General features: G+C 30.9%; 60 protein-coding genes and 1 other annotated feature (1 of these 61 running past the window's edge). Of the genes, 55 read left to right on the forward strand and 5 right to left on the reverse strand.

The features are described 5' to 3' along the window. Positions 1-495: 495 nt before the first annotated feature. The 41 genes from AC5M21_RS08375 to AC5M21_RS08575 all read left to right on the forward strand — a co-directional run bounded on the left by AC5M21_RS08375 (position 496) and on the right by AC5M21_RS08575 (position 40,222). Entirely contained in the window at positions 496-699 is a 204-nt protein-coding gene (locus AC5M21_RS08375; protein ID WP_008789967.1) for a hypothetical protein, read from the forward strand. Then, positions 692-1,084, forward strand: a complete 393-nt coding sequence (locus AC5M21_RS08380; RefSeq protein ID WP_008789966.1) for a type II toxin-antitoxin system PemK/MazF family toxin — start codon at positions 692-694, stop codon at positions 1,082-1,084. The genes AC5M21_RS08375 and AC5M21_RS08380 overlap by 8 nt, the downstream gene beginning before the upstream one ends. Further along, a complete protein-coding gene (locus AC5M21_RS08385; protein WP_008789965.1) occupies positions 1,068-1,259 on the forward strand; it encodes a hypothetical protein in 192 nt (63 codons plus the stop codon). Before AC5M21_RS08380 ends, AC5M21_RS08385 begins: the two co-directional genes overlap by 17 nt. Positions 1,260-1,319: 60 nt before the next feature. Then, the gene (locus tag AC5M21_RS08390) at positions 1,320-1,595 is read left to right on the forward strand and encodes a DUF6870 family protein (protein WP_008789964.1); all 276 of its coding nucleotides are present in this window, start codon (positions 1,320-1,322) and stop codon (positions 1,593-1,595) included. 88 nt (positions 1,596-1,683) lie between these two features. Next, the gene (locus AC5M21_RS08395) at positions 1,684-3,396 is read left to right on the forward strand and encodes a recombinase family protein (RefSeq protein WP_008789963.1); all 1,713 of its coding nucleotides are present in this window, start codon (positions 1,684-1,686) and stop codon (positions 3,394-3,396) included. Then, positions 3,350-4,936, forward strand: coding sequence for a recombinase family protein (locus AC5M21_RS08400; RefSeq protein ID WP_008789962.1), 1,587 nt, complete (start codon positions 3,350-3,352; stop codon positions 4,934-4,936). Before AC5M21_RS08395 ends, AC5M21_RS08400 begins: the two co-directional genes overlap by 47 nt. 61 nt (positions 4,937-4,997) lie before the next feature. Continuing rightward, a complete protein-coding gene (ylqF, locus tag AC5M21_RS08405; protein ID WP_008789961.1) occupies positions 4,998-5,900 on the forward strand; it encodes a ribosome biogenesis GTPase YlqF in 903 nt (300 codons plus the stop codon). Further along, positions 5,885-6,517 (forward strand): ribonuclease HII, encoded by a 633-nt coding sequence (gene rnhB, locus AC5M21_RS08410; protein ID WP_008789960.1) that lies wholly within the window; start codon positions 5,885-5,887, stop codon positions 6,515-6,517. Before ylqF ends, rnhB begins: the two co-directional genes overlap by 16 nt. A 108-nt stretch (positions 6,518-6,625) precedes the next feature. After that, positions 6,626-7,390: a DNA-processing protein DprA gene (dprA, locus tag AC5M21_RS08415; protein ID WP_008789959.1), complete on the forward strand. Its 765-nt coding sequence runs from the start codon at positions 6,626-6,628 to the stop codon at positions 7,388-7,390. Between the two features lie 48 nt (positions 7,391-7,438). Further along, positions 7,439-9,514 (forward strand): type I DNA topoisomerase, encoded by a 2,076-nt coding sequence (gene topA, locus AC5M21_RS08420; protein ID WP_008789958.1) that lies wholly within the window; start codon positions 7,439-7,441, stop codon positions 9,512-9,514. A 44-nt stretch (positions 9,515-9,558) separates the two neighbouring features. Further along, positions 9,559-10,857, forward strand: a complete 1,299-nt coding sequence (gene trmFO / locus AC5M21_RS08425; RefSeq protein ID WP_008789957.1) for a methylenetetrahydrofolate--tRNA-(uracil(54)-C(5))-methyltransferase (FADH(2)-oxidizing) TrmFO — start codon at positions 9,559-9,561, stop codon at positions 10,855-10,857. Next, complete coding sequence (gene xerA, locus AC5M21_RS08430; protein WP_008789956.1) at positions 10,844-11,749, forward strand: site-specific tyrosine recombinase/integron integrase; 906 nt, start codon at positions 10,844-10,846, stop codon at positions 11,747-11,749. Before trmFO ends, xerA begins: the two co-directional genes overlap by 14 nt. A gap of 165 nt (positions 11,750-11,914) precedes the next feature. Continuing rightward, positions 11,915-11,983 (forward strand) — a sequence feature (ribosomal protein L21 leader region). A gap of 19 nt (positions 11,984-12,002) precedes the next feature. Continuing rightward, the gene (gene rplU / locus AC5M21_RS08435; RefSeq protein WP_008789955.1) at positions 12,003-12,359 is read left to right on the forward strand and encodes a 50S ribosomal protein L21; all 357 of its coding nucleotides are present in this window, start codon (positions 12,003-12,005) and stop codon (positions 12,357-12,359) included. Further along, a complete protein-coding gene (locus tag AC5M21_RS08440; RefSeq protein ID WP_008789954.1) occupies positions 12,359-12,682 on the forward strand; it encodes a ribosomal-processing cysteine protease Prp in 324 nt (107 codons plus the stop codon). Before rplU ends, AC5M21_RS08440 begins: the two co-directional genes overlap by 1 nt. Before the next feature lie 3 nt (positions 12,683-12,685). Next, positions 12,686-12,970 (forward strand): 50S ribosomal protein L27, encoded by a 285-nt coding sequence (gene rpmA, locus AC5M21_RS08445; protein ID WP_008789953.1) that lies wholly within the window; start codon positions 12,686-12,688, stop codon positions 12,968-12,970. 58 nt (positions 12,971-13,028) lie between these two features. Next, positions 13,029-14,315, forward strand: a complete 1,287-nt coding sequence (gene obgE, locus AC5M21_RS08450; protein ID WP_008789952.1) for a GTPase ObgE — start codon at positions 13,029-13,031, stop codon at positions 14,313-14,315. 18 nt (positions 14,316-14,333) lie between these two features. Further along, entirely contained in the window at positions 14,334-15,020 is a 687-nt protein-coding gene (locus tag AC5M21_RS08455) for a DUF554 domain-containing protein (protein ID WP_008789951.1), read from the forward strand. Positions 15,021-15,105: 85 nt separating this feature from the next. Then, positions 15,106-15,672 carry a Holliday junction branch migration protein RuvA gene (ruvA, locus tag AC5M21_RS08460; RefSeq protein WP_008789950.1) on the forward strand — a complete coding sequence of 189 codons (567 nt, stop codon included), beginning with the start codon at positions 15,106-15,108 and terminating at the stop codon, positions 15,670-15,672. Between the two features lie 11 nt (positions 15,673-15,683). Next, positions 15,684-16,688 (forward strand): Holliday junction branch migration DNA helicase RuvB, encoded by a 1,005-nt coding sequence (gene ruvB / locus AC5M21_RS08465; protein ID WP_008789949.1) that lies wholly within the window; start codon positions 15,684-15,686, stop codon positions 16,686-16,688. Positions 16,689-16,935: 247 nt separating this feature from the next. Beyond that, positions 16,936-17,088, forward strand: a complete 153-nt coding sequence (locus tag AC5M21_RS08470; RefSeq protein WP_157832383.1) for a hypothetical protein — start codon at positions 16,936-16,938, stop codon at positions 17,086-17,088. A gap of 91 nt (positions 17,089-17,179) precedes the next feature. Then, positions 17,180-17,653 carry a ComEA family DNA-binding protein gene (locus AC5M21_RS08475; protein ID WP_017143781.1) on the forward strand — a complete coding sequence of 158 codons (474 nt, stop codon included), beginning with the start codon at positions 17,180-17,182 and terminating at the stop codon, positions 17,651-17,653. Continuing rightward, positions 17,644-19,632 carry a DNA internalization-related competence protein ComEC/Rec2 gene (locus AC5M21_RS08480; protein ID WP_008789947.1) on the forward strand — a complete coding sequence of 663 codons (1,989 nt, stop codon included), beginning with the start codon at positions 17,644-17,646 and terminating at the stop codon, positions 19,630-19,632. The genes AC5M21_RS08475 and AC5M21_RS08480 overlap by 10 nt, the downstream gene beginning before the upstream one ends. Positions 19,633-19,664: 32 nt before the next feature. Then, the gene (holA, locus tag AC5M21_RS08485; protein ID WP_008789946.1) at positions 19,665-20,627 is read left to right on the forward strand and encodes a DNA polymerase III subunit delta; all 963 of its coding nucleotides are present in this window, start codon (positions 19,665-19,667) and stop codon (positions 20,625-20,627) included. Beyond that, complete coding sequence (locus tag AC5M21_RS08490) at positions 20,628-21,833, forward strand: L-serine ammonia-lyase, iron-sulfur-dependent, subunit alpha (protein ID WP_008789945.1); 1,206 nt, start codon at positions 20,628-20,630, stop codon at positions 21,831-21,833. Next, positions 21,833-22,915 carry a radical SAM family heme chaperone HemW gene (gene hemW / locus AC5M21_RS08495; RefSeq protein WP_008789944.1) on the forward strand — a complete coding sequence of 361 codons (1,083 nt, stop codon included), beginning with the start codon at positions 21,833-21,835 and terminating at the stop codon, positions 22,913-22,915. The genes AC5M21_RS08490 and hemW overlap by 1 nt, the downstream gene beginning before the upstream one ends. Positions 22,916-22,987: 72 nt before the next feature. Continuing rightward, positions 22,988-23,704, forward strand: coding sequence for a LytR/AlgR family response regulator transcription factor (locus tag AC5M21_RS08500; protein ID WP_008789943.1), 717 nt, complete (start codon positions 22,988-22,990; stop codon positions 23,702-23,704). A 113-nt stretch (positions 23,705-23,817) separates the two neighbouring features. After that, a complete protein-coding gene (locus AC5M21_RS08505; RefSeq protein ID WP_181975711.1) occupies positions 23,818-24,999 on the forward strand; it encodes a sensor histidine kinase in 1,182 nt (393 codons plus the stop codon). Between the two features lie 186 nt (positions 25,000-25,185). Continuing rightward, positions 25,186-27,396 (forward strand): peptidase domain-containing ABC transporter, encoded by a 2,211-nt coding sequence (locus AC5M21_RS08510; RefSeq protein ID WP_008789941.1) that lies wholly within the window; start codon positions 25,186-25,188, stop codon positions 27,394-27,396. Continuing rightward, positions 27,389-27,856 (forward strand): hypothetical protein, encoded by a 468-nt coding sequence (locus tag AC5M21_RS08515; RefSeq protein WP_008789940.1) that lies wholly within the window; start codon positions 27,389-27,391, stop codon positions 27,854-27,856. Before AC5M21_RS08510 ends, AC5M21_RS08515 begins: the two co-directional genes overlap by 8 nt. Then, on the forward strand, positions 27,853-29,115 hold the full coding sequence (locus AC5M21_RS08520) for an HlyD family secretion protein (protein ID WP_008789939.1): 1,263 nt from the start codon (positions 27,853-27,855) through the stop codon (positions 29,113-29,115). The genes AC5M21_RS08515 and AC5M21_RS08520 overlap by 4 nt, the downstream gene beginning before the upstream one ends. 72 nt (positions 29,116-29,187) lie before the next feature. Continuing rightward, positions 29,188-29,523, forward strand: coding sequence for a hypothetical protein (locus AC5M21_RS08525; protein ID WP_008789938.1), 336 nt, complete (start codon positions 29,188-29,190; stop codon positions 29,521-29,523). Positions 29,524-29,626: 103 nt separating this feature from the next. Continuing rightward, positions 29,627-30,613 carry a hypothetical protein gene (locus AC5M21_RS08530; RefSeq protein WP_008789937.1) on the forward strand — a complete coding sequence of 329 codons (987 nt, stop codon included), beginning with the start codon at positions 29,627-29,629 and terminating at the stop codon, positions 30,611-30,613. Positions 30,614-30,641: 28 nt separating this feature from the next. Further along, positions 30,642-30,887 (forward strand): hypothetical protein, encoded by a 246-nt coding sequence (locus AC5M21_RS08535; RefSeq protein WP_017143778.1) that lies wholly within the window; start codon positions 30,642-30,644, stop codon positions 30,885-30,887. A 1,517-nt stretch (positions 30,888-32,404) separates the two neighbouring features. Next, a complete protein-coding gene (locus AC5M21_RS08540; protein WP_008789935.1) occupies positions 32,405-32,569 on the forward strand; it encodes a hypothetical protein in 165 nt (54 codons plus the stop codon). 184 nt (positions 32,570-32,753) lie between these two features. After that, the gene (locus AC5M21_RS08545) at positions 32,754-33,080 is read left to right on the forward strand and encodes a hypothetical protein (RefSeq protein WP_008789934.1); all 327 of its coding nucleotides are present in this window, start codon (positions 32,754-32,756) and stop codon (positions 33,078-33,080) included. A 569-nt stretch (positions 33,081-33,649) separates the two neighbouring features. After that, positions 33,650-34,684, forward strand: coding sequence for a heat-inducible transcriptional repressor HrcA (gene hrcA, locus AC5M21_RS08550; RefSeq protein WP_008789933.1), 1,035 nt, complete (start codon positions 33,650-33,652; stop codon positions 34,682-34,684). A gap of 10 nt (positions 34,685-34,694) precedes the next feature. Further along, entirely contained in the window at positions 34,695-35,234 is a 540-nt protein-coding gene (gene grpE / locus AC5M21_RS08555; protein ID WP_236916450.1) for a nucleotide exchange factor GrpE, read from the forward strand. 20 nt (positions 35,235-35,254) lie between these two features. Then, positions 35,255-37,069 carry a molecular chaperone DnaK gene (gene dnaK, locus AC5M21_RS08560; RefSeq protein ID WP_008789931.1) on the forward strand — a complete coding sequence of 605 codons (1,815 nt, stop codon included), beginning with the start codon at positions 35,255-35,257 and terminating at the stop codon, positions 37,067-37,069. A 54-nt stretch (positions 37,070-37,123) separates the two neighbouring features. Beyond that, the gene (gene dnaJ, locus AC5M21_RS08565) at positions 37,124-38,245 is read left to right on the forward strand and encodes a molecular chaperone DnaJ (RefSeq protein ID WP_008789930.1); all 1,122 of its coding nucleotides are present in this window, start codon (positions 37,124-37,126) and stop codon (positions 38,243-38,245) included. 124 nt (positions 38,246-38,369) lie between these two features. Beyond that, positions 38,370-39,443: a C45 family autoproteolytic acyltransferase/hydrolase gene (locus AC5M21_RS08570; RefSeq protein ID WP_008789929.1), complete on the forward strand. Its 1,074-nt coding sequence runs from the start codon at positions 38,370-38,372 to the stop codon at positions 39,441-39,443. A gap of 62 nt (positions 39,444-39,505) precedes the next feature. After that, complete coding sequence (locus AC5M21_RS08575) at positions 39,506-40,222, forward strand: hypothetical protein (protein ID WP_008789928.1); 717 nt, start codon at positions 39,506-39,508, stop codon at positions 40,220-40,222. Positions 40,223-40,377: 155 nt separating this feature from the next. On the opposite strand, the gene AC5M21_RS08580 is transcribed toward AC5M21_RS08575, so the two are convergent. Both AC5M21_RS08580 and rpmB read right to left on the reverse strand, forming a co-directional pair. Next, positions 40,378-41,733 carry a glycoside hydrolase family 1 protein gene (locus tag AC5M21_RS08580; protein WP_054325111.1) on the reverse strand — a complete coding sequence of 452 codons (1,356 nt, stop codon included), beginning with the start codon at positions 41,731-41,733 and terminating at the stop codon, positions 40,378-40,380. A gap of 178 nt (positions 41,734-41,911) precedes the next feature. Continuing rightward, positions 41,912-42,097: a 50S ribosomal protein L28 gene (gene rpmB, locus AC5M21_RS08585; protein WP_008789925.1), complete on the reverse strand. Its 186-nt coding sequence runs from the start codon at positions 42,095-42,097 to the stop codon at positions 41,912-41,914. 318 nt (positions 42,098-42,415) lie between these two features. On the opposite strand from rpmB, the gene AC5M21_RS08590 reads away from it, so the two are divergent. The 3 genes from AC5M21_RS08590 (at position 42,416) to AC5M21_RS08600 (ending at position 45,758) form a co-directional block, all read left to right on the forward strand. Further along, complete coding sequence (locus tag AC5M21_RS08590; RefSeq protein WP_008789924.1) at positions 42,416-42,772, forward strand: Asp23/Gls24 family envelope stress response protein; 357 nt, start codon at positions 42,416-42,418, stop codon at positions 42,770-42,772. Positions 42,773-42,786: 14 nt separating this feature from the next. Next, positions 42,787-44,448: a DAK2 domain-containing protein gene (locus AC5M21_RS08595; protein ID WP_008789923.1), complete on the forward strand. Its 1,662-nt coding sequence runs from the start codon at positions 42,787-42,789 to the stop codon at positions 44,446-44,448. A gap of 83 nt (positions 44,449-44,531) precedes the next feature. Continuing rightward, entirely contained in the window at positions 44,532-45,758 is a 1,227-nt protein-coding gene (locus tag AC5M21_RS08600; RefSeq protein ID WP_017143775.1) for an AI-2E family transporter, read from the forward strand. Positions 45,759-45,789: 31 nt separating this feature from the next. On the opposite strand, the gene AC5M21_RS08605 is transcribed toward AC5M21_RS08600, so the two are convergent. The 3 genes from AC5M21_RS08605 to AC5M21_RS08615 form a co-directional block, all read right to left on the reverse strand. Continuing rightward, the gene (locus AC5M21_RS08605) at positions 45,790-46,485 is read right to left on the reverse strand and encodes a DUF3298 and DUF4163 domain-containing protein (RefSeq protein ID WP_008789921.1); all 696 of its coding nucleotides are present in this window, start codon (positions 46,483-46,485) and stop codon (positions 45,790-45,792) included. A gap of 132 nt (positions 46,486-46,617) precedes the next feature. Further along, positions 46,618-47,388, reverse strand: coding sequence for a TraX family protein (locus AC5M21_RS08610; protein WP_117598793.1), 771 nt, complete (start codon positions 47,386-47,388; stop codon positions 46,618-46,620). After that, a complete protein-coding gene (locus tag AC5M21_RS08615; protein ID WP_008789918.1) occupies positions 47,385-48,161 on the reverse strand; it encodes a Cof-type HAD-IIB family hydrolase in 777 nt (258 codons plus the stop codon). The genes AC5M21_RS08610 and AC5M21_RS08615 overlap by 4 nt, the downstream gene beginning before the upstream one ends. Positions 48,162-48,291: 130 nt before the next feature. On the opposite strand from AC5M21_RS08615, the gene AC5M21_RS08620 reads away from it, so the two are divergent. The 11 genes from AC5M21_RS08620 to potA all read left to right on the forward strand — a co-directional run. Next, on the forward strand, positions 48,292-49,203 hold the full coding sequence (locus AC5M21_RS08620) for an AEC family transporter (RefSeq protein WP_008789917.1): 912 nt from the start codon (positions 48,292-48,294) through the stop codon (positions 49,201-49,203). Positions 49,204-49,262: 59 nt separating this feature from the next. Beyond that, entirely contained in the window at positions 49,263-51,272 is a 2,010-nt protein-coding gene (gene recG / locus AC5M21_RS08625; RefSeq protein WP_008789916.1) for an ATP-dependent DNA helicase RecG, read from the forward strand. Positions 51,273-51,307: 35 nt separating this feature from the next. Next, positions 51,308-52,291, forward strand: a complete 984-nt coding sequence (plsX, locus tag AC5M21_RS08630) for a phosphate acyltransferase PlsX (protein ID WP_008789915.1) — start codon at positions 51,308-51,310, stop codon at positions 52,289-52,291. Beyond that, complete coding sequence (gene rnc / locus AC5M21_RS08635; protein WP_008789914.1) at positions 52,288-52,986, forward strand: ribonuclease III; 699 nt, start codon at positions 52,288-52,290, stop codon at positions 52,984-52,986. Before plsX ends, rnc begins: the two co-directional genes overlap by 4 nt. Positions 52,987-53,049: 63 nt before the next feature. Then, positions 53,050-53,316 (forward strand): LysM peptidoglycan-binding domain-containing protein, encoded by a 267-nt coding sequence (locus AC5M21_RS08640; RefSeq protein WP_008789913.1) that lies wholly within the window; start codon positions 53,050-53,052, stop codon positions 53,314-53,316. A 56-nt stretch (positions 53,317-53,372) separates the two neighbouring features. After that, positions 53,373-53,735 carry an FMN-binding protein gene (locus tag AC5M21_RS08645; protein WP_008789912.1) on the forward strand — a complete coding sequence of 121 codons (363 nt, stop codon included), beginning with the start codon at positions 53,373-53,375 and terminating at the stop codon, positions 53,733-53,735. A gap of 65 nt (positions 53,736-53,800) precedes the next feature. Next, entirely contained in the window at positions 53,801-55,270 is a 1,470-nt protein-coding gene (locus AC5M21_RS08650) for a nicotinate phosphoribosyltransferase (protein WP_017143774.1), read from the forward strand. Next, entirely contained in the window at positions 55,267-55,638 is a 372-nt protein-coding gene (locus AC5M21_RS08655) for a hypothetical protein (RefSeq protein ID WP_008789910.1), read from the forward strand. Before AC5M21_RS08650 ends, AC5M21_RS08655 begins: the two co-directional genes overlap by 4 nt. A 10-nt stretch (positions 55,639-55,648) precedes the next feature. Continuing rightward, positions 55,649-56,479, forward strand: coding sequence for a prephenate dehydrogenase (locus AC5M21_RS08660; protein WP_008789909.1), 831 nt, complete (start codon positions 55,649-55,651; stop codon positions 56,477-56,479). 157 nt (positions 56,480-56,636) lie between these two features. Continuing rightward, complete coding sequence (locus tag AC5M21_RS08665) at positions 56,637-57,170, forward strand: helix-turn-helix domain-containing protein (protein ID WP_008789908.1); 534 nt, start codon at positions 56,637-56,639, stop codon at positions 57,168-57,170. A gap of 10 nt (positions 57,171-57,180) precedes the next feature. After that, positions 57,181-57,671 carry the start of a spermidine/putrescine ABC transporter ATP-binding protein gene (potA, locus tag AC5M21_RS08670; RefSeq protein ID WP_008789907.1) on the forward strand. It continues 553 nt past the right edge of the window, so only the first 491 of its 1,044 coding nucleotides appear in the window; the start codon lies at positions 57,181-57,183; its stop codon lies beyond the right edge, outside the window.

A 57,671-nucleotide genomic window follows, 5' to 3' on the forward strand; every position in this document is an offset into this window, starting at 1 on the left:
CAAGGTTATAGTTATGTCTATTTTAATATAAAATAAAACTGAAAGATTTATTTAATTCCTCCAGTTAAATTATAGAGCCGTTAATCCTTTTCCACCTGTTCCTTTTAATTTAGTGGAGCAGGATGTGTTCTTTGAAAATTTGATACACATTCATCAGATACTTTCCTGTTAGATTCAGCACTTTAACAAGTACGCTTGTCGGTTTATACTTGGTTATAAAATTAGGTAGCACCTAATTTGCGATTACATCTAACAGTATTAAAGATACTCCTGCATAGCCACAGACTCAAGCAATGGGTGCAGCCCGGAGAGATCCTCGGGGAGGTGAAATTCCTGTGATATTGATTTAGCAAGTCAATAGTTTGATGAAATCCCGTACTGAGGGTATTAAGACAAATATCAGTTAAAACTAAAAAAATAAAAGAAATAAATATTATGAAAGTCAAGGTATTTATATGTACTTTGGCTTTTTTACATATTAAGGAGGAAATTTTAATGAAAAGAAAAAATTATAAAGTAAAAGTTAAATTGATATTTGAAACAACTATGGATCATTCACAAACAAGTATGCAAAAGGCACAAGAAGATGTTAATCGTGTTTTAACAGATTATTTAAAAGATAAGAAGTTAAATATATTAAATCTATTTAATGATAGACCACCACACATTATATATAAAGTTGAAAAGAAAGATGATTAAATCTGATATAAAAAAAGGAGATATTTATTATGCGACACTAAATCCTGCTATTGGAAGTGAGCAAAAAGGAGAAAGACCAGTGGTGGTTCTTCAAAATGATTGTGGCAATAAATATAGTCCGACTGTTATAGTTGCTCCATTAACAAAGATAATAAAAAAAGAAAAATTACCAACACATATTTTAATTCATAACAATGATTTTTTAAGGTATAATTCTTTAATTTTATTAGAGCAGGTTAGAGTAATTGATAAAATAAGAATATTTGCCTATTTAGGTAAACTAACAGAGCCTCAAATACAAAAGATAGATAAGGCTTTAATAAATGTTTTTGAAATAGATATTAGAAGAATAGAAAGAGAGGGAAAAGATGTTAAAAAATTTTAATAAAAGAAAAAAATATATTGTAAGTATTAGTAGTAATAAAAAAATGGAATATGTAGAAGTAAGTGCAAAAAACAAAAAAGAGGCAAAAAATATGGTTATAGATGTTTTAATGAAATGTGACTTATTTCCTTTTGTATCAAAAGATAACTTTCAACTATTGTGTAAGAAGATATGAGTTTATAAACTCATATGTAGGAATAGAAAAATTCCATATTAAAGGAGAGGAAGATTAAAAATGAACAATAAAGAAATTGAAAAATTGGCAGAAAAGTTAGAAAGATGTAGAAAAATATCCTTAGATGAAGTTAATCAAGATGAAGTAGATGAAATAACTGATATAAAAATTGATAAAAGAAAACAAAGTGGAGAAAGAATACTTGATTTTTTAAATAAGGTAAAAAACCCTTATATTTTTAAAGTTAATGGAAAATTAGTAAGAATAAGATTTTCTGATACAAACAAAACCGCCAATGATTGCTTGACGAATGTACTTAAAAATCTATATAGATAGTCAAGTTTACAAAATTAAAATTTCTACCTTCGTAAAAAAATAAAATTTGAATTATGATTTGTTTGTAATTTGGAAGGAGGAGGTGGAAATGTCAGGTCGTGGCAATAAAAAACTAAGTCGAAAAAACGATGAAAATAGAAGATGGCATATTGGTGTATATGGGAGAAGATCATTTGATGATGGAGAAAATAGTGAATCTTATACAATTAAAAATCAAAAAGCGTTGATTGAATCGTTTCTGGAAAATAAGGCTAACATTGAGATTGAAGATTACTATATTGATGATGGCTATACCGGTACTAATTTTGAAAGACCGGATTTTAAAAGAATGTTGCAAGATGTGGTTAATGGAAAAATAAATGGTATTATAGTAAAAGATTTATCAAGATTAGGGAGAAATCATAGAGAAGTTGGAAAATATATTGAAGAAGTATTTCCTGTTTATGACATACGCATTATTTCCGTAAATGATAATGTAGATTCTTATTTAGATCCAGATTCAATAAGTAGTTTGATAGTACCTGTAAAAAATCTTATGAATGAGAACTATTCAAGAGATATATCTAAAAAAGTTGCAAGTGCTTATAAAGTAATGGCGAAAAACGGTGAATTTGTTGCAGGAACAACACCTTATGGATATATGTTAGACTCGGAGAATAAACATCATTTAGTAATAGATCCTGATGAAGTTGATATTGTGAAAAAGATATTTGATATGGCATTATCTGGAAGTGGACGACCAACGATTTGTAAATATCTTAATGATAGTGGGATTTTATGTAGAAAAGAAATTCAAAGAAGAAAGAAAAGAAAATTAACACTAGACCCATTTGAAATAAAGTCGAATTATCTATGGAGTACATCTACGATTGGTAGAATGCTCCATAATGAATCATATATTGGTAATTTAGTTCAATTAAAAACAACAAGAGCAACTTTTGGAAGTAAAAAAATCATTTCAAAAGATGAAGATGAATATATTCGTTCTCAAAACACTCACGAAGCAATTATATCTAAGGAAGATTTTAATAAGGTACAGAAGTTAATAAAACAAAATGATAAAAATAAAAAACATAAAGCACCAACAAATTATTCGATATTTAATGGAATACTTAAATGTTCTGATTGTGGTAGAGCAATGACTAAGCAAGAGGATTTAAGAGGGAAAACCCAAATTTCTAATTACTTTTGTATGACTTATTTACAGGTAAGTAAGTCTTGTTCGCCTCATAAAATAAAAACAAGTGATTTAGAAAATGCTGTTTTAGAATCTATTCAATTACAAGTTAAATTAGTAATAGAGTTGGAAAAAAGTTTATCTAAACTCTATTTTAAAAATAATCAGGGCTCTATTGAAAATGAATATAAGAATAAAGTGAAAATTGCAGAACTTAAAATATCGAATTTAAAAGAAGATAAAAGGAAATATTATGAAGAATGGAAATTTAATAAAATAGAAAAAAGAGAATTTATTAAATTATCCGAAGAAATTGAAAATAAAATTACTAAATTAAATGAAGATATAGAATTATATACATTTACTTATAAAGAAAATATCAAAAAAATTAGAAAGAATGATTATTGGATAGGTCATTATAAAAGAAATAGGAAGATTAAAAGACTAACGAAAGAAGTTTTAAATGAACTTATAGATGTTATTTTCGTTAGAAAAGATGGAACTTTGGATATTAAATTCAAGTATCAAGATGAATATCAAAGTTTAGTAAATTATTTAGAGGAGGAAGCAAAGGAAAATGAAAAAGTGGATATTAGGAATATATCGCAGGCGTTTGTTCGATGAAAAAATAGAAGAAGAATCAAATAGTGTTGTAAACCAAAAGAAACTTATAGATGACTACCTAGTTGACAAGGATGATATAATGATATATAAAGATTACGTTGACGATGGTTATACTGGTACAGATTTTGATAGACCCAGATATAAAAAAATGCTTAATGATATAAGAAAGAAAAAAATAAATGGTGTCATAGTAAAATATTTATCAAGATTAGGGAGAAATTATATTGAGGTAGGAAATTTTATTGACGAAATAGTACCACAGTATGGATTAAGATTTATTTCAATAAATGATAAAGTAGATTCCTATTTAGAACCTAATGTAATGGATTCATTAGAAATACCATTTAAAAATCTTATGAATGAAAGTTATTCTAAGGATTCTTCAAAAAAGATGCGTTCATCACTTAAAGCAAGTAAAAAGTCTGGAAACTTTATAGGCAAAATTGCTCCTTTCGGTTATTTGAAAGACCCAGAAGATGTTCATAAACTTATTGTTGATAAAGACGCTGCAATTATCATAAAAAAAATATTTAATCTAGTATTAAAGGGAAAAAGCAAACAGGAAATAATAGAAGATTTAACTAATAATAATATTTTAACACCAAGTATTTATTTAAAAGAAAAATATAGTATAGAGGTTGGTAAAATATCAAAGAAATGGAATACAAAAATGTTAGATGCTATATTGCAAAATCAAACATATATAGGTTCACTTGTTCAGTGCAAGAGAACTAGAATAAGTCATAAAACACATAATATTGTAAGAGTTCCAGAAGATGAATGGGTCATTTCAAAAGAAAGACATAATGCAATTATTGATGAAGAAATTTTTAATCAAGTACAGGATATTCTATATAATCGAAATGTTAGAGTTAATAAAGAGGGTAAATTTTATAAATATACTGGTTTTTTGAGATGTTCTGAATGTGGTGCAAATTTATATAGACTTACAAAAATAAAAAACAAAAAAGAAAAAGTTTTTTATTATTGCAGCACTTATATCAAAACCAAGCAATGCAATAAACATTATATACAAGAAAAGGAATTGGACGAAATTATTTTAAGTACTTTAAATCAACATATAGAATTGGTTTGTAATATAAAAGAAAAAATTGATGATACTATTTCATTATCAAGGGCAGAGTATAATGCTGAAATAAAAAAAATTAGAATAGTCGAGATAGATAAAGAATTAGAAAAATATAAATCATTATTAAATGAGCTATTAAAAGATTATAAATGTGATTTTGTTTCAGAGGAAGATTATGATGATTTTAAACAAAAATATCTATATGAAATAAATAAACTAAATATAGAAAAAGAAAATCTGAAAATCAATAAAATAAACTCTTATGATTTTGAATGGTTAAATAAATTTAAAAAAACAGGAATGATAGAATCAGTTGATAGAAACACCGTAGATAGTTTTATTAAGAATATATTTGTTGATAATGAAAAAGGTGTAGATATAATTTTTAGATATAGTGATCAATATAAATTGGCAGAAAGGTATCTGAAAAAACAAAATAATGTGATATAATATATAAGAAAAACGCTTGATTTTATTATAAAAAATTTTAGTGCGAAAGGAGTAGATTTATATGAACAATTTAGAAAACCAAGGGGGGGTTAATAAAAGTGGTATCAACTGGTTTCCTGGCCATATGGCAAAGGCACGAAGAGAAATAAGTGAACGTATGAAGGTTATTGACATTGTGATTGAATTGGTTGATTCAAGGGCTCCTTACTCATCAAAAAATCCAATGTTAAATGATATTATTAATCAAAAACCAAGATTGATTGTTTTAACTAAGAAGGATATGTCTGATGATGAAAAAACGAAACAATGGGTTCATTACTACGAATCTATTGGTTATCAGGCTATGAGCGTAAATTTAAAGAACTTTAATGAATACCAAAAGATTATTGAGAAATGTCGCAAGGTTTTGAAACCTAAAATGGATAAAGAAAAAGCTAGAGGCATCAAACCAAGAGCAATCCGTGCTATGGTTTTAGGAATACCTAATGTTGGTAAATCTACTTTTATTAATAAATTGGCTAATCGTAAGGCGACTGTAACAGGGAATAAACCTGGAGTGACAAAGGCACAACAGATTATACGAGTTGCTAAAGATTTTGAATTGTTTGATACACCAGGTGTATTATGGCCTAAGTTTGAGGATGAACATATTGCTAGAAATATTGCTCTTTTAGGCTCTATTAAACAAGATATTCTTCCTTTAGATGATTTGTTTGTATATGTCATGACATATTTGACAAAATATTATCCTGATCTATTAAAAGAGAGGTATGGTCTAGAAATTGATTTAGATGATTCGGATTGGTTACTAAAAGCATTTGATCATATTGCTCAAAAACGCAAGATCAAGTTATTGCGTGGAGAAACAGATTATGATCGTGTTATTCAACTGGTTTTTAGTGAAATTTATGATGGCAGTATTGGGAAGGTCACATGGGAGGACTATACATGTGTGAAAGATTAAGGTATGAAAAAGCTGCTTATGCATTAGGAAAATCTTACATTATTGGTTTAGATGAAGCTGGTCGAGGACCAATGGCTGGTCCGTTGGTTGTTGCAGGTGTTATTTTTGAAAAAGGATATTATCATGAAGCTATTAATGATTCTAAGCAATTGTCTGAAAAAAAGAGAGAATCTTTATATGACTTAATTATCCGTGATGCATTGGCTTATCAGATAGAAATTATTGATGTTGAAGATGTTGATCGCTTGAACGTTTATCAGGCTAGTAAAAAAGGTATGATAGATGCCATTCATCATATCGCTATTCAACCTGATTTTGCTTTGTCTGATGCAATGCCATTAGGTGATGAAATTGCCCATAATGCAATTATTAAGGGTGATAGTCTTTCTATGAGTATTGGTGCTGCCAGTATATTGGCAAAAGTGACAAGGGATAGAATTATGAAAAAATATGATTTGCAATATCCTGAATATGGTTTTGCTCAACATAAGGGATATCCTACAAAACAACATAAGGAATTACTAAAAATGTATGGCGTGACGCCAATACATCGTCGTTCTTTTCAACCTGTTATTGATATATTGAATGAACAATTAGCACTTGAACTTGAGGTTTAAGTGTTTTCTCTTGCTTGAAAGTCATCTTTTTTAAAAAAATAAAACTTTTTTAAAATAAAAAAAGAAAAATGGCATAAAAAAGATGAATATAGAAGTAGGAGGGTTATTATGGAAGAATTAGTATTGTATTTTTCGTTAAAGTATGAAGGTGATTTTCAAAGCATATATAATGCTTTGATGCGTAAAGAACAGGTGGATGAAAAATTGCGATGTGAATTGAAGAAAAAGTTGAAATCTCAATATACAACACTCTTTAGTCATGACTATCCTGAACAATTAAAGTTAATTAATTGTCCACCATTTGTCTTGTATTATTATGGAGATTTATCCTTAGTGAAAGAAAAATGTATTGGTGTTGTTGGAATGCGTGAAGTGGATGATTATGGTAAACGTGCTACTCAGGATTTTGTTAAACAGTTGATTGAACAGGATTATATTATTGTTAGTGGTATGGCACGGGGTGTGGATACAATTGCACATCAAAGTACTATCAATAAGAATGGTAAAACGATTGCTGTTTTGGGGACAGGAATAGAGTATTGCTATCCAAGAGAAAATCGGATACTCTATGATGAATTAAAGTTGCATCATTTGATAATGAGTGAATATCCTTTTATGACAGCACCAAAACGTAAGCTGTTCCCATTTCGTAATCGAATTATATCAGGACTATCAAACAGTCTTTTGGTAACACAAGCACGTCAAAAAAGTGGAACTATGATTACTGCTGGCTATGCTTTGGAACAAGGTAAAGAAGTTTATTGTATACCAGGCCGTTATGATGATTATAATGGTTGTAATGAATTGATTAAACAAGGGGCAAAAATGGTTACAAATGTTCTTGATATCATTGAAGATGAAGATTTGGGTTGACAAAATGGAAAAAAAAACTAATAATAGAAAAAACGTAGGAGGTAAGCTATGGGTAAGAATTTAGTGATTGTGGAATCACCATCAAAATCAAAAACAATTGAAAAATATCTAGGTTCTGATTATGTGGTGACTTCATCAAAGGGGCATATTAGAGACTTAGCAACAACTGGTAAAGGTGGCTTAGGTATAGATATAGAAGATAACTTTAAACCAAATTATGTTATTAATAAAGATAAGAAAGATGTCGTAAAAGATTTAAAGAAATGTGTGAAAGAAGCGGATTATGTTTATCTGGCAACCGATCCTGACCGTGAGGGAGAGGCTATTTCTTGGCATTTAGCAGATGAATTAGGATTAGATACAAACTTAACAAATCGTGTTGTTTTCAACGAGGTGACTCATGATGCAGTTGTTGCTGCTTTAAATAATCCTCGTCAGATTGATCAAAATCTTGTAAAATCTCAGGAGACAAGACGTGTTTTAGATAGAATTATTGGATTTAAGTTATCTAAGTTATTACAAAAGAAGATCAAATCAAAATCAGCTGGACGTGTTCAATCAGTGGCTTTACGTTTGATTTGCGAAAGAGAAAAAGAGATTGAAGATTTTATTCCAGAGGAATATTGGAGAGTCAAAGCAAGCTTTGAGAAAGATGATATTGCTTTTGAAGCCGAACTTGCTAAGTATCAAAATAAAAAGATTGAATTAAAAAATGCTGAAGATACTCAGCGTGTATTTGAATCTTTAGATAAGCAATTCATTGTTTCAGATGTTAAGAAAACACAGAAGAAGCGTAGTTCAAAGCCACCGTTTATTACATCTACACTTCAACAGGAAGCATCTTCTAAGTTGAATTTTAAAGCCAAACGTACAATGATGATTGCTCAAAAATTATATGAGGGAATTGATATTGGAGAAGAGACAGTAGGTTTGATTACGTACATGAGAACTGACTCTATTCGTTTGTCGGATGCTTTTATTGGAGAAGCGAAACCATATATTGAAGAGAAATACGGAAAAGATTACGTTGGTAGTGTAAAGGTTTCTAAAAAAACTGAGAATGTTCAAGATGCTCATGAGGGAATTCGTCCAACCAGTGTTATGCGTACACCTGAGAGTCTTAAGGAGTATTTAAAGCCAGAAGAATATAAATTATATGCACTTATTTATGCGCGTGCAGTTGCTTCGTTAATGGCTCCAGCAAAATTGAATTCAACAACTTTGTCATTAGATAATAATGGATATGAGTTTAAGGCTAGTGGATCAGTTATTCAGTTTGATGGGTATTTAAGAGTGTATGGAGCATATGAGAAACAAAGTGATGAAATATTACCAGTAGTGACAGTTGAAGAAAAATTACTGAGTAAAGATATTCAAAAGTCACAACACTTTACAAAACCGCCAGCTCGTTACACTGAAGCAAAATTGATTAAAGAATTAGAGGAATTAGGGATTGGTCGTCCAAGTACTTATGCAAGTATTATTGATACTATTGTAACGAGACGATATGTGGATACTGTTGATAAAGCGTTTAAACCAACTGATTCGGGACTTCTTACGAATGAAAAGCTGGTTCAATTCTTTGAAAGTATTATTAATGTTGAGTATACTGCTCAAATGGAAAAAGAACTGGATGAAATTGCAGAAGGTGAAGATGACTATGTGCATGCTTTAACGACTTTTGAAGATAAGTTTGAACCTTTGTTAGAAAATGCTTATGAAAATATGGAACAAATTCAACCTGAAAAAACTGGTGAAACATGTCCTGAATGTGGAGGAGATCTGGTCATTAGAAAAGGAAAGTATGGAGATTTTGTAGCGTGTTCTAATTATCCGACTTGTAAGTATGTGAAAAAGGAACCAGAAGATATTCAATATACTGGTGAAGATTGTCCAAAATGTGGAAGTAAGATGATTTATAAGAAGGGGCGTTTTGGGCAGTTTGAAGCATGTTCTAATTATCCTGAATGTAAATACATTAAAAATGAGAAAAAGAAAGCAGAACCACAAGTGACAGATGAAGTTTGTCCAAATTGTGGAAGTCCAGTTGTCATTAAGAGAGGACGTTTTGGCGAATTCAAGGCATGTTCTGCTTATCCTAAATGCAAAACAATCATTAAGTAAAAAGTCCCACAAGGGACTTTTTCATTGGAAAGAGGGCTAATGAAATGGAAAAAGTAAATGTCATAGGAGCTGGTTTGGCTGGAGTTGAAGCAGTGCATCAATTGATTAAACAGGGTATTCCTGTACGTTTGTATGAAATGCGTCCAGTCAAAATGACTGACGCACATGAGAGTGAGTATTTTGCTGAACTTGTTTGCTCAAACTCATTACGTGCTGATGGGTTAGGGAATGCTGTTGGTGTTTTAAAAGAAGAAATGCGGATGAATGAAAGCATCATTATGAAATTTGCAGAAGAACATAGAGTTCCTGCAGGAGGGTCTTTAGCAGTTGATCGTATTGGTTTTTCAAAGGCTGTTACAGAATACATATCAACACATCCACTGGTTGAAGTGATTCATGAAGAAGTTCACAGTATTCCTTTGGGACCGACTATTATTGCATCGGGACCATTAACAAGTGAACCTTTATCAAGAAGTATTCAAGATTTATTGAATGAGGATTATTTTTATTTTTATGATGCTGCTGCACCGATTGTGACAAAAGAAAGTATTAATTTTGAGATTGCCTATTATAAATCAAGATATGATAAGGGTGATGCTGAGTATATTAATTGTCCAATGACAGAAGAACAATTTGATCTTTTTTATGATGCATTGATGAATGCGGAGGTTGTGAAACCAAAAGATTATGAAGAAAAGTTTTTTGAAGGTTGTATGCCTTTTGAAGAAATGGCAAGACGTGGAAAACAGACATTGCTTTTTGGTCCAATGAAGCCGGTCGGATTAGAAAAAGATGGTGGGAAAAGATCACATGCTGTTGTACAGTTGAGACAAGACAATGCTGTTGGAACGCTTTATAATATAGTGGGGTTTCAAACCCACTTAAAATGGCCAGAGCAAGATCGAATTATTCATATGATTCCAGGATTGGAAAATGCGAAAATTGTTCGTTATGGAGTTATGCATAGAAATTGTTTTATTTGTTCACCACGTTATTTAAAGCCGACCTATCAATTTATTGAGCGAGAAGATTTATTTTTTGCTGGACAAATGACTGGCGTTGAAGGTTATGTGGAATCTGCCCAAAGCGGTATGGTAGCTGGTATGAATATGGTTCGCTACTTACATAATCAGGAGTTATTAGTGTTCCCAAGGGAAACGGTTATGGGCTCTCTTGCTTATTATATTACACATGGTGATGAAACGAATTTTCAGCCCATGAAAGCTAATTTTGGTATATTGCCTGATTTGGCAATACGTGTTAAGAAGAAAGAACGTAAAGATGCCTATGCAACACGTGCTATTAAGAAAATGAAGGAATTCTTAAAAGATGAATCAATTTGATAAATACGTTCAGGAATATCTGGATGTTCTTAAATACCAAAAGAATTATTCATCATTAACAATTGATGGATATAAAAGAGAAATTGAACATTTTATTGTTTATCTCAATAAAGAAAATATTTGTGATTTTAAAGATGTTAGATATCCTTTCTTAAGAGGGTATCTGGCACAGCTGCATAGTGAAAACCTATCTCCAAAGACAATCAATCATAAGATGAGTAGTTTAAGAGGACTCTATCGTTATTTACAAACTCAGGGATATATCGATGACAATCCATTTCTTTTAATTGATTCATTGAAACAACCACTCAGAAATCCTGATTTTTTATATATTGATGAGATGATGGATTTATTAGACAGTATAGATACTCAGACTTTACTTGGTAGACGCAACAAGGCATTGCTGGAACTTATGTATGCATCTGGATTGCGTTGTTCTGAAGTTGTTGAATTAACATTGTCACAGATTGATTTTGAAAGACAGCTGTTATTGATTCATGGAAAAGGGAACAAAGACCGTTATGTACCATTTCATGATTATGCTGCTGATTGGTTAAAAACTTATATTGAAGAGGACCGTCCTGAATTGATGGCGGTGAAACATCTAGAACATCAATTTGTTTTTGTTAATAAGAATGGTGCGAAAATGACAAATCGAGGAATCGAGGATATTGTTAATCGTGTAACACAAAGGTATGATGCTACAAAAAAAGTTCATCCACATACATTCAGACATTCTTTTGCAACTCATCTGCTTGAACAAGGAGTGGATATTCGAGTTGTGCAGGAATTATTGGGACATTCTAATTTGTCAACAACCCAGATTTATACACATGTCACAAATCAGCATTTAAAAGAAGTTTATGATCATGCTCATCCAAGGAATAAATAAATCCTGAATTTGCTTAGATTAAAGGTGTCTTCAGATGGTTACAAGAGTCAATATGTAAGAAGTGAACTAAAAGTTGAAATCTTGCATAAATGGCAAACAATACAAAATATTTAGAAAAATGTTGACGAATAGAACGGAAAATGCTAATATACTAATGTTGTAGACCTCTAGCTACAACCGCACATAAAAGGTGTTAAAGCAAAGCTGCCTTGGTTGGCGAGTCTGAGATCATTTATAAAGAAGGAGGTACATCATGTACGCAATTATTGAAACTGGTGGAAAACAATTAAAAGTTGAAGTTGGAGATACTATTTTTGTAGAAAAATTAGATGTTGCTGAAGGAGAACAAGTTGTATTAGATAAAGTTTTATTCATTGGTGATAAGACTGCTAAAATCGGTAATCCTTATATTAAAGGTGCGACTGTTACAGCTAAAGTTGAAAAACAAGGTAAAGAAAAGAAAGTTGTTATTTTCAAATATAATCCTAAAAAACATTATCATAAGAAACAAGGGCATAGACAACCTTATACAAAATTAGTTATTGAAGATATTAAAAAAACTGCTAGAAAAGCTGCTGCTAAGAAAACTGAAGAAGCTACTGCAGAGTAATGATACAGGTCGTTATCAAAGAAAAAAATCAACAAATCTTAGATATTGAGGTTTCTGGTCATGCCAATAGTGCAGAACATGGAAAAGATTTGGTTTGTGCAGGAGTAAGTACGGCTTGTGTTGGAATTGCAAATGCATTAGTTAAGAATCATTTCCTTAAAGATCAATTAGGAAATCTTGATATTCAAAAAGGTTATGTTCATATTGAGGTTCTGAAAAGTCAAAAAGATATACAAGTGGTACTAGAGACATTTGTGACAATCCTTGAGACAATAGAGGAATCTTATGCAAAATACATGAAAATCACGAAGATGGAGGTATAAACCATGATGTTCAAATTAGATTTACAGTTATTCGCTTCTAAAAAAGGTGTTGGGTCAACTAAGAATGGTCGTGACTCTCACTCAAAAAGATTAGGGGCTAAATTATCTGATGGACAATTCTGTACAGCAGGTTCAATCATTTACAGACAAAGAGGAACGAAAATTCATCCAGGTGTAAATGTTGGTAAAGGTGGAGATGACACATTATTTGCTAAAGTAGATGGTGTTGTTAAATTCGAAAGAGACGGAAGAACAAGAACTAAAGTTTCAGTTTATCCAGCTGCTTAATGGGGAACCCCTTGTAATGGGGTTCTTTTTTTGAATAAATATGAGAGAAGGTGAAGAAATGAAATTTATTGATAAAGTTAAGATTTATGTCGAAGCTGGTAAAGGTGGAGATGGAGTTGTTGCATTTAGACGTGAAGCTCATGTTCCGAAAGGTGGTCCATCTGGTGGAGATGGTGGAAAAGGTGGAAGTATCATTTTTGAAGCAACAACATCCTTGTCAACATTGTTAGATTTTCGTTATCATCGTGAGTATAAAGCACGTAATGGTGGAAATGGTATGGCGAAAAAGATGCATGGTGCTGATGCTAGTGATATGATTTTGAAAGTCCCAGTTGGAACTGTTATTTACGATGAAGATACTGGAAAAATATTGGCTGATTTAACTGAAGACAAACAGCGTGCTGTTATTGCTAAAGGTGGACGTGGTGGACGTGGGAATACCCGTTTTGCGACAAGCCGCAATCCTGCCCCAACAATTTGTGAACGTGGGGAACCAGGAATTAAATATAATTTGACTTGTGAGTTAAAGTTATTGGCTGATGTTGGCTTGGTAGGATTTCCTTCAGTTGGGAAATCAACTTTCCTATCAGTTGTTACACGTGCTAAACCTGAAATTGCTGATTATCATTTTACAACAATTGTTCCTAATTTAGGTGTTGTTCAAGCAAAAGATGGAAGATCATTTGTTATGGCTGATTTACCTGGTTTAATTGAAGGGGCTAGCCAAGGTAAAGGTTTAGGTCATCAGTTTTTAAGACATATTGAAAGATGCCGAGTTATTGTTCATATTATTGATATGGGTGGAACTGAAGGACGTGATCCCTACGAAGATTATCTGGCAATTAATAAAGAGTTAGGTGATTATAAATATCGTTTGTTGGAAAGACCTCAAGTGATTATTGCTAATAAGATGGATGAGGTTGGTGCTGAAGAGAATTTGAAAATCTTTAAAGAAAAATTAGGAGATGATATTCCAGTTTTTCCAGTTATTGCTTTGATTCAAGAAGGCGTAGATATGCCACTTTATGCTATTGCAGATTTATTAGATAAAACGCCATCATTTGCTACAGAAGAAGAGGAAGTTGAAAATAGTGTTCTGTATAAATATGAGAGTGATGATGAAATTGGTTTCGAAATTTTCAATGAAGGAAATGGTGTTTGGGAAGTTTCTGGTGAAAAAGTCGAAAGAATTGTTCAAATGGCTGCATTAAATAGCGATGATGGGATCAAACGTTTTGCTCAGAAAATGCGTAATATTGGTTTGGATGATGCTTTGCGTGTTGCTGGTGTTCAACAAGGTGATACCATTCGAATTCTTGATTTTGAATTTGATTTTTACGAATAATAAGAGGGTGAAGCTATTATGTTAGGAACACTTATTAATACAATGACTGTTATAGGAGGCAGTTTCATTAGGTTAGTTGTGAATAAAGGTATTCCAGAGCGAATTTCACAACAAATGATGAGGGCGTTGGGTTTGTGTACTCTTTTTATTGGTGTACAAGGCGCTTTCAAGGGTGAAAATACATTGATTATGATTATATCAATGGTTATTGGTGTTGTGATAGGGGAAAGCATTGATATTGATAGACGTATTACAGAATTTGTAAATCGTTTAGAAAAGAAATATATGAAGAAAAAAGAAGGACAAAAACATTCAATAGCTGAGGGATTAATTACATCGAGTTTATTGTTTTGTGTAGGTTCAATGACAATTGTAGGTTGTTTAAATGCTGGATTAATGAATGATAATACAATGTTATATACAAAATCAACGTTAGATTTTTGTTCATCAATGATTTTTGCTTCAACACTTGGGATTGGTGTTATGTTATCAGCTGCAGTTGTTCTTGTTTATCAAGGAGGATTAACTTTGTTAGCTTCACTTGCCGCACCACTTTTGACAACAAGTGTTATTAACGAAATGACTTGTGTTGGGTCATTGGTTATTATTGCAACAGGCTTGAATTTATTAGGGATTACAAAAATAAAATTGATGAATTATATTCCAGCAATGTTTTTACCTATTTTATTATGTTTGTTTATATAAAAAATGAGAAAATGTTTCTCATTTTTTTGTATCCGCTAATTTCTGTGTTATAATAGATGCAAATGTTAAGAAATAGGAGTCTTGTATGTATAGTTATATTAAAGGTATTATTGTTGATATGGCAAGAGATCATATCGTTGTTGATAATCAAGGAATTGGTTATTTAATATATGTTTCTAATCCATATCAATTTACAAAAGGTAAAGAAACATTGGTGTATGTATATCAGCAAGTGAAAGAAGATGGTATTTTACTATTTGGCTTTTTGTCTAAAGAAGAGAAGGATTTATTCTTGAAATTAATTATGGTTAAAGGTATCGGGTGTAAAACGGCTATTGGTATTTTGGCCACTGGAGATGTGAATGCAATTATCCAGGCGATTGAATCTAAGAATATTGTTTATCTCAAGAAAATTCCTGGCATAGGACCGAAAGCAGCACAACAGATTATTTTAGATTTACAAGGAAAGTTTAATGGTGTTATTAGTGAAATGATATTGACATCTGTAGAGTTTGATGAAGCTATTGAAGTTTTGATAGCATTAGGATATAAGCGTCAAGAAGTTGATAAAGTTATGAATACTTTGTCACAAGAACACTTAGATACAAATGGTTATGTTAAGAAAGCTTTAAATTTGCTTGTTAAAGGATAGGGGGGATAATTATGGATTATGAACGTGATGTCTTAGATGTGAAATCACATAATGAAGATGAAGAAAATCAACTTCGTCCTCAGTCGTTTGATGAATATGTTGGACAAAGTCATTTGAAGAGCAATCTGAAAGTTTTTGTTGGTGCTGCAAAACTAAGAGATGAAACTCTAGACCATGTTTTGTTATATGGACCACCTGGACTTGGAAAGACAACAATGTCAATGATTATCGCAAATGAGATGGGTACTCATTTAAAAACAACAACAGGGCCAAGTATAGAGAAAACTGGTGATTTGGTAGCTATATTGACTTCATTAGAGCCAGGTGATGTTTTGTTTATAGATGAAATTCATCGTTTGAACAAGGTTGTTGAAGAAATATTATATCCAGCAATGGAAGATTTTTGTGTGGATGTTGTTATTGGTAAAGAAGCTTCAACAAGGTCTATACGTATTGATTTACCACCTTTTACACTTGTTGGGGCTACGACAAGAGCAGGAGATTTATCTGCGCCATTAAGGGACCGATTTGGGATTGTTTCAAAATTGGAGTATTATAATGAAGATGAATTAACTCAGATTATTAATCGTACAAGTCGTGTTTATCATATGGATATGGATTTAGAAGCTCAAAGTGAACTGGCAAAACGTTCAAGAGGAACTCCAAGAATTGCAAATCGTTTATTTAGACGAGTACGTGATTTTGCACAGTACAATGGTGATGATATCATCACTAAAGCCCGAACAGTGGAAGCGTTGCAAAGATTAAAAGTTGATGAATTAGGGCTGGATGATGTTGACCATAAATATATTTTAGGAATTATTCATCGTTTTAGAGGAGGACCAGTTGGATTGGAATCTGTGGCTGCAAGTATTGGTGAGGAACCTATGACACTTGAGGATGTCTATGAACCATATTTATTACAAACTGGTCTCATTAAAAGAACACCAAGAGGAAGAGTTGTTACAGAATTAGCTTATCAGCATTTTCATATTTCAAGAGATTCAGAGACTTAGGTCTCTTTTTTTATACAAGAAATTTATTGTTGATATAACTATGAAGGATAATCTTAGGATATTATTTGATAATGAGAAAAGTCGTGAAGGAAAACAGGAAAGTGATGTGACAGGGGGGGCGATAGACATATATAAGAGTATTTAATGAAGAAGGAGTATTTCTTATATAAAGAATTTAGCAAGATAGATTATGGATGAAAACAGAACTCAACAGAGGAAAAAGACAAGGCAGAAAAGAAGAGGAGAAATGTTGAAGATTGTTCAGAAATTGATAAAAATGAAATATAGTGTTAATCCTATTCATAGGATATTACATTGTACATATACTCAACTTGAATTAGCGATTTATCTTGTTATGAATGATTTAAATTATGAAGAGTTCAAAACAAGGGTCATATAGTTGGTGGAATAATCTAGAGAATAACATTGTAGAATAATCAATGTCATTCTTTTTTTACATACTGATGTATGACATTTTAAAGGAGGATAGGATGAAGAAGAAATATCAAATATGTGGTTTTATTATTTTGTTTTTATGTTCAGTTGCTTATGATTTTCAAAAGCCGGAAAAGATTATAGAAACTCAAGAAAGTCATTCCTATGTTATTTTGGAAGGAGAATTTTTAAAAGAAGGAAAATATGAATATGATGGTGAAAAAACGATTCGAGATATTGTTGATGAGGTAGGTGTGACACAACAAGCTAATTTATCAGCTTTGTCATTAAATTTATCAGTTGTAGATGAATCACGACTCTATTTGCCAAGTATCCAAAAAGAATCTATCTCACTTAATCATGCGACACAAGAACAATTGATGACACTAAGTGGAATTGGTGAAAAAACTGCACAGAAAATTATTGATTATCGAAAGGAACAACCTTTTTATACAATTGAAGATATTATGAAAGTTAAAGGAATTGGTGAGAAAACTTATTTGAGATTGAGAGATCTATTATGCTTATAAGATATCATATCTTTTATTATGCTGTCAGTTGTCTGTTGGTGGTAATTGGTGTTTATTATCATGAGTTGTCATTCTTATTTTTATTTGGTTTTATGTTTTATTTATATAAAAGATTTGGGATTCGATATGTTATTGTGGCAATTCTACTATCAATTATTGTTGTTATTCCTAGAGATGGTATTCAAGAACTACCTCATAGTATAACTGGACAAGTTATCAAAACGAGTGACAAATACTGTTACGTAAGATTTCATGAGGGGGTCATGAAACTCTATCATGAAGAAGATATTCGCTATGGTGATACAGTTCAATTTACTTTTAAGATATTAGATATGAGTGAAAATACTAATGATAATGCCTTTAATGAAAAACTTTATTTATATAGTCAAAAAATATTTTATAAAGGAAAGCTAAAACAACTTTCTGTTAAGAATTCAACATATTCTTTGTACCAATGGATTGAAGATCATTTATCGTCTGAAAAAGATGTGTCTAATTATCAAAGATTATTTTTATTGGGAGAAAGAACGGAAGATATTCAAAATGAATATCAACAGCTTTCTCAACTGTCATTAATTCATTTGTTTGCCTTATCAGGAATGCATGTTCATATTTTATATATGATGTTAAAAAAGGGTTTAGGAATATGTGTTCATCAAAAGTATGCCAAATGGCTAGCCTATGTTTTTATAGGAATTTATGTTTTTTCAATTCCTATAAATATTTCTTTGTATCGTGCTTTTTTTGTTATGGTTCTATATGAAATTATGAAAAAATGGTTGAATCAATTGGATGTTCTTTCTTTGCTTGTAATTGTTTCCTTGCTTTATAATCCATATATCATTTATAATATTTCATTTATATTTTCATATTTTATTTACTTTATTGTTTTAGTAACTAAACACATAAAGTCTTCTGCATTGATGATTTATTTGTCTGGTTTACCAATTATCCTAACTCTAAATTATCAGATTCCTCTTGTTGCTTTTGTTGTGGGAAATATCTTAACGCCTTTTATAGAGGCATTTTATTGTTTTTGTTGTTTATCAATTATAATACCAGTCTTCTTGTTACCACTTTCACTATGTATTCAATGGTTACAAAGTATTATGATATTTGTAGAGCGTATAAATCAATTTATTGTTTTTTCAAAACCATCATTTTCTTTCATCATCATGTATTATATTCTCTATTTTATGATTCTGTATAGAATAGAGCAGCACAAATCTATACAAATAAATATTTCTATTATGATTGCTTTGCTAGTGACTTTTTCATTTTATAGTCAATATAAATTATATGCAGAAGTGACTATGATTGATGTAGGACAGGGTGATTGCACTTTGATTCGTTTGCCTATGAATCAAGGGAATATTCTCATTGATACAGGCGGGAATAAAGATTACGATTTAGCAACTCAGACAATTATTCCTTATTTGAAGTCTATCGGAATTCAGAAACTTGACTATGTTTATATATCACATAGTGATTTCGATCATTGTGGAGCTTTAGAGTCACTGATAGAACATTTTCATGTTGACCAGGTAATTGATCGATATGAAGAAGAAAGAATAATCGGATGTATGAAAGTCAAGATGTTCAAGAGCAATAAAATTTATTTTGATAATAATGATCAATCATTGATTATGCTTGTTGAGTTGTTTGAAAATCGTATTCTATTCACAGGAGATGCTTCATCACAGGTTGAAGAAGATTTAAGGAAACAATATCGAAATTTAAATGTGGATATTTTAAAAATATCTCATCATGGAAGCAAAACAGCAACTTCTGCCTCTTTATTACAAATGATACAACCTGACATTGCTATGATTGGAGTTAGGAAAAATAATATGTATCATCATCCATCATCAGAAGTTATAGAAAGATTAAAACGTAAACAAATAACAATTTTAAGAACTGATGAAGATGGAATGTTTCATATACGATTTTATGGAAAATCACGTTACATTTTGAAGTGATTCATGTATAATGATAAAGGTGAGGTGGTTAAATGAATTGTGTTATTTATGGTGAAGAAAAGATGCTAATGGAACAAAAATTAGCTGCTTTAAAAAAACAATATCGTATTCATGAGGAAGATATGAATGTGATAACATATTGGTGTCATGAGACATCTATTTCAGAAATGATTGAAGATGCTTTAACCCCACCTTTTCTAACTGAATACAAAATGATTATTATGAAAAATCCATTGTTTTTAACAACTCAAAAGCAAAAGGATGTTAATGAGGAAGATATTCAAATGTTAATGGATTATTTATCTAAAGAGAATCCAACAACCATCTTTGTTATTTATCATGATCAAAAGAACTTTGATGAAAGAAAAAAGATTGTTAAGAAGTTAAGAAAAGATTTACGATTTATTGAGGTTGGAAAACTTGATCACCATCAGCTTTTTAAAACAACTCATCAGGCAATTAAAAAACGTGGATGTGAAATAGATGATGATGCTTTAGAACTTCTGTTATCGAGAATGCCAAATGATTTATTGGAGATTTCTCAAGAGGTTAATAAGTTGTGTTTATATTCTCAACATATTACAAGAGAAACTATTGATATTATGGTTGCAAAGCAAGTAGAAGAGAATGTTTTTGAATTAACCAAAGCTATTTTAAATAAAGAAACAGGGAAAAGTATTCAAATATATAAAGATTTAATGATGAACAATGAAGAACCTATTAAATTGATTGTTTTGATAGCTAATTCTTTACGTTTATTATATCAAGTGAAGTTATTAGACCGAAAAGGGTATAATGATCAAGAAATAGCAAAAATGTTATCGTTAAATCCATATCGATTAAAATATGTGCGTCAAGATGGAAAAGATTATGATATTCAAGAATTATTGCAGAAATTAGATGAACTTTCACAACTTGATGTGAATATAAAGACAGGTAAAATTGATAGATTTAGAGGATTAGAACTTTTTCTCATTAGAATTGGAGGACAATAAATGGAATCATTAAGAGAATTATATAAAATAGGAGTAGGACCTTCATCGTCACATACAATGGGGCCACAACGTGCTGCAAAACGTATTTTAGAATTGTTCCCTGATGCCTTGCGTTTTCATGTTGATTTACATGGTTCGTTAGCATTAACAGGTAAAGGGCATTTAACAGACTATATTATTGAAAAGACATTTTCACCTATTCCTGTTACCTTTTCATTTAAGAGTGATGCTTTGTCGTATCATCCTAATGGAATGATTGTTCATATTTTTGATCAAAAGGATCAAGAAATAAAAGCAATTGAAGTTTATTCAATTGGTGGTGGTTCAATACTTTTTAAAGGTGATATGGAAGAAAAGCCTAAAGAAGTATACAAACAAAAAAACATGGATCAAATCTTAAAATATGTAGAAGAACAAGGCATTTCGTTGTATGATTATGTGTTAGAAAATGAAGATGATTCTTTTGTAGAATTTCTTTATAAAATATTAGATGCAATGTTTCAAAGTGTTGAAAGTGGCTTAAAAAAAGAAGGAACGATTCAAGGAAAACTGAAACTCAAAAGAGTTGCAAAATCAATGTTTCAACAAGCTCAAAATACACGCCGTGAGGCTGACCGTGAGAGATTGTTTATTTCAAGTTATGCCTATGCTGTTGCAGAAGAAAATGCTGATGGTGGACAAATTGTGACGGCTCCAACATGTGGTGCAAGTGGAATTATGCCAGCTATCTTATATTATTGTTATAAGCAATTACATATAGAAAAGAAAGACCTTATTAAAGCATTAGCAGTTGGAGGAATTTTTGGGAATGTTGTGAAAACCAATGCTACAATTTCTGGAGCTGATGGTGGATGTCAGGCAGAGGTTGGTTCAGCTTGTGCAATGGCAGCTGCAACGATGGCGTGGATTTATGAATTAAACAATTCATTAATCGAATATGCAGCAGAAATGGGATTGGAACACAATTTAGGTTTAACATGCGATCCTGTTGGTGGCTATGTTCAAATTCCATGTATTGAAAGAAATGGCTATGGGTCACTTCGAGCTCTAGATGCGGCTATGTTGGCTAAACAATTGGGATATCTACGTAAAAATAAAGTCTCTTTTGATGCAATTGTTCGTGTTATGAAAGAAACTGGAAAAGATTTATCAAGTGCGTATAAAGAGACATCATTAGGTGGATTGGCGAAGGAATTTGGCTTATAATGAAATCATTATATGTTCATATTCCATTTTGTGATCACATCTGTGCATATTGCGATTTTTGTAAGGTTTTTTATAAAACTGAGTGGGTAGAAAAATATCTTGATGCTTTGGTTTACGAAATTCAGCATAAACAAATAAGTGGTAATTATGATACGGTTTATATAGGTGGTGGTACACCTAGTTCGTTAAATTTATTACAACTTCAAAAGTTATTTGATATTTTGTCACCTTTTACCAAATGCGTGAAAGAATTCACTATTGAAGTGAATCCTGAATCTATGGATCAAGAAAAAATAGATTTGTTTGTAAACAATTCTATTAATAGATTAAGTGTTGGTGTTCAAACTTTTCAAGATAAATTATTGGGAGCTATCAACAGAGTTCATACATCTTTAGAAACCATTGAGGTTATTCAACAAGCGCAAGCGAAAGGGATAACAGATATTAATGTTGATTTGATGTATGGTCTACCAAATCAAACTTTAAAAGATGTTTATAAAGATATTGATATAGTTAATTCTTTAGATGCTTCTCATGTTTCTATTTACTCATTAATTTTAGAGGAGCATACTCTTTTAAAAAATCAAAACTATCAACCTTTAGATGATGAAGAGGATGCGAAATGGTATCAGGAAATTAATCGTTATCTTGAAACTAAGGGAATGATTCATTATGAAGTCAGTAACTACTATAAATATAAACCATCATTACATAATCTTGTTTATTGGCATTATGAAGATTATGATGGAATAGGATTATCTGCCCATTCTTTGATTCAGCATCACCGTTTAGAAAATACAAAAAGTCTTACTCAATATCTTAATCATCAGTATCTGAGTGAAGATATCATACTTGAACCAGCAGATGAATTGTTTGAAAAAATAATGATGGGATTAAGATTAATTGAAGGACTTGAAATTAATGAAGTAAATCAGATGTTTGATATTGATTTTCTGATAAAGTATCAAGAACCTATTCAAAAATATCTTAAGTTAAAGATGCTTGAAATTAAAGATGGATATATCAAAACTACATCTTTAGGAATGAATTATTTAAATAGCATTTTAATTGATTTTTTATAATGTTGTTGTTATTTCGACAAGATTCCTAAATTATGGAAACTATGATATAATATTCACATAGGGGTGTTGAAGATGGGCATAATTAAAGTGGCAATTTGTGATGATGATCAATACATGTGTGAAAAAGTGCATGATTTTTTAAAATTGTTTTTTTCTAGACAGCATATTACAGTCCTTTATTATTTCTTTGCTGATGGCATGTATTTATTGGAGTCAGATGAGATTTTTGATATTGTCATTTTAGATATTGAAATGAAAATTATGAATGGAATAGCAGTTAAAGATAAAATATGTATGGAAAGACTAAATTCCAAGATTATTTTTTTGACAAGTCATAGAGATATGGCAATAGAGTCTGTAGGTAGAAATGTATATGGCTTTGTTCCAAAAGATGAGATGAATAGATTAGAAAAGCATTTAAATACAATTATGCATGAATATAAATCACATCAGTTAATCAATATTACTGGAGAAAGTATAGATATTTTTAATGTCGCTTATATTCATTCGTCTGGAGGATATTGCTATTTTTATGATAGACAAGGAAATGAGAAGGTTTTTAGAATTTTGTTAAATAAAGTGGAGAAAATCTTATCTCCATATAAACAATTTTCAAGGATTCATCAATCGTATATTGTTAATTTTGATCATGTTCAGAAATGTTCATATGGAAGTGTTGAATTAAAAAGGAAAAATGGTCTTTTGTATTTATCTGTTTCAAGAAAGTATACTAATGAAGTCTCTCAAAAGTATATTCATTATAGGAAAGATAGGTGTAGAAATGGCTAATTTATCTTGGAGTATCATGCAATTAATTGATTGTTGTTTATATCTTTTTTTAGGTTATTCATTATTTGGAGAAAAGATTAAAGGAAATAAAAAAAATATATATGAGTTTTCTTTTGATTGCAATTTGTATATTTACATTAGAACATTATACGCATATAACATTGGCATTTATTTTACCAATTCTTCTCTTATTTATGATGTCACAAACATATATAATACATAGAAGTGTTATAGTTTTATCAGTGGTATGTATAATTATGATTATTCAACAATATTTGGCTTTATCTTTATTTCCCTATGAAATCATGAATAACAATAGACAAATTGATTTATATAGTATATGTTGTGCATTTGTTGTCATTGGTGTCTCTTTCTTTATAAAATATGTACGAGAGCATTTAAAATTTGTTATCCATTTGTCTGATATTCCTTCCTATATTTATATGAATATAATCTTAGGAATATGTGCTGGGATTTTGCCTTTAACGCTTGTCAATTATTTGGAGAATGAAATACCTATACGGTTAAGAATATCAATATTATGTGTCTCTTACTTTTCAATTATATGTAGTTTAATAAGTGTCTTTGTTTTTGTGAAAAATTATAAGGAAAAAGATGGATTGAAGAAACAAAATCAATTAAAAAATGAACTTTTAAATATGCAAGAACGTTATTTTATTGATACAGTAAAGAATTATGAACACTTAAGAAAGTTCAAACATGATATACAAGGGCACTTTAGAGTTATATCACAATTGGAAAGTCAAAAGTCATATAATGAATTACATTCTTACATTCAAAAATTAAAAATGACTATGCAAAAGGAACAAGTTTTCCAATGTTCACACAGTCATATTTCAGCTATTGTGAATTCATATATTGAAGATATGAAATCTGAGAATATAGAATTAAAAGTGATATATAGTGTTACGGGGTTTATAAAAATTGATGTCATAGACTTGGATTCTGTTGTTTATAATCTTTTGAGTAATGCATTTGAAGCAGAAAAGAAAGTTGGGAAAGATGAAAAAATTATTACTTTAAATTTTATGGGAAGTCAAGAGGACTTGCTTATAGAAATTGTTAATGATGTTAATGATGATGAGTGTATTAACTTTATAAGAAAAAATAAGACGTCAAAGAAAGATAAATTTAATCATGGTATTGGTATTAAAAATATAAAAGATATTGCTAATAAATATAATGGCGACATTGATATACAGATAGAAAATGGGAGACTATCTATTGAAGTTTTTTTTAATAATGTTATTGATATTGGTAAGGAAGATGAATAAAAACATCTTTCTTTTTTTATGCATAGACTGTTGAATATGACAAAATAACGTCAGATATGACAAATCAATCGTTAGAAAAGAGATTTCTTTGTATGTTGAATACAAGGAGGCGATTGATATGTGTAGATACTTTTGGAGTTGGCTATTTAAATTTTGGGGATGTTAAAAAGGAAGGAAGTTAAATATATGTTTAAGAAATATCCATGTACAATGCAGCATGATGCATCAGATTGTGCGGCAGCTGCTATTTCAACTGTATTACTTGTATATAAACAGGAAATGTCTTTAATGAAAATTAGAGAAGTTATTGGAACTGATCTTTATGGTACAAGTGTAAAAGGTATTGTTGATGGTTTAGAAAAACTCAAATTTCAAGTCAAGGCAGTTCGTGCAGAGATGAAAGATATAACAGATGATATGACATATCCGGCTATTGCACAAATTCATACAACAGAGGGGTTGAATCACTTTGTAGTCATTCAAAAAGTTCGTCATGGTATCTTTTATGTTTCTGATCCAGCGAAAGGAAATATAAAATTGAAACGAGAGGAAATACAGAAACTCTATACTGGCGTTTTAATCATGATGATACCTACATCTGAATTTGAAAAGATGAAGTACAAGGATAAAGGGATGTTTGATTTGTTTTGTGCATTAATATTACCACAAAAAAGATTGCTCTTAACGATTATACTGGCAAGCTTTGTTTTAAGTATTATAGGAATTCTCTCAAGTACTTTTTCTAAGGTGTTAATGGATGAAATTATTCCTTATCAATTAAAGAATAAACTTTACATATTTTTGTTAGCATATGGATTGGTTGTTTTATCACAAAACTTATTATCAGCATTTAAGCAACAGATTGTCTTGTTTCTTTCAAGAAAGGTTGATATTCCATTGTTAATGGGATATTACAACCACATTATTCATTTACCTTATGAGTTTTTTGCATCGAGAAGAGTAGGAGATATCATCACCAGATTTCAAGATGCATTAACAATTAAAGATATTTTTACAACAGTATCTGTTTCATTAATATTGGATATTGTTTTGTCACTCATAACAGGAGTTATTTTGTTTCATTTAAATTCAAGTTTATTTTTGATATTGATTGTGATGATTGTTGTTAATGTTATTCTTATTTATGTATTTAAGAAACCTTATAAGAAATTGAATTATGAACAAATGGAATCTAATGCCATATTGAATAGTCATCTGATCGAATCTATGCAAAACATAGAGACGGTTAAATCACAAAATGATGAAATGCAGCAGATTCATAAATTAGAAAATCGTTTTGTATCATTGCTGAAGTTGGGTTATAAAGAAGGGACATTACAGAATGTTCAGGGAGTTATTTCGAGTTTCATTAATTCACTAGGTGGATTGGTATTTATGGCTATTGGTGCAATGTTTATCATAGATGGAAAAATGAGTATTGGGGACTTATTGGTATTCCAGACATTGAGTCAATATTTTACAGAGCCTATACAAAGCTTAGTATCTTTGCAGTTAACGTTTCAGGAAGCGAATATTGCAATGACAAGACTGAATGAATTAATGTCATTAGATAGAGAAGATGAACATCGGGAAGAACTGATTGATGATATTGATTTGTTAGGTGATATCTGTTTTGAAAATGTACAGTTTTCTTATGGTTCAAGACCACCTGTCATTAAGAATTTTAATCTCACTATTCCTAGTGGAAAACGAGTTGCACTTGTTGGAGAAAGTGGTGCAGGGAAGAGTACGATAGCTAAACTTCTGTTAAAGTTTATGGATGTTAAAGAGGGGAAAGTGACAATAAGCGGTTGTAATGTTCATGATATAGATGAAGCATACTTAAGAAGGAATATAGCTTATATTCCACAGAATATAGAACTTTTTACTGGAACAATCATAGATAATTTAAAAATAGGAAATCCAGAAGCAAAGTATGAGGAAATTATGACAGCCTGTCAGCTGGCAGGAGCAAGTTCCTTCATTGAAAAATTACCTAATCGTTATGGGGCGTTCATAGAAGAAGGGGGAAGCAATTTATCTGGTGGTGAGAAGCAAAGATTAGCTATTGCAAGAGCTATTCTTTCCAAGTCACAAGTCTTTATCTTTGATGAAGCAACCAGTCATCTTGACTCTTTTAGTGAAAGAAAGATACATGATTTACTGTTTAAAAAGATTAAAAATACAACAACACTTATTATTGCACATCGTTTGTCAACGATAGTCAATTGTGATCTGATCTGTTTTGTTGAAAATGGCAGAATCATTGAGCAAGGAACTCATGATGAACTAATCGCAATGAATGGTCAGTATGCAAAGATGATTTCTTTACAAAATATGACAATGCTAAAAGTCAATAAAACAGTAATAAATGAGGAGGAAATCAATTATGGCTAAGTTAGAAGTCTTAGAAAATAAAAAGTTGGTTTTAAAGAATGTTCTGAAAAAAGAACTGAGAGGAATTTCATTTGAAGATATAGATCAGCAAATCAATAAGTTTGCCAATCGGTTAGATATCTTAAAGGTCCAAACTTTTGGCCCGTTAGTTATTAAATTCTGTGGAACAAACATTTCAGAAGAAGGGGATATTACAACTGATTACGATTTGTTGATTCAAGCTCATGATTATAGACAATATAAAAATCAATTTGATATTGTTGAAAAAGTAGATTGTCCTCATTGTGTTTATATTCATTATGAAGGGAATCCTTTAGAAATCAATTTTGTGAATTCAAAACTTGATCTTTATTTCTATGAAAATGATTTAGAAAGTACTGGTGAAAGTTATACTGTCTGTATTCATGATAGTGAGGAATATGTCATTACAGACTTCTTTAGACCGGTGATGCAGTTATGAAACTTTATCAAAAATCAGAACTGAAAGATTCACGTATTTTCTTTGATAAGAAACCACCCATGTTTCTAACAATGTTTATTCTCTTTATTCTTTTTATGATTATATTTGCGATTTGGATGAGTTCATGGATGAGCAAGTCTTATATTGTCGAAGCAAATGGAACAATTACGACAACTGATAACATCTATATAAGTGCTTTGTCCGATGGTGTTCTCACTTCACTCAATTCTCAGGAAGGAACTTTTGTAAAAAAGGGTGATATCTTATTTGAAATATCAAGTGGGAGTGAAGGGGTACAATACAGTGCTCTACAAAAACAAATATCAAATACAAAGGATAAGATATCAGCTATTAATAAATATATCAATTCATTAAATATTCATCAGAATAAGATGTCTAATTCAGGAATAGAACAGGAATATTATGAGAAAGTCAGATATTATATATCCTCTCTTGAGGATGAGAATCAGACAAAAGAAAATAATCAAAAATCAATAAAACAAAAAGAAGAAAAGAAAACAAAGAAAGAACAAGAAATTCAATCTCTAAAAGATCAAATTTATAAACTGAAAGATACAGAGGAAGATAAAGCCAAAAAGGAAGAACTCAATTCTTCTCTAGAAACAAAACAATCTGAACTAGAGTCTCTAATAGAAGAAATCAATCAGTTAACTCAGACAAGTTCTTCACAAGCAGAACAAACAAAGATTCAGTTGATTAGTGAAGCAGGGAATACTCGTACAGCATTACAGTCTACCTTAGTTGAGCTAGAAGGACAGTTAAAAGCATATCAGTCACAGGATGCTCTTACAACAGTGAAAGCATCACAGGATGGTTATGTTCATTATCTTTCAACAATCAAGGAAGGTGTGACCATTCAAAAAGGACAAACAGTTGCTGAAATTAGTACCAATAAAGATGATCAGATGATTGTAGAAGCCTATATACAGGCAACTGATATCTCTAAGGTACAACTTAACAATGATGTGAAGGTTGCGATTAATGGAGTCAATATACAAAAATATGGAACACTAAATGGAAAACTTGTTTCGATAGATTCAGGAACATTAACACAAGAAACAGAACAAGGAAATATTGTGTTATATAAGTGTCTTGTGTCTTTGGACAATAAACAGCTTCATTCGACAGATGGATCTCAGATAGATGTTATAAAATCAATGCCAGTTGTAGCGAGAATTGTCTATGAGAAAGAAACTTATTTAGATTGGCTATTAGAATTATTGAGTTTTAAGAATTAATATGGTATAAAGTAGAGTATATACATAACTCTATTTTATATAAATTTTGGTAAAGAAAAGGAGGAGAATGTTATGGAATTAACAATGAATTTACCAAGAAACTATGTAGAAATTGAAGAAGAGGAGATGATGTATTTAGATGGTGGAAGCATGACAATGCTCTATAAGAATATCAAGGGATTATGGGGTAGAAGTCAAGGGTTTAGAATGTCTTGTAAGGCAGTAGGGATAACTTTAGGAACTATTGGAACAATTGCTAAGATGTCTTATATTAAAGCAGTCTGCAAATTCGGATATGTTGTAACAAGAACTGCTTTGACTATTGGCGGTTTTTGGCTAGCTGGAATAGCGCTTGCAGGAACTGCAGCATTTATGATATATCTGTATAATAAAAGAACTTTTTATTAACAAGGGAAGTATTACATTGTCCTAAATGGCAGCTGCTTATTTGCTGCTATTTAGATATTGTTTATAAAAAAAATTATATAGAAAGATATTTGGTGAAACAATAATGAAAACTTATATTTATTATTTAGGTATGCTTATACTAACAACACTTATTTCATTTTTATTGTATATTTATATAATTAGTATAGAAATATTTGTTGATCATGCTATTTTTTATTTTTGTTTTTATATTATGGTATTGATGACTTCTGGGCTATGTCTCCATTATTTAAAAACTATTTTTTTTATTTTATTATGCAAAATAAAAAAAATAAAATATTCAGTTATATGTTTATATCCGATTGTTTTGGTTGATGGAAAATTAATCGTTCTATTTGGACCATCAAATTATGTTTTCTATAAAAATTTGTGTGATCTAAGTGATGTTAACTTAAATAATTTTAATGAGAAATATTCTTTAATGAAGAAAATATATAAACAAGAAAATATATATATTTTTTTATTGGCTTTCACTTTATTTGCGATTGGAATATACTGGCAGTTATATTTGTTTCTATTTTTATTGTTTTCATATATTTTATATAAAGTTACAATTAATTTTCTTAATAGTTTTAAAGACACTCATAGTAAATATTTTTTTAATGAACTTCTTTTCACTAGTGTTGTCAATTTAGAATTAATCAGTTGGCATATTAGTTATCTAGAAAAGAATATTGATGATGTTATTAATAAACCAAATGAAATGTTGAACTGCTTAAAATTAATGATTGTTTTGAATAAAAATTATTTAAGTGAATATTTATTTAAATTAGATAATATAATAGAACTCATTATTTTGAAATATGGTCAATCAATAGAAATAGAATGTTTAGATTTGATATTTGATTATATAGACTTAAGAATTTGTTTGAATAGAGAAAGCAATAAAATAAAAATATTGTCAATGTTGAATTTGTTTTGTGAAGAAGATAATTGGAATTTTCAAATTATTGATTTATATAATACGAGAATTAATGAATTGAAAAATTATATAAATGGTACATCCAGTATACAAATAAGAAGGAAAATTTATAGGAATATTTTTCGATAAAATAAATAAAAATGAAAGGAAGATGCTGATGAAAAACCAGAAGTTTGTTAATAAGAAGTTAGTTATTAATTTGTTGATAATTACAGATGTTTTATCAATATTAGGTATTATTGCTATTCTTTTAAATTCTGAGTTATGTAATGGAGCTATTTGGTTGGGATCCATAATATTTTTTGTTTGTTATTCGATAGGAGTTACTTTCTATCTGGGTGTTTGTGATTCTAAAATAAGGAAATGGATTGTATATATTATTGATTTAATCAGTTGGCTATAAATGCTTTTAGAATATTTAGTTAGATTTATCAAAAAATATAACTCAATTTAATGAATCTATGTTATTAAAAGATTTTAGAATTTGCTGTCTCAAAACCACTTAAATTTAGACCAAGAATAACATCAGATATGTTTATCAGATTGATTCTTCTGTTTATGATACTGATAAGGAATATAATATTGATAAATATATCTGCATAAGTAAATGACTAATAATAGTCTAATGATTCTTAACGAGCGTTTTATGGGATTCTATCTTGTATCTATAATGAATGAGGCTTTTCAACTTAATTTTTGTGATACTCTTACGATTGGGACTATTCATCAATTTCGTTTGGATTTTAAAAATTACAATATTGCAAGGCAATGTACTATAACAATGTACTATAACAATGTACTATAACATTGCTTTCTGATTTATATTAAATTACGTAGAAATTGAAGAAGGTGGAATACTGTATTTAGATGTTGTCTTTTTAAATCATGTGAATATTGTTGTCTTTGCAATTTATGATTTGTATGGGGGCTAATCTATTAAAAATATTTTGAGTAGTACAATAAAAAATATGATAAAAAAATATACATGTAGATGGCTTGGAGCACAGGAACTTAGTGATTTCTGTGGAATGATAATGGGAGTATAAAACGGTCTTCTATCAGTTCTGTGATAATTAAAATATGGGAGAAACACGATACATGATTATAGGATAATTGTTATGGAGTATGGAAATTATAAGTAAAAGAATGGAGTCTAATAAATTGGAAAAACTTAAAATAGCTATTATATGTATTTTATTTGTTTTGTTAATAGTTACTGGATTCCTGGCGTTACCATCTTTTTTTTGATAGTATGCCTCTTGTACTTCAAGTTGGAATGATCTGTTTTGATATTGTTGTATCAGGAACTATGTACTATATAATTAAATATAAATTATAAATGATTTTGAATATTTTTACTTGATTTCTATCGGAATTATTATCATATATAATTTATTTATTAAATGTTGTTCTTATGAGAGGGGAAAATGAAATTTAGTGATTGGTTTACATATATATTAGCATTGCTACTTTTAGGTTCAAGATAAGTGATTCCTTTTCAAGATGATACTATTTGATTTATAATATTATTTCTATTGTTGTTGCTATTGGGATTTTTATTTATGGTAAAAAATGAATCTGATTGATTTTTAAAACATTGACAATAAACGAAAAAATTGTTATTTACTTCTTTGCGCTTGGGAACAGTTATTGGCATAGTCTTAATTATTGTATTTATTAATATTTGATCACTTTAAATCTTCATAAAATAGTAAGTCAATAAAGATATCAAGATAATTGCTCTTTGTACTGTTGATTTTACAAATAGGGATTATAAATGTATAGTGAATAAGAGGTGAGAGTGAAGGTGATGATGAGTTATTTTGGTGGTGCAATGACTATAGCATGTTTTTGCTTATTTATACTTTTATTAAAGTTTTTAATTTTAAGGTCATTAAGGTCTATTTATGGATAGTTGAAATGACTATTCTATGGTCAACAGTCATGCGTTTTTTAGAAAATGAAGTCTTAAATCTAGGTACATTGCTTGTTTTTCTATTTGTTCAAGGGATGCTTATTTATTTTATCAAGATTGATTATCGAAAAGATGTTTGTCGAAAGGATATCTATTTAAAAATATTATAAAGTCATTTTGTTCCACTGATTGTAATGGGGATACCAAAGGTGAAGGAAGAAGTTGATGAATTTATAAAGACATTAGATGACCTATTGAGAAACTCTGATCAAATGAAAAAAAAGAGCTTTTTACTTTTTTGTATATGATGCAGGATATATATATAATCAGGCTTTATTTCTAAGAAAGTCTGATATGTATCTTTTTATTGAAGATAAAGAGTTTTTAGAGTTAGATGTTGAAGAAAATGGGAAAGGTGGTAGTGCTACATTAGCAAGGAATTTAAAGGGATTATGGAATAGAAGTAGTGCCATTAGAAAAATCGCATCATATCAATGTGGTATCACAGCTGGTTTTATGAAATCTTTAGCTACTATTGCTTATTGGAAAGGTGTTGCATTATTTGGACCTGCAATCGCTAACGCTGCGTTATATATTGGTGGTGTAGCGTTTATGTGTGCAGCAGTATTAGGAGTTGGAGTGGCTGTATTATATTTAGATAAACATAGAGTATTTTATTAATATATGGGGGATTTATCCCTCATATATTAATAATTATAAGGAGGATACTTTTTTATGAGAACATTCAAATATTTTAAACTTATATTAGCTTGTTTAGATTTGTTTTCTGCATGATTGTTATATATTATATATATTCCTGTTTTGTTGTTTATATGTGTTAGTTGCTAGTTTTTATCTATGTGTATTTAGTAAAAAATAAGAACTATTATAGGAAAAACTCAACTATACGATTGGTTCGAAATGATCCGTTCGATGATTGTTAATGTTCTCATTGTGTGGTTTAGGTTTAGCAGGATTTTGTTTTTAGAACTGAAAAGGATGCTACAAGATATTTTTACTTATTTTATGAAACAACAAAAAGAACTAAGGAAAACGTATTTAAGAAACATCCTGTTGATATTCATATATGTATTGATCTCTTTTGTTTATATAAAGGGGAGTGCAGAGTTGATAACTGAATTGAATTCAGTTATTTTTGTTTTTTAGCACAAAAGTGTTGACAGTGCTAAAAACATGAGTATAATAAAATTAGCACAAAGATAAAAGGAGTGCTAAAAGGAGGTTGTGATATGCTGAGTGCACGACAATTGCTTATATTCAAGTGTATTGTTGAAGAGTTTGTTGAAACAGCTGAACCAGTTGGTTCAAAAACACTTATGACAAAGTATATGCTTCCTTATTCAAGTGCGACAATTCGTAATGAAATGTCATTTCTTGAAGAAAATGGATATTTAGAAAAAACACATACGTCATCAGGACGTGTGCCCTCAACACAAGGGTATCGCTTTTATGTCAATACATTAATGCAGCCTAATGTTGATGACGATGTCAAAAATCAAGTTGCTATGATTCTTGGTGACCGGCATCGCTCTTTAAATGAGATTATTCAGGAAAGTTGTCAAATTTTAAGTGAACTTACTCATTTGACTACAGTAGCTTTAGGTCCTAATTCTGATTATGAACGATTGCAAAATATTACACTTGTTCCTTTGACAGAGCATAGTGTGACAGCAATTATTGTAACAGACAAAGGGCATGTTGAAAATCGTATTTTTAAAGTTAAGAATAATGCTTATTTAGAAGATTTAACAAGTTGTGTGAATGTTATGAATGATTTGTTGGATGGAACACCAATTAATCAAGTGGCTTATCGCTTGGAAAGAGATGTGCGGCCAATATTGAGTGCTCGAATTAAAGAACATGAAGTTTTATTCAATGCGTTTTTAGAATCATTTATGAAATTCGCCAATAGTAATGTTTATTTCTCGGGTAAAGAAAATATGTTGTATCAACCTGAATATAATGATGTGAATAAACTTAGACAGCTGGTCTCTGCTTTTGAGAATTCACAGTCATGGAAAAGTTTAGAACCTATTGCTATTGAAGAGGGTGTAAGTGTAAGGATTGGAAGTGAATCACCCATTGAAGATTTAAGTGATGTCTCTGTCATCAGTGCATCGTTTAAAACAGGCAATGAATCCAAAGGATCAATATCGGTTATAGGGCCAACACGTATGCCTTATGAAAAAGTTGTTTCTTTGGTTGAGTATATTTCTAAAAGTTTAGAAACAGTTTTGCTAAGCAATGATGAAGATGATGAATAGAGGTGAAAGTATGGCAAAGGAAAAGAAAGAAAAAAAAGTTGATGAAGAAGTAAAGCAAGAAGAAACAGAAGTTGTTGAAGAAACAGCAACTGATTCACTTGAGGATAAAGTTGCAAAGCTTGAAGAAGAAGTGAATACATGGAAGACGGATTATTATAAAGTTTTTGCAGATATGGAAAACTCAAAGAGAAGGTTAGAAAAAGAACATCAAAACTCTATGAAATTTATGATGCAAGATTTTATTGAAGAATTACTTCCTGTAGTTGACAATTTTGAACGTTCTTTGAATGTTCAGGAACCGAGTGAAGAAATTCAAACATTCTTAAAAGGGTATCAAATGATTTTTGATCAGTTAATGGCTATTCTTGAAAAGAATGGTGTTGAAGCGATTGAAGCTCAAGGTAAGGAATTTGATCCAAATTTCCATCAGGCTGTGATGACAACCAACGATGAAAATTTTGATTCAAATATCGTTGTGGAAGAACTTCAAAAAGGTTATAAATTGAAAGATCGCGTTATTCGTGCATCTTTAGTTAAAGTTAATGAATAGTTATAAGGAGGATTTATATTATGGGAAACAAAATTATTGGTATTGATTTAGGTACTACAAACTCATGCGTAAGTGTGATGGAAAATGGAGAAGCAAAAGTTATTGCAAATCCTGAAGGATTAAGAACAACTGCATCAGTTGTTGCATTCAAAAATGGAGAAATCGTTGTTGGTGAAGCTGCAAAACGTCAAGCTGTTACTAATAAAGATACAGTTATGTCTGTAAAAAGACATATGGGTACAAATTATAAAGAAAATGTAAATGGTAAAGAATATACACCTCAAGAAATCTCTGCAATGATTTTACAAAACTTAAAAGCAACTGCAGAAGCATATTTGGGTGAAACAGTTACAAAAGCAGTTATTACTGTACCAGCATATTTCAATGATGCACAAAGACAAGCTACAAAAGATGCTGGTAAAATTGCGGGACTAGATGTTGAACGTATCATTAACGAACCTACTGCTGCTGCTTTAGCATTTGGTGTTGATAAATTAGATACTGAACAAAAAGTATTGGTATATGACTTAGGAGGAGGAACATTTGACGTTTCAATCCTTGATTTGGCAGATGGTATGTTTGAAGTATTAGCGACAGCTGGAGATAACCGTTTAGGTGGAGATGACTTTGATGAAAAAGTTATGAACTGGATTGTTGCTGAATTTAAAAAGGATCAAGGTGTTGATTTGAGTGCTGATAAAATGGCAATGCAACGTGTTAAAGAAGCTGCTGAAAAAGCGAAAAAAGATTTATCAGGAGTTATGCAAACACAAATTTCATTACCATTTATCTCTGCTGGTGCAGCAGGTCCATTGCATTTAGAATTAACATTAACAAGAGCTAAATTTGATGAATTAACTAAAGATTTGGTTGTTCGTACTGAAGGACCAGTGAAACAAGCATTAAGTGATGCTGGTATTTCTCCAAGTGAAATTGATCAAGTTTTATTGGTAGGTGGATCTACTCGTATTATTGCTGTACAAGAATCAGTGAAAAGATTACTTGGAAAAGAACCTAACAAATCAGTGAATCCTGATGAAGTTGTATCTATGGGTGCAGCTATTCAAGGTGGAGTTATTACTGGTGATGTTAAAGATATCGTTTTATTAGATGTTACACCATTATCATTAGGTATTGAAACTATGGGTGGAGTTATGACTGTATTAATTGAAAGAAATACAACAATTCCAACAACAAAATCACAAATTTTCTCTACTGCTGCAGATAATCAGCCAGCTGTTGATATCAATGTATTACAAGGTGAAAGATCTATGGCTAAAGATAATAAACAATTAGGTTTATTTAAATTAGATGGTATTGAACCAGCTCCAAGAGGTGTTCCACAAATTGAGGTTACATTCAGTATTGATGTTAATGGTATTGTTAATGTTAAAGCGAAAGATATGAAATCACAAAAAGAACAATCTATTACAATTCAAAATTCAACTGGATTAAGTGATGAAGAAATTGATAGAATGGTAAAAGAGGCTGAAGCTAATAAGGCTGAAGATGAACAAAAACGTAAAGATATTGAAACAAGAAATAAAGCAGAACAAATGATTAATGAAATTGATAAAGCATTAGCTGAACAAGGTGATAAGATTGATGAAAATCAAAAAACACAAGCAACTGCTTTAAGAGATGAATTAAAGAAAGCTTTAGATGATAATGATATGGCTACACTTGAAACTAAGATGACTGAATTAGAACAAGTTGCACAACAAATGGCAGCATATCAATATCAACAAGGTCAAGGAGCTAATCCGACAGGTGATACACAAACAGCATCAAATAATGATGATGTTGTCGATGCAGACTTTACAGAAAAAAATTAGGATAGTATAAAGCCAAGGCTTTGCCTTGGTTTTATCTAGTCAAGAGGTGAGAATATGGCTGATAAAAGAGATTATTATGAGGTGCTTGGTGTTTCTAAAAGTGCCAGTGCAGATGAAATCAAACGTGCATATCGAAAAATGGCTAAGAAATATCACCCTGATGTTAACAAGGATCCTGGTGCAGAAGATAAATTTAAAGAAGTACAAGAAGCGTATGATGTTTTATCAGATGATAATAAAAAAGCTGCATATGATCGTTATGGTCATGCGGCATTTGATCAATCAGGAGGATTTGGAGGAGCTGGCGGATTCGGTGGATTTGGTGGCTTTGAAGATGTTGACTTAGGAGATATTTTTGGTTCATTCTTTGGTGGTGGAGGACAGCGTCAAAGAAAGACAGGTCCAATGCGTGGGGAAGATCGTTTTGTTCAATTAGAGATTGACTTCATGGATGCAATCAAAGGTAAGAAAACAGAGATTAAAATTAATTTTGATGAACAGTGTTCGCATTGTCATGGAAGTGGAGCAAAGTCACCTGATGATGTTCAAACGTGTTCACGTTGTGGTGGTACTGGAACAATCCGTACACAACAACGTTCACCATTTGGTACATTTGTGAACCAAACAACTTGCCCTGATTGTAATGGAACTGGTAAAGTTGTTAAAGAAAAATGTGATCATTGTAAGGGTAAAGGATATATCAATAAAAATATTACTGTTGAACTAAATATACCTGCTGGTATTAATACACATCAACAGTTACGTGTTCAAGGTAAAGGACATAGAGGTGCCAATGGTGGACAAAATGGAGATCTTTATGTAGAAATTTATGTAAGACCACATCAGCATTTTCAACGTGATGGTAAGAACATTTATATAACAATTCCAATTTCGGCAGTAGATGCAACTTTAGGATGTGATGTTGATGTTCCAACTGTTTATGGTGATGTTACACTCAAGGTGCCTGAAGGTACCCAACCTGGAACAACTTTACGTCTTAAGGGAAAAGGTGTTAAGGATTTACGTAGTGATAATTATGGAGATCAGTTTGTTAAAATTGATGTTAAGATTCCAACTAAACTTTCTAGAGATGAGAAAGATTTGTATACTAAGTTAAGAAAGAATGCTAAAAAAGATTCCATTTTTGAGCAATTCAAAAAAGGATTTAAGAAGTAAAAAAGATAGTGCCCTTCAGCACTATCTTTTTTACTTTAAAATATTTAATTAAATTTTTTAAAGTATATTGACATTGTGATAATCTTTGTTATAATACAACAAGTTGGAAATTTGGAGGGAAAGTATGAACTGGAAGAAAATATTAAAAAGAACCTTATTGACTATATTGGTTATAGTGATTGTTGCTGGAAGTGTTTTTTATATAGTGTTTAGACATGAAATTTCATCTTTAATGTCATTAGAAAAAATAGATGATTATACATTGTATACTATGGAATATGATGGCGATTATGGATTTGATGACTTTTTAAAAACTGGAGCAAGTAATGATGCTGAATTGGTTGATTTTGTTGTCAAAAAATTATTAAAGGGATTACCTGTTGAATTCTCTATTCCTAATTTGGGTTGCTCTACATTTAATGCTGAGACGCAAGATGGAGATAGAATTTTTGGCAGAAATTTTGATTTAACTTATTCACCAGCATTATTTGTGAAGACGCAACCTGATAATGGGTATGCATCTATGTCGACTGTTAATTTAGGGTTTTTAGGGTTTAATGAAGATAAGCAACCTGATTCGTTAACAAAGCAAATTATTACCTTGGCTGCACCTTATGCGCCATTAGATGGCTTAAATGAGAAAGGTTTATCAATTGGAGTCTTGTTAATACCTGATGAAGCAACTAACCAGCAGACAGATAAAATTGATATTACAACAACAACTGCTGTGAGATTGGTTTTGGATAAAGCTTCAACGGTTGATGAAGCAATTGAATTTTTAAAACAATATGATATGCATTCTTCTGCCAAAAGTGCTTATCATTTCCAAATTGCTGATGCAAATGGGAAAAGTGTTGTTGTTGAATATATTAATAACGAGATAAGTCTGGTTAAAGATGATAAGTCTTACCAAATGGCAACGAACTTCTTGTTAACACCTGGAGATTATGACTTTGGACATGGACAAGATCGTTATGAAAAGATGAAGACAATCTTAGATCAAAATAAAGGGATTTTAAAAGATGAACAGGCAGGAATGGATATTTTAAAAGCAGCATCTTCTAATATACATAAAAATGAAAGAGGAGAAGAGAGCGCAACACAATGGTCTATTCTTTATAATAATACGGATTTAACAGCAAAAATGATTATGGGAAGAAAATATGATCAACCAGCACATGAATTTTCGTTAAAGTAAGTACAATTATGATATTGTACTTTTTCTTTTGTTTCATTATAATGAAACAAAGGAGGTCTACTATGAAACTAAATATTGAACGATTACAGGAGAATTTGAAGATTCAATGTCATGAATGCCATGGATTATGTTGTGTGGCCTTATATTTTTCTAAAATAGATGGTTTTCCAGAAGATAAATTAGCAGGGAACCCATGCAATCATTTATTAGATAATAATCAGTGTCATATTTACAATTCACTAAAAGAAATGAAGATGAAGGGATGTATGATTTATGATTGCTTTGGAGCAGGACAAATCGTTTCACAAAAGTTGCCTTCATGGCGTAGTAGTGAAAATGCTATGGTTATATTTGGAGTTTTTCAGAAAGTTGTTCAACTCCAACAGATGCTTAGTTATCTCATTGATGCTTATCATATTCATCCGAATTTTCAATTAGAACAGTTAATTCTCGAGAATTTAAAAGTGAGAGAGAATGTTTTGAATAATTCAACGGTTGATTTAGATAAGTATCATCAAAAAGTAAGCCAACGATTAAAAGAAATATGTCAGCAATACACTCACGATTTGAGTATGAGAATAATGATAGGTGAAGATTTTCGTGGAAAGGATTGTTGTAATTATGTGTTTTTAGGAACTGATTTGAGAGATGCTAAAGTTGAAAATGCAGATTTGAGTCAAAGTTTATTTTTAACACAAATTCAGTTGAATGGATGTCATGGCAATCGTTATACAAAGATACCAAAGAATTTATTGAGACCAAGAACATGGGAGAAATAAAAGAGTTATAATATCTGCAAATAAATGAGAGAAATCCATGAATGACATTGTTACAATGCATTTGGTAATAATAAGTTTTAAAATACTTTTAGTGTGTATTGACAAAGGAACTTTACAGTATAAAAGCAGCACATGTGTGCTGCTTAAGGAAAATGTTAATCGATTTCAATGTCTTTTGCGTTTGTATGAATAACTTTTTGATACCAGTTGAATGATTTTTTCTTATAACGTTTCATATCTTTTAAATCTTTGTCATCTCTATTGACATAAATCATACCATAACGTTTTCCCATTTCGCCTTGTGAAGATAAAATATCAATAGGGCCCCACATCAGATACCCTCTACAATCTACCCCTTCTTCTATAGCAATACCAATTTGTTCAATATGATCTTTCATATAATAAATACGTTCATCATCAATCACAGTACCATTTTCAAATATATCACGCATACCAAAACCATTTTCTACAACCATGATTGGCATTCTGTATTTTTCATATAAATCTCGTAAAGCGATTCTTATACCAATTGGGTCAATTGTCCATCCCCATTCAGATGCTTTTAAATAAGGATTGAGTTCAACTTGTAAGTTGCCACCAGCTTTTACACCACTACTTCCATCCTTTGCAGTCGCGCTCATGTAATAACTGAATGAAAGCCAATCTACTGTATTTTTTCTCATGACTTCTAAATCACCTTCCTGAATGTCAGGCAATGTATTATTTTTTACCATTTGACTCCAATAATATGATGAGTATTCACCATAAACAAACATATCTAAGAAGACATTTGTTTTGCTCATTTGTTTTCTGGCTGCCAATTCATCTAGTGGATGACAAGTTGCTGCATAATGTGGAATATAAATAACCATTCCTAAAACTATAGCATCTTTTATTGTATGAACTTTTTCAACAACTTTAGCATGAGCATATAAGGAATTATGAATCAATTGATTGATAAAAGATTCCTCATTGACACCTTCTGGGCAAATGGCACCATATGCAATTTTATGGCCTTCTAAAGCAATCCCATTTTGTTCGTTAAAAGATATCCATTTTTTAACACGATCACCATAACGTTCAATCATCTTATTTGCATATGTAATGAATTTATCAACAACAATTCTTGAATAAAATCCATTATATTCGTTCATCAGGACTTGGGGCATTTCAAAATGGTATAATGAGCACATTGGTTCCATACCATGAGCAATCATACTATTGATAAAACGATCATAAAAAGCCATGCCTTCTTCACTAAAATGTTCTCCATCTGGCATAACACGTGACCAGTCAATTGAGAAGCGATAACTTGTAAATCCCATTTCTTCAAATAATGCAAAGTCTTCATCATAACGATGATAGGCATCAATACCATCTTTAAAATCCGAATGTTCAGGCTTAGGGAATAAATCACAGACAGCGGGTGATTTTCCTCCTTCTGTATATGCACCTTCACTTTGATGGGCAGTAACTGCTCCGCCCCATAAAAAACCTTCTGGAAATTTCATTATTTGTCCTCCTTTAATGATTTCCTCTTCATTGTATAAAAAAATAAGGGATATGAAAAGAGCAGAAGGAGAGATAGGTTATGGGTTTCATAAAACATATTAAAATATACGAATAAATGAAATAAAGTTTCATATAATAAAAATAAAAAAAGTATCCCGGAGGATACAATCTTTATTATTAAGCGCTTTTTCTAAGACTTCTTAATTCTCTCGCTGAAATTTTTACTTTTTTTGGTTTACCATTGACTAAAATAGTAGCTTTTTGTAAGTTTACATTCCATTTTCTTCTTGATGCATTTAATGCATGAGAACGAGTATTACCAGACATTGGTCCTTTACCACTAACTTCACATTTTCTAGCCATTTTCTTCACCATCCTTTACAACTTATGTTTCACATACTTTGATATAATATCACTAAAAAAGAAAAATTGCAAACACTTTTTTTACTTTTTTTGAAAGAATTAAAAAAGTGCTGTATTTAATCAATTGACTTGATTTGCATATCTATCATATATGAAATGTGCGAATATTTCAACATTTTTTTACGCTTTTCATTTACATATGATTTTAACTGGGGTATAATTCGTATGCATTATGTGTGAAATGTTTGTCAATGATTTAAAAATAAGATATAATATATATACTGTATATATGTATAAAATAAGATCGGAGGAAGAGATATGATCACAAAGACTACAGATTTAGGAGATATTAATCTTTCATTAGATGTTGTTGCAAGTATAACAGGTGGGGCTGCTACTGAATGCTATGGGGTTGTTGGAATGGCAAGCCAGAAAATTATGAAAGATGGCTTTTATGATTTATTGGGGAGAGAAAATTATTCTAAAGGTATTGTTGTAGAAGATGGCGATACTGGGATTATTTTAAATGTATATATTATTGTTGGTTATGGGGTAAAGATATCTGAAGTTGTTTATGAAGTCCAAAAGAAAGTCAAATATGTATTAGAAACGACTTTAGACGTTGATATTGAAGCCGTGAATGTTTTTGTACAAAGCATTCGAGTAATAGATTAGGTTGGAGGTAAGTCATGAAGATTATAGATGGTCGTCTATTTAAAGAGATGGTTGTAACTGGAGCGATTGTGTTGCATAACAATCATCCTGAAATTGATGCATTAAATGTTTTCCCTGTTCCTGATGGGGATACTGGAACAAATATGTCTTTAACGTTTAGTGCTGGAGCAAGTGAGATTGAAAAACTTGACTCTAATGATATTTATGAAGTTGCTAAAAAATTATCTAAAGGATTGTTGATGGGAGCAAGAGGGAATTCAGGTGTCATCTTATCACAAATCTTTAGAGGTGTTTCTATGGCCTTTGAAGGAAAGAAAGAAGTTAATGCTGTTGAATTCGCAAACGCCTTCCAAAATGGTGCAAAGGTTGCATATAAAGCAGTTATGAGACCAGTTGAAGGAACTATTTTAACTGTTATTAGAGAATCAAGTGATGCTGTTGTGAAATATGCAAAAGATGATATGGAAATTGAAGATGTCTTCTCATATTTTGTGAAAGAAGCCGAAGAATCATTAGAAAGAACACCAGAACTTTTACCAGTTTTAAAAGAAGTTGGTGTTGTAGATAGTGGTGGAGCTGGTTTGTTATTGGTGTTCACAGGATTTATGGCAGCATTAGCTGGAGAACAAATTGAAAGAGTAGAAATCAAAGGTGAAGCAGCGAAAGAAGCTTTGGCAGATGTAGAATCTGACGGAGAAGAAGGCTATGGTTATTGTACTGAATTTATTTTAAGATTAGATGAAGCAAAAATGAAAGCCTTTAAAGAAGATAGCTTGAAGAGCGAATTAGAAAGATTACCTGGAAACAGTATTGTTGTTGTTCAAGATGATGATATAGTGAAAGTTCATGTCCATACTTTAAAACCAGGGAATGCTTTAAATGCTGCTCAAAGATATGGAGAATTTGTAAAGTTAAAGATTGAGAATATGCAAGAACAGCATAATTCTATTATTGAATCAAATGCTGATATTCCAGCTGGTAAGGCAACACCTGTTGTTCCACAACAAAAAGAAGCAAAAGAAGTAGCAATTATTAGTGTGGCTGCTGGTGATGGAATTAAAGATATGTTCTTAGAATTACATTGTGATTATGTTGTTAGTGGCGGGCAAACAATGAATCCTTCAGCAGAAGATATTGTTCAAGCTATCCGTGATGTTAATGCAAAGCATGCGATTATATTACCAAACAATTCCAATATTGTCATGACTGCTCAGCAAGCTGCAATTATTTTAGAAGATGAAATTGATGTTCAGGTTATTCCTTCTAAAACAATTCCTCAGGGATTATCTGCATGTATTATGTATAATCCAGAAGTTTCTTTAACAGAAAATCTTGCAGAAATGAATGATGCTATTGCTAATGTCAAAACTGGTCAAGTTACTTTTGCAATTAAGGATACAAATATTGATGGTGTTGATATTAAAGCTAATCAGTATATGGCATTATGTGAAAAAGAAATTACGGCATGTGTACCTAGTAAGATTGATGCATTAAAGGAAACTTTAAATGGATTGGTTGATGAAGATTCAGAAATTATTACATTAATTTATGGTGAAGACGTAACTGCTGAAGAAGTTGCAGAAGCAGAAACTTATGTTGAAGAACATTTTGATGCTGAACTTGAATGTGTAGATGGAAAACAACCTGTGTATTCATTTATATTAGGAGTAGAATAAGTAAGATGAGAGTCCTTAGGGCTCTTTTTTGTATCAACTATTAAAAAAATATATTATAATATAAATATGAATAGAGGGATAAGATGAAGAATTGGATGACAAAAGAAGAATTTCATAAGATAAAACCATGGTTAATACTTGCTATGCTTTCTATTACTTTTTATTTAGTAGCAAGTCATCTTATAATTATTGAAAAAGTTTTTCTTTTTCTATTGGATTTATTGCAACCGTTGATTATAGCAATTGTTTTTGCATATATTTTAAATATTCCGATGATGTTCATTGAACAAAAGATAAAAAAACATTCTCACGATAGAGGGATTATTAATCGGGGTGCAAGAGGTATTGCGATTACATTAACGATTATATTTGCACTGATTGTCTTAATACTGATTGTTAGTTTTATATTACCTAAAGTCATTGAAAGCCTTGCACAATTATTATCAAATATGGGGAATCTGTTAAAGGGTATTGTCACAAGTATTGATGAGGTTTTTATTTGGTTGAATATTGATTATCGTGTAGAAAATATTGTTCAAATTGATAATATTGTGAATATGCCTTGGAATGATATCTTTAAAAATGTAATTAATTTTCTAGCAAGCAGTGCAAACGGTTTATTAGACAATGCAGTCACTTTTACGGGAACTTTCTTTGTATGGTTTATGGCTTTTATGTTCTCATTATATATTTTAAGTGGGAAAGAAAGGTTACTTAGCCAATTGAGAAAAGTATTTATTGTTTTCTTAAGAGAAGAAAGAGCAATGGCATTATTTGATTATGGTCATCAAGCTAACGTTATTTTTAAAAATTTTATTACAGGTCAATTGACAGAAGCATGTATTATTGGAATAATTTATTATATTGGGATGATATTCTTTGGCTTTCCTTATCCAGAATTAATTGCAATGATTATAGCTGTTTTTAGTTTGGTGCCTGTTTTTGGTCCAATATCAGCGATGATTATTGGAGCTTTCCTCGTGATGTCACAGGATTTTGTAACAATGATTTGGTTTATCGTTTTCTTCCAAGTTCTATCACAGATTGAAGATAATTTGATCTATCCTCGTATTGTTGGGAAATCTGTTGGATTACCAGGGTTATGGGTTATGTTATCAATATTTATACTTGGTGACCTTTTTGGTCTTGTAGGTATGATCACGGCAGTTCCATTAACTGCTTTTGCCTATACATTATTTGGACGTTGGATACATAATGTATTAAAGCGAAGACATATCAAAACTGATAAAAATGGCTACGTTATTCATGAAAATGATGGGATTAATGAACATAAAAATGACGCTGGATAACCAACGTCATTTTTTGCTTATGATACACTTTTTAAGTGGGGATAATAAATTCTGGCATTCCCATATATCCAGGAGCAATATCAAATTCATTAAAGACTACAACCACCTGATTTTGCTGATTGATATAAAAAGGTTGTTCTTTTTGTATATTCAAATTTTGGATAACATCATCGAAATAGCTGTATTCTAAGTTTTTCTTGTTTTCTTTTATTTGTTTCTGGATTTCTGTTTGAATTATTTGGCTATATTTTTTACCTAAGAAGTCTTCAACTGTTAATTGCCTAGCAGTTTTTAAGTCTATATTAAAAAAAGTTTTTTGAAGATAAGAAGATGCCTTGATTTGAGTAGCATTTATAGAAAAAGAAGCAAGGGATGAATCAATAAAATAGACTTGATAATTTATATCAACAATCCATTTCTTTATTAATGGATCATTGATATTTGTATAAGTGTTATTAGATTCTTTAAATTGATTTAAATATTGTTGTATTGATTGTGTGATGAGTTGATTAATTTCTTCTTCTATTTGGGGATTATCGAGACCTATTATGTGGGGGATTGTAACTGATGAAGACGTTTCTACACTTTCAAAGTGATATTGTTTAAGTAATTCTATTTTAGGTGTCAATTCAGTTGCGTAGATCGTTGATAAGTTCATAATAATCAAAGCAAATACAATGATAAGACAATAACATATATGCTTGATATTTTTTTGATTTGAATTCATAGAATATCAAACTCCTCTCTCAAATATGATAAATAGTTGTTTGTATCATAAGCATATTATCAAACTATTCATCATTTTATTTTTCCACATTTTTGAATATGTATGTAAAAAACAAAGTTTTTCAACTTTGTTCTATAAATAATAATAGAGAAAACATAATATGAGTAAATGAAGTGGGTAGAATGCATAAGAAAAATATTTAATATGTTTACCACGCTTTCCATTATAATGCTTAATTATGAATAAAGAAACACAGGTATAACCAAAATAGATAAGATAACTTGGGTCAAATCCAAAAAATGTTAAACCAATACCATAAACGATTGGATCATAAATTAAATATTGAATAACCATAAGTATTGTTAAATATAAACTTCTTTTTTTATTATCTTGAAAATAGTAACAGATAAAAATAGTAATGACTCCAAAAATATGATAATCACATTGAATAAGCAAAGATACAAGACTACACAATATCAAAGGAATCCATTTCTTTAAAGCCTTTTGTAAAAAGAATTGGTAGCCAGCAATAGCAATTGCGCCTAATGCTAAAGTGAAAAAGATATTTGTCATAGTTAAAGAAAAAGCAAATGATGTCCCTGTGATAATGCTTATCATCCATTGAAAAGGAAATTCAGAAATCAAAGCAAATAACAATAATCTTCCTACATATTTTTGAATGTCATGAGTATGACGACAGCCTTCTGCTATCATAAAAGCAAATAAGATAAAGGATATTCTGCCAATACCCTCAATAAAATAATATGTGCAATATACAACATTTTGATTCTCTAAAAATCCTAAAAATTGAATGAGTAAAAGTGAAAATATTTTACAGGAATGATCTATTACCATAGTTATCATTGCAATTATTTTCAGATGATAACTTGTCAAATTCTTCATTTACTAAGAAGCCCAAAATGGCGTAATGCTTTCGTAATACCATCATTATCTACGTCGTCAGTGACATAATCAGCAATGGCTTTGACTTCGTCATTAGCATTTCCCATAGCTATTGCAACAGCAACATGATTTAACATTTGGATATCATTGCCACCATCACCAAAAGCCATTGTTTCAGATAAATCAATATGATAATGTTCTAAGAATTTATCAATTCCATTTTGCTTTGTTCCTCCTATTGGTGAAACATCACAAAATAAAGGATGCCATCTTGCTGAAATGCAATGGGGCATTACTTTCATAAGTTCTTTTTCTTCGTCATTATCAACAAAACACATACATTGATAAACTTTGTGATTAACAACATCTTGACAATCACCAGCTGGATGATCGTCGTTTAATGTAATGCGATGAATTTCATCAACTCTTTCATCTCTTAAATTAAAGTATTTTGTATGTTCTTCAGTGAACCCACATGGGAAAGGGTGAATCTTTAAATAATCAAGAAGTGCTTGTAAATCTTCTTTTTGAATTGTATTTTCATAAATTAATTGCTCATCAGTATAACAATATTGACCATTTAAAGTAATGTATCCATCAAAAGGAAAGTCATTTAAGACATGTAATCCATCAATACCTCTTCCAGTTGCAATAAAAAGTTTATATCCCTTATCCTTTAATTGGTATAAAGTTTGAAATGTTGTTTCTGGAATCTTATGAGTCTTAAAACTCACTAATGTTCCATCAATATCAAAAAATATTGCTTTCATCATTTTTCTTTACCTCCTTGTCTCAATTATAGCATTATATCTTTCTATTGAAAAAAAGATTTTCAAATTTTGATGGATTTTTCATCTTTATCAAGCAGGCTGTTATAATACATGCAGAAAGAGTGGGGTAGATATGTTAGAGGTTTTGATTAAATCATTGACTTTTATATTGATTATCGTTATTGCATATAGTTTAAAACAAATTAAAGTTCTAAAAAAAGAAGATGCTAATGTTTTAGCGACGATTATTATGAATATTACATTGCCATGTGCACTTTTAACAAGTGCTAATGGGATTGAATTAAATGGAGTTATTATTATTTTGATTGTTATAGGGATACTCACAAATGTTATCATGATTATGATTGGATATTTCGCTACACAACATGAAGATAATTGCTTAAAAGCTTCTTTTATGATCAATACATCAGGATATAATATTGGGAATTTTGTCTTGCCATTTGTACAAAGTTTTTTTCCTGGTTTAGGAGTTGTTTATTTATGTTCGTTTGATATCGGTAATGCACTTATGGGACTAGGAATAACATATGCAGCAGCAGATCATGTTGCAAGTGGTGAAAATCATTTTTCTTTAAAAGAATTACTCAAAAAGCTCTTTTCATCTATTCCGTTTGATGTTTATGTTTTGATATTTATACTTGCCATTTTTAAACTTCAAATTCCTACACCTATTCTCTCAATTGCTGATACAATTGGTGCAGGAAATAGTTTTTTAGCTATGCTTATGATTGGCTTACTATTAGAAATAAGAATATCACCTCGTGAAGTTAAAAATGTTATAAAAGTCCTGTATCTAAGAATTATAGGAACAATTATGATTTCACTCATTACATACTTTATATTCCCATTACCACTTTTAGCTAAGCAGATTTTAATAATGGCTTATTGTGCTCCGTTATCCACTGTTTCTGCAGTTTTCACAAAAAAGGTTGGCTACGTTGGAGATATGTCTGCAACAGCAAATTCTCTAAGTATTATTCTAGGAGTTGTTTGTATGACAGTGTTACTGGTTTTATTTATTTGATACCAAATGGTATCTTTTTTTTGAAATTTGTTATAAAATAGGGGACAGGTGGTGATTTGATGAGTGATATTCGTTTGTTAAAAATAACAGAAAAAAGATTGGATATATTGAAACTTATGAACATTGAGAGTTTAGAGGATTTGATTAATCATTATCCTTATCGATATGATGTTATTGAAGAAACATATCCCACACAAGAAGATGATAAAATCATTATTGAAGGGACATTGATTTCACCTGTTAAAATCTTTTTTAGAGGAAGAATGTCAAGAATGTCTTTTTCAGTGGAGGATCGTTATCAAAATGTTTATCAGGTTACTATTTTTAATCGCCATTTTTTAAGACAGTATTTAAAACAAATGACAATAATAACAATTATAGGAAAATGTCAAAAAGATAAAATCACTGCTAGTGATATCAAGATTAAACCTATAAGTGAGATTCAGGGAGTTCATCCTGTCTATTCGCTTAAGGAAGGATTAACGCAAAAATCATTTCAACAATATGTGAAAAAAGCTTTGAACTTATTAAAAGGAAACATAGAATCTTTTGTTCCTGAAGAATATATCATAAAGCATCAACTCATACATAAAGAAAGTGCATTGTGGAATATTCATTTTCCACAATCACAGGAAGATATTAAACAGGCATTGAAATATTTAAAATACGAAGAGTTTTTAAAATTTCAATTAACAATGCAAACAATAAAACAGCAAAGAACTTTAGAAGTAGGAATTGCCAAGAGATTTGATGTACAAAAGTTCCAATCATTTATATTATCCCTACCATATCAATTAACACAAGATCAACAGACATCAGTCAAGGAAATTGTTTCGGACTTACAGAGTCCAAGGATGATGTATCGATTTCTACAGGGAGATGTTGGAAGTGGGAAAACAGTTGTCAGCAGTGTTGCTTTATATGCAAATTATTTGGCAGGCTATCAAGGTGCGTTAATGGCTCCGACAGAAATTTTAGCTTCTCAGCATTATCAGACTTTATTATCTTTTTTTAAGGATACAGATGTTAAAATTGCTTTATTAACAGGTTCATTAACAAATAAAGAAAAAGAGCGTATCTATGAACAAATTCAAAATGGAGATATAGATATGATTGTTGGTACACATGCCTTATTTCAAAAGAAAGTGGAATATCATCGTTTGGGATTTGTTATCACTGATGAGCAGCATCGTTTTGGTGTTGAACAAAGAAAAGCATTGAAAAACAAGGGGAGTCAAGTTGATTTCTTAATTATGAGTGCGACACCGATTCCACGTACACTAGCAATTTCGATGTATGGTGATATGGATGTCTCAACAATGAAAACAATGCCTAAAGGGCGTATTCCAGTTGTTACAAAATATATAAAATCATCTTCTATGAAACCCATTCTTAAAGATTTAAAAGAATATCTTGCGAGTGGAGGACAATGCTATGTGATTTGTCCGCTGGTTGAAGATAGTGAGGTTCTGGATGCAAAAAGCGCTTCTCAAATTGCTGAAGCCATGCAACAGTATTTTCGTGGGACATATCAAGTGGGCTTGTTACATGGTCAGATGAAAGATGATGAAAAAGACAGAATTATGCAAGACTTTCAAAAACAAAAAATCCATATACTGGTTTCAACAACTGTTGTAGAAGTTGGGGTGGATGTGAAAAATGCCAACATGATGGTTATTTATAATGCTGAACGTTTTGGGATGAGTCAGCTTCATCAGTTGCGTGGGCGTGTTGGCCGAGGTCATCAACAAGCTTATTGTTTTTTTATGAGTTCTTCGACATCAAAAGAAGCAATAGAACGTTTGAAATATATGGAGAAAAGTCATGATGGGTTTGAAATTTCGATGTATGACTTACAGATTAGAGGACCTGGTGAGGTCTTAGGAAATCGTCAAAGTGGTTTGCCAACTTTCCTGGTGGCAGATGTCTTTAAGGATTTTCCTATTTTGAATGTTGCTAGAGAAGATGCTATGAGGATTGTTGAAGGCTATGAAAAAAGAAATGAATATTATCATTTGATGAGTACAATTCAAGAGAAATTAAAAGAGAATAATGAATATGTTGATTAAATGTGTTATACTACTAAAAATAAGGAGTGATGGAAATGTATAAATTATCAATAGATGCAATGAGTGGAGATTTAGGGAGTAGCATTGTTGTCGAAGCATGCTCTGCTTTTATTAAGGATCATGCTGATGTAGAACTTCATGTAACTGGAAAAAAAGAAGAATTAGAAAAGTTAACTCATCATGAACGTATTCAAATTGTTGATGCAAGAGATGTCGTGCCAATGGACGCTGGTATTATGTCTGTTCGCCGTAAAAAAGAATCAAGTATGGTTAAAGCTGTAACGTTGGCAAATGATGGTATTGTTGATGGCGTTGTTTCATGTGGTTCAACAGGGGCTTTTTATACAAGTGCTATGTTGTTTTTAAAACGTATTGAAGGTGTAGAAAAATCTTGTTTAATGGCAATGCTTCCGACCTATAATAAAAAGGGAGTAGTACTTTTAGATGTGGGTGCAAATGCAGAAAACACTGCTGAACAGTTGAAAGATTTTGCAATTATGGGACATGTTTATGCGAAAAATATAAGAGGAATTCAAAAACCTAAAGTTGCTTTGCTAAATATTGGTTCAGAGGCTAAAAAAGGTGATGAAGTTCATCAACAAACTTATCAATTGTTAGAGGAAGATAAAATGATTAATTTTGTTGGTAATATTGAAGGTAGAGATATCTTGTTAGGTGAAGTTGATGTGATTGTGACGGATGGATTTAGTGGTAATATTGCTTTGAAAACATGTGAGGGAGCTGCTTCTGTATTGATGAAGATGGTCAAAGAAAGTATGATGTCTTCATTATCAGGAAAGATTGGGGCACTTTTTGCAAAGTCATCACTTTATTCGTTGAAAGATCAATTTGATTATAAATCAGTTGGTGGTGCTTTAATGGTTGGTTTTGAAAAGGCGGTTGTGAAAGCCCATGGTGCTAGTGATTCTAAAGCCTTCTATAATGCAATGGAATTGGCTTATCAAATGGTAAAAATGGATGTTGTAACACAAATGAAAGAAGGATTGAAGGTTTCATGAAAATATTAGATTTTTTACAGGCAGAAAATATTCCTTTCCAAAAATTATCTTTATACAAAGAAGCATTTACTCATGCTTCATATGCAAATGAAGCACATCATTATAATAAAGATTATGAAAGGTTAGAATTTATGGGAGATGCAGTTTTACAATTGTATGTTTCAGATTTTCTTTTTCACCTATTTCCAGATGTTCCAGAAGGAACATTGACAACTTTACGTAGTAAGTTAGTTCGTGAGGAATCATTAGCAAGATTCTCTAAAGAACTAGGGTTAGGAGAATTGTTGTTTTTAGGTGTTGGTGAAGAAAAAAGTGGTGGTAGAGAAAGAGAAAGCGTTTTGGCAAATATCTTTGAATCATTTATTGGTGCACTTTATCTGGATTGTGGCAAAGATGAGGTCATTAAGATTTTAGAACAAACAATATTCCAACATGTCAATGATTTGGATTATGATGATATTACTGATTACAAAACAACATTACAAGAATTAATACAAGCGGATCAACGAAAGACAGTGACTTATGAATTGCTGGAAACGTCTGGACCATCAAATGCGCCAGAATTTAAAGTTGCAGTTATTATGGATGAAATGCGTTTGGGAGTTGGGAAAGGAACAAGCAAAAAGCGTGCTGAACAACAAGCGGCTAAAGATGCATTGAATAAATTAGCAACAAGTGATTATTTAAAAAAATAGTCACTTGTTTTTTCGCCCAGTCAAATATGTGTTTTTGACATATTGTATTTTGGGAGGGATAAAATGTACAATCCATATATGTATGAAGATGAAAGAGTCACATATCCAAGAGTTGGAGAAATTATTTTATATACAGTGAATAAAGGCGATAATGTTTATAGACTTGCAAAAACATTTAATAGTGAAGTGCCTTGGATAAGATGTATGAATAATTTAAATGAAGATATGCTTATTCATCCAAATCAACAATTAATGATTCCTATTGTTTATCAAAAAGTGAATCCATTGCCTCAGCCATATCAAAGACAAAGCTATGATTTATATTTTTAATCTTTTATGAATAAGTTTTGATCTTTGACAAACACTATTAATAGGAGGTTTTTGCAATGAAAAAGTTGATGTTATTTGCTATGGCAATCTTATTATGTGGTTGTTCAGGCAATACAAAAAAAGAAGAGACCAAAAAGACTGTCTATAAAGATGGAACTTATACAACAACTGCTACAGGTTATGGTGGAGAATTTCAAGTGGAAACAACAATTAAAAATGATAAAGTTGTTGATATTGTTGTAAAGGAGCATAATGAGACACCTTCTATTGGTGGTGTTGCAATGGAACAAATGATTGAAAAAATGAAAACTGAGAATAAGTATGATGTTGATACAATCTCAGGTGCAACAAAAACTTCACAAGCATTAAAAGATGCTGTCAAAAATGCATATGAAAAAGCAAAGAATACGACAGAATAAAGCAGAAATGCTTTATTTTTTTTGTGATTTGGTATATGATAGATGTCATGACAGGGGGCAACAAAATGGAAAAAGTTAACGTTAGTAGTGAAAGAAATATTACTTTAATTATGGATTTTTATGAATTAACGATGTCATATAATTATTTTAAATTAGGCAAAGGGGATCAGATTGTCTATTTTGATATGTTTTTTAGAAAGAATCCAGATAATGGAGGCTTTGTTATCTTTGCTGGTTTGCAGCAACTGATTGAGGCTATCAAAGATATGCGTTTTACAGAAGGGGATATTGAATATTTAAGAAGTTTAAATATTTTTGATGAAGCATTTTTTGAATATTTAAGAAATTTTAAATTTACAGGAACACTTTATTCAGTCCCAGAAGGAACACCAGTTTTTCCTTATGAGCCACTGATTACTGTTAAAGCAAAGTTGATTGAGGCACAGTTGATTGAAACTTTTTTGTTGGTGACAATTAATCATCAATCTTTAATTGCAACGAAAGCACATCGTGTTTGTCAGGAAGCGAAAGGGCGCCCTGTGATGGAATTTGGTGCCAGACGTGCACAAGGTTATGATGCTGCACATTATGGGGCTAGAGCGGCTTATATTGGTGGAGTGGCTGGAACAGCAACGACTTCAGCCGGAAAAGCTTTTGGAGTTCCTGTGCTAGGGACTATGGCACATTCATTTGTTCAATCCTTTGATAATGAATATGAAGCATTTAAGGCTTATGCACAGGTGTATCCAGATGCTTGTGTACTTCTTGTTGATACTTATGATACATTAAAAAGTGGAGTCCCAAATGCAATTAAGGTGGCTGAAGAGGTTTTGGCACCTATGGGTAAAAAATTGGCTGGTATTCGTCTTGATAGTGGAGATATTGCGTATTTAACAAAAAAGGCAAGAATGATGTTGGATGTTGCTGGTTTACATGATTGTAAAATTACTGTTTCCAATTCATTGGATGAATATCTGATTCGCTCTGTTTTAGAACAAGGAGCTCAAATTGATTCATTTGGAGTTGGTGAAAATATGATTGTCTCTAAATCTTCACCAGTCTTTGGTGGGGTTTATAAATTGGCGGCTGTGGAAAAAGATGGTGTCATTATACCTAAAATTAAAATTTCAGAAAATACTGAAAAAATTACAAATCCTGGCTATAAAAAAGTTTATCGATTAATTGAAAAGGAAAACAACAAAGCGATTGCTGATATTATTGCTTTTCATGATGAAGTTTTAGATGAACAGAAAGATATAACAATATATCATCAATCTGATGCATGGAAAAACAAAAAACTTTATGCTGGAACATATGAAATCAAACCTTTGCAGACGATTGTTTTTGATAAAGGACAGTGTGTATATCCAGAATATTCATTAGAAGATATTCGTCAATATTCTATTAAGCAAAAAGAACTGCTTTGGGATGAAGCATTCCGATTAGAATATCCTCATATATATTATGTTGATTTAACTAAAAAATTATTAGATTATAAATTGAAAATGTTAGCTGATGGGAGAGAAAATGAATGAGTTTTAAAAGAAGTATAGAAAGAAATCACAAAACTCAGATAACGCATAAACAGTTTGAACAAGAAACCAGATCTCAATCAGATTTTAATTTGACTTGGATACCTTTTCATTATAAGAGTTTTGTCATGATAGCAATTATTTTTGCTTTTTCACAATTTCTATGCAATCCATTTTTAACTCAATATTGTGGGCAGGCTGCTGCACTTGTTATTTCGCATGGGGTTATATCTAGTGTGCTTGTTGCTGTTGTTTTTTGGGCCATAGAAGCAAAACGCGCATCACTAAAGTCATTGTTTGTAAGATACTGTTTCTGTGCTTTGATTTTTGGTGGTTTTTCACTTGCTATAGCTATGATTTTGAAACTGTAGGAGGTTTTATATGATTATTACAGTTGTTGGTTTAGGTGTTATTGGTGGAAGTTATGTTCAGGCTCTTAAAGGATTAGGGCATGAGGTATATGGTGTTGATAATGATACATTGACATTACAACAGGCAAAAGCTGAGGGATATATTGTTGAAGGATATAGAGATGGGCATAATATTGTCGCTAAAAGTGATATGACTATTATTTGTTTGTACCCATCTTTGGTATTGGACTTTATTGCAAGTCATAGTTTTAAAAAAGGCAGCATTGTTACAGATGTTGTAGGTATTAAATCATATTTTTTAGAAAAAGCTTTAACAATTATTGATGAGTCAGTAGAATATGTCAGTGGACATCCTATGGCTGGTCGTGAGAAAAAAGGTTATGCTTATGCTAGCAAAGAGGTTTTTAAAAATGCTAACTATATTGTGATTGAACATCAACAAAATAAAAAAGAAGCCATTGAATTTATGTGCCAATTTGTTTCTCAATTGGGATTTAAAAGTGTGAAAATTATGAGCCCTTATGCTCATGATGAAATTATTTCCTTTACTTCACAATTGCCACATATGATTGCTGTTGCTTTGATGAACAGTGATGATCAAAAATATGATACTGGAAAATACATTGGTGATTCCTTTAGGGATTTAACCCGTATAGCAAATATTAACGCTGATTTATGGAGTGAACTTTTTTTGAATAATAAAGATTATCTTCTGGCTTCAATGGAACGCTTTGAAGAACAGTTTGACTGTTTGAAACATGCTCTTAAAGGCAATGATGAGGAAAGTTTGAAAAGAATGTTTCAGGAATCTTCGCTGCGTAGAGAGAAACTTGAGAAATAACTTATCTTGGGGGTAGGTTATTTTTTTATAGTTAAGTTTAATATATTAAACATTTTGTTTAAAAATATATTGCAATTTTTATAATATTTTGTATAATGATTATGTTTTGTATTTTAAACATTAAGTTTCATATGACTAAACAAAGGGGAGTGAGAGTATGAATATTGGTAGTAAGATAAAAAGATTGAGAATTGCCAATCAATTGACCTTAGAAGAATTGGCGAATCGAAGTGAACTGACGAAAGGTTTTTTATCTCAGGTTGAACGAAATTTAACTTCACCTTCAATTACGACCTTGGAAGATATATTAGAGGCATTGGGAACCACCTTACATGATTTTTTCAGTGAAACTCAAGAAGAACAAATTGTTTTTAAGAAAGAAGACTATTTTGTTAATACACAGGATGATTATGAAATTTCTTATATTGTTCCAAATGCTCAAAAGAATGATATGGAACCTATTTTAATTGAGATAGAGAAAGGGAAATCATCAATGGAAATGGAACCACATGATGGTGAGGAATTTGGATATGTGATAAGCGGGAAGGTGCTTTTGCATTATGGTGATAAGACATTAAATGTTAAAAAGGGAGAAACTTTTTATTTGCCAGGAAAAAGAACACACTATCTTGAGAATTCTGGTGATTCTAAAGCAAAAGTGATATGGGTATCAACACCACCACTATTTTAAGGAGGATAATATGAAAAAATTAATTGAACTTGATAATTTAACAAAAGAATTTAATGGACAAGTTGTTCTCAAGGGAATTCATTTGGATATTCATGAAAACGAATTTATGACTTTGCTTGGTCCAAGTGGATGTGGAAAAACAACAACATTAAGAATTGTTGGTGGTTTTGAAGAAGCCAGCTCAGGAGAGGTTTTGTTTGATGGTATTGATATTTCAACATTGCCACCTTATAAAAGAGAGGTCAATACAGTCTTTCAAAAATATGCTTTGTTTCCACATATGAATGTGTTTGATAACATAGCTTTTGGATTGAAAATTAAGAAATTGGATAAAGATATTGTTAGACAAAAAGTGATGAGAATGTTAAGTCTTGTTGGATTAGAAGGTTTTGAAAAAAGAAATATTTCACAACTTTCAGGGGGCCAGCAACAACGTGTAGCAATTGCAAGAGCACTTGTTAATGAACCAAAAGTTCTTTTGTTGGATGAACCTTTAGGAGC

The organism is Coprobacillus sp., assembly GCF_984815275.1.

Excerpts from the sequence above, each read along its gene's own strand:
- AC5M21_RS08375 (WP_008789967.1), top strand. The coding sequence starts at position 496 with ATGAAAAGAAAAAATTATAAAGTAAAAGTTAAATTGATATTTGAAACA.
- AC5M21_RS08380 (WP_008789966.1), top strand. The coding sequence starts at position 692 with ATGATTAAATCTGATATAAAAAAAGGAGATATTTATTATGCGACACTA.
- AC5M21_RS08385 (WP_008789965.1), top strand. The coding sequence starts at position 1,068 with ATGTTAAAAAATTTTAATAAAAGAAAAAAATATATTGTAAGTATTAGT.
- AC5M21_RS08390 (WP_008789964.1), top strand. The coding sequence starts at position 1,320 with ATGAACAATAAAGAAATTGAAAAATTGGCAGAAAAGTTAGAAAGATGT.
- AC5M21_RS08395 (WP_008789963.1), top strand. The coding sequence starts at position 1,684 with ATGTCAGGTCGTGGCAATAAAAAACTAAGTCGAAAAAACGATGAAAAT.
- AC5M21_RS08400 (WP_008789962.1), top strand. The coding sequence starts at position 3,350 with ATGAAAAAGTGGATATTAGGAATATATCGCAGGCGTTTGTTCGATGAA.
- ylqF (WP_008789961.1), top strand. The coding sequence starts at position 4,998 with ATGAACAATTTAGAAAACCAAGGGGGGGTTAATAAAAGTGGTATCAAC.
- rnhB (WP_008789960.1), top strand. The coding sequence starts at position 5,885 with ATGTGTGAAAGATTAAGGTATGAAAAAGCTGCTTATGCATTAGGAAAA.
- dprA (WP_008789959.1), top strand. The coding sequence starts at position 6,626 with ATGGAAGAATTAGTATTGTATTTTTCGTTAAAGTATGAAGGTGATTTT.
- topA (WP_008789958.1), top strand. The coding sequence starts at position 7,439 with ATGGGTAAGAATTTAGTGATTGTGGAATCACCATCAAAATCAAAAACA.
- trmFO (WP_008789957.1), top strand. The coding sequence starts at position 9,559 with ATGGAAAAAGTAAATGTCATAGGAGCTGGTTTGGCTGGAGTTGAAGCA.
- xerA (WP_008789956.1), top strand. The coding sequence starts at position 10,844 with ATGAATCAATTTGATAAATACGTTCAGGAATATCTGGATGTTCTTAAA.
- rplU (WP_008789955.1), top strand. The coding sequence starts at position 12,003 with ATGTACGCAATTATTGAAACTGGTGGAAAACAATTAAAAGTTGAAGTT.
- AC5M21_RS08440 (WP_008789954.1), top strand. The coding sequence starts at position 12,359 with ATGATACAGGTCGTTATCAAAGAAAAAAATCAACAAATCTTAGATATT.
- rpmA (WP_008789953.1), top strand. The coding sequence starts at position 12,686 with ATGATGTTCAAATTAGATTTACAGTTATTCGCTTCTAAAAAAGGTGTT.
- obgE (WP_008789952.1), top strand. The coding sequence starts at position 13,029 with ATGAAATTTATTGATAAAGTTAAGATTTATGTCGAAGCTGGTAAAGGT.
- AC5M21_RS08455 (WP_008789951.1), top strand. The coding sequence starts at position 14,334 with ATGTTAGGAACACTTATTAATACAATGACTGTTATAGGAGGCAGTTTC.
- ruvA (WP_008789950.1), top strand. The coding sequence starts at position 15,106 with ATGTATAGTTATATTAAAGGTATTATTGTTGATATGGCAAGAGATCAT.
- ruvB (WP_008789949.1), top strand. The coding sequence starts at position 15,684 with ATGGATTATGAACGTGATGTCTTAGATGTGAAATCACATAATGAAGAT.
- AC5M21_RS08470 (WP_157832383.1), top strand. The coding sequence starts at position 16,936 with ATGTTGAAGATTGTTCAGAAATTGATAAAAATGAAATATAGTGTTAAT.
- AC5M21_RS08475 (WP_017143781.1), top strand. The coding sequence starts at position 17,180 with ATGAAGAAGAAATATCAAATATGTGGTTTTATTATTTTGTTTTTATGT.
- AC5M21_RS08480 (WP_008789947.1), top strand. The coding sequence starts at position 17,644 with ATGCTTATAAGATATCATATCTTTTATTATGCTGTCAGTTGTCTGTTG.
- holA (WP_008789946.1), top strand. The coding sequence starts at position 19,665 with ATGAATTGTGTTATTTATGGTGAAGAAAAGATGCTAATGGAACAAAAA.
- AC5M21_RS08490 (WP_008789945.1), top strand. The coding sequence starts at position 20,628 with ATGGAATCATTAAGAGAATTATATAAAATAGGAGTAGGACCTTCATCG.
- hemW (WP_008789944.1), top strand. The coding sequence starts at position 21,833 with ATGAAATCATTATATGTTCATATTCCATTTTGTGATCACATCTGTGCA.
- AC5M21_RS08500 (WP_008789943.1), top strand. The coding sequence starts at position 22,988 with ATGGGCATAATTAAAGTGGCAATTTGTGATGATGATCAATACATGTGT.
- AC5M21_RS08510 (WP_008789941.1), top strand. The coding sequence starts at position 25,186 with ATGTTTAAGAAATATCCATGTACAATGCAGCATGATGCATCAGATTGT.
- AC5M21_RS08515 (WP_008789940.1), top strand. The coding sequence starts at position 27,389 with ATGGCTAAGTTAGAAGTCTTAGAAAATAAAAAGTTGGTTTTAAAGAAT.
- AC5M21_RS08520 (WP_008789939.1), top strand. The coding sequence starts at position 27,853 with ATGAAACTTTATCAAAAATCAGAACTGAAAGATTCACGTATTTTCTTT.
- AC5M21_RS08525 (WP_008789938.1), top strand. The coding sequence starts at position 29,188 with ATGGAATTAACAATGAATTTACCAAGAAACTATGTAGAAATTGAAGAA.
- AC5M21_RS08530 (WP_008789937.1), top strand. The coding sequence starts at position 29,627 with ATGAAAACTTATATTTATTATTTAGGTATGCTTATACTAACAACACTT.
- AC5M21_RS08535 (WP_017143778.1), top strand. The coding sequence starts at position 30,642 with ATGAAAAACCAGAAGTTTGTTAATAAGAAGTTAGTTATTAATTTGTTG.
- AC5M21_RS08540 (WP_008789935.1), top strand. The coding sequence starts at position 32,405 with ATGACTATTCTATGGTCAACAGTCATGCGTTTTTTAGAAAATGAAGTC.
- AC5M21_RS08545 (WP_008789934.1), top strand. The coding sequence starts at position 32,754 with ATGTATCTTTTTATTGAAGATAAAGAGTTTTTAGAGTTAGATGTTGAA.
- hrcA (WP_008789933.1), top strand. The coding sequence starts at position 33,650 with ATGCTGAGTGCACGACAATTGCTTATATTCAAGTGTATTGTTGAAGAG.
- grpE (WP_236916450.1), top strand. The coding sequence starts at position 34,695 with ATGGCAAAGGAAAAGAAAGAAAAAAAAGTTGATGAAGAAGTAAAGCAA.
- dnaK (WP_008789931.1), top strand. The coding sequence starts at position 35,255 with ATGGGAAACAAAATTATTGGTATTGATTTAGGTACTACAAACTCATGC.
- dnaJ (WP_008789930.1), top strand. The coding sequence starts at position 37,124 with ATGGCTGATAAAAGAGATTATTATGAGGTGCTTGGTGTTTCTAAAAGT.
- AC5M21_RS08570 (WP_008789929.1), top strand. The coding sequence starts at position 38,370 with ATGAACTGGAAGAAAATATTAAAAAGAACCTTATTGACTATATTGGTT.
- AC5M21_RS08575 (WP_008789928.1), top strand. The coding sequence starts at position 39,506 with ATGAAACTAAATATTGAACGATTACAGGAGAATTTGAAGATTCAATGT.
- AC5M21_RS08580 (WP_054325111.1), bottom strand. The coding sequence starts at position 41,733 with ATGAAATTTCCAGAAGGTTTTTTATGGGGCGGAGCAGTTACTGCCCAT.
- rpmB (WP_008789925.1), bottom strand. The coding sequence starts at position 42,097 with ATGGCTAGAAAATGTGAAGTTAGTGGTAAAGGACCAATGTCTGGTAAT.
- AC5M21_RS08590 (WP_008789924.1), top strand. The coding sequence starts at position 42,416 with ATGATCACAAAGACTACAGATTTAGGAGATATTAATCTTTCATTAGAT.
- AC5M21_RS08595 (WP_008789923.1), top strand. The coding sequence starts at position 42,787 with ATGAAGATTATAGATGGTCGTCTATTTAAAGAGATGGTTGTAACTGGA.
- AC5M21_RS08600 (WP_017143775.1), top strand. The coding sequence starts at position 44,532 with ATGAAGAATTGGATGACAAAAGAAGAATTTCATAAGATAAAACCATGG.
- AC5M21_RS08605 (WP_008789921.1), bottom strand. The coding sequence starts at position 46,485 with ATGAATTCAAATCAAAAAAATATCAAGCATATATGTTATTGTCTTATC.
- AC5M21_RS08610 (WP_117598793.1), bottom strand. The coding sequence starts at position 47,388 with ATGAAGAATTTGACAAGTTATCATCTGAAAATAATTGCAATGATAACT.
- AC5M21_RS08615 (WP_008789918.1), bottom strand. The coding sequence starts at position 48,161 with ATGATGAAAGCAATATTTTTTGATATTGATGGAACATTAGTGAGTTTT.
- AC5M21_RS08620 (WP_008789917.1), top strand. The coding sequence starts at position 48,292 with ATGTTAGAGGTTTTGATTAAATCATTGACTTTTATATTGATTATCGTT.
- recG (WP_008789916.1), top strand. The coding sequence starts at position 49,263 with ATGAGTGATATTCGTTTGTTAAAAATAACAGAAAAAAGATTGGATATA.
- plsX (WP_008789915.1), top strand. The coding sequence starts at position 51,308 with ATGTATAAATTATCAATAGATGCAATGAGTGGAGATTTAGGGAGTAGC.
- rnc (WP_008789914.1), top strand. The coding sequence starts at position 52,288 with ATGAAAATATTAGATTTTTTACAGGCAGAAAATATTCCTTTCCAAAAA.
- AC5M21_RS08640 (WP_008789913.1), top strand. The coding sequence starts at position 53,050 with ATGTACAATCCATATATGTATGAAGATGAAAGAGTCACATATCCAAGA.
- AC5M21_RS08645 (WP_008789912.1), top strand. The coding sequence starts at position 53,373 with ATGAAAAAGTTGATGTTATTTGCTATGGCAATCTTATTATGTGGTTGT.
- AC5M21_RS08650 (WP_017143774.1), top strand. The coding sequence starts at position 53,801 with ATGGAAAAAGTTAACGTTAGTAGTGAAAGAAATATTACTTTAATTATG.
- AC5M21_RS08655 (WP_008789910.1), top strand. The coding sequence starts at position 55,267 with ATGAGTTTTAAAAGAAGTATAGAAAGAAATCACAAAACTCAGATAACG.
- AC5M21_RS08660 (WP_008789909.1), top strand. The coding sequence starts at position 55,649 with ATGATTATTACAGTTGTTGGTTTAGGTGTTATTGGTGGAAGTTATGTT.
- AC5M21_RS08665 (WP_008789908.1), top strand. The coding sequence starts at position 56,637 with ATGAATATTGGTAGTAAGATAAAAAGATTGAGAATTGCCAATCAATTG.